Source organism: Sphingomonas hengshuiensis, from assembly GCF_000935025.1.
In the GTDB taxonomy this organism is placed as follows: Bacteria; Pseudomonadota; Alphaproteobacteria; order Sphingomonadales; family Sphingomonadaceae; genus Sphingomonas; species Sphingomonas hengshuiensis.
Window position 1 is genome coordinate 4024254 of record NZ_CP010836.1, and the last position, 56471, is coordinate 4080724.

Genomic DNA, 56471 nt, shown 5'->3' on the forward strand with positions numbered 1-56471 from the left:
CCGAGGACGAATCGATCCTCGCCAAGCCGTTCGACATCGATACGCTCGCGGTGCGGATCCGCGCCGAACTGGATCGCTGAACGCAAGGACTTGACGCAACCGACACGGGAGGCCATTGGCCGCCGCGGCTTCAGGGCAGTGCCCGCCGCCCCCGTCCCGCCCAGCCGCCGAGTCCTGTCGAAGGGCGGCTTTGGGTATGCCCCGGCAGGCGGAGACGTGTATCCATGGCAAATGTCGCAGTAATCGGTGCCCAGTGGGGCGATGAAGGCAAGGGCAAGATCGTCGACTGGCTCGCGGAGCGCGCCGATGTCGTGGTCCGCTTCCAGGGCGGGCATAATGCCGGCCACACGCTGGTCGTGGGCGAGAAGGTGTACAAGCTCTCGCTGCTCCCCTCGGGCATCGTCCGCGGCACCCCCAGCGTGATCGGCAACGGCGTGGTGCTCGATCCCTGGGCGCTCAAGGCCGAGGTCGAGAAGCTGCGCGGCCAGGGCGTCGAGGTGACCCCCGATACGCTCAAGATCGCCGACACCTGCCCGCTGATCCTGCCGTTCCACCGCGACCTGGACGGGCTGCGCGAGGATGCGAGCGGATCGGGCAAGATCGGCACGACGCGGCGCGGCATCGGCCCGGCCTATGAGGACAAGGTCGGCCGCCGCGCGATCCGCGTGTGCGACCTCGCGCATCTCGACGATCTGGGGCCGCAGCTCGATCGCCTCGCCGCGCATCACGACGCATTGCGCGCCGGGTTCGGCGAGCCGCCGATCGATCGCGCCGCACTGGTCGAGGAGCTGCGCGAGATTGCGGGCTTCGTCCTGCCCTTTGCCGAGCCGGTGTGGCGGATGCTCCACGAAGCGCGCGGGCGCGGGCGGCGGATCCTGTTCGAGGGCGCACAGGGTGTGCTGCTCGACATCGATCACGGCACCTATCCGTTCGTGACGTCGTCGAACACCGTCGCGGGCACGGCGGCGGCGGGGACGGGCCTGGGGCCCAACGCCGTCGGCTTCGTGCTGGGCATCGCCAAGGCGTACACCACCCGCGTCGGTTCGGGTCCGTTCCCCACCGAGCAGGACAATGAAACCGGCGAGCGGCTGGGCACGCGCGGGCATGAATTCGGCACCGTCACCGGGCGCAAGCGCCGTTGCGGCTGGCTCGACGCGGTGCTGCTGCGCCAATCGGCGGCGGTATCGGGGATCACCGGCATCGCGCTGACCAAGATCGACGTGCTCGACGGATTCGAGACCGTCTCGATCTGCACCGGCTATCGCCTGCGCGGCGAGACGCTCGATTATTACCCGTCGAACGCACAGGATCAGGCGGCGGTCGAGCCGGTGTACGAGACCATGCCCGGCTGGTCCGAATCGACCGCGGGCGCGCGGAGCTGGGCCGACCTGCCGGCACAGGCGATCAAATATATCCGCCGGATCGAAGAGCTGATCCAATGCCCGGTCGCTCTGGTGTCGACCAGCCCGGAGCGCGACGACACCATCCTGGTCCGCGATCCGTTCGCGGATTGAGCAGCACGCCGAATTGAGCAGACAGCCGAACGCCCGGCCCTTCGCGTGAAGGGCCGGGCGTCGGAGTTGTCAGGCGCCGTTTAGTTCGGACGCTTGCGCTTGGGCTTGTCCGCCGGCGTGTCGGTGCTCGTCGTATCCGCGGACGGATCGGTCGGCGACGTCGTCGTCGAATCCATCGTGCCCGGAGTCGGGGTCGCATCCGGCGCGGGCGCCGTGGTCATTGGATCGGTCGGCGCCGGCTGGCCCGGATAGGGCTGGCTGGGCGTCGGCGTAGTCTGGTCCATCGGCTGGCCCGGCGTGGTCTGACCTGGGGCCGTCTGGTCCGGAGCAGTCTGCGCGAAGACAGCGGGCGCGGCCATCAGCGCAACGGCGGAAATCATTGTCTTGATAAGCATATCAGGCACTCCTTCTGTTCATGCCAACAGAAGTAATAACCACCGTCCCTGCTTTAAGTCGCATCGGGGGACTTCAGCTTGTCGTGCGAAAAGAACAAGTTGATGGCCAGCCGAGGGCTGGGTCAGCCGATCTGCGCGCGATGCAGCAGTTTCTGGTCCGCCAGCACCAGTGCCATCATCGCCTCCACCACCGGAACCCCGCGAATCCCGACGCACGGGTCGTGCCGCCCCTTGGTCAGGATCTCCGCCGCCTCGCCGTCGCGCGTGACGGTCTCGACCGGTGTCAGGATCGAGCTGGTCGGCTTGAACGCGACGCGGACCCGCACCGGCTGGCCGGTGGAGATGCCACCCGCGATCCCGCCGGCATGGTTGGCGAGGAAACGCGGCGCTCCGTCGGCGCCAGGGCGCATCGCATCGGCATTCTGCTCGCCGCTCAGCGCCGCCGCGGCGAAGCCGTCGCCGATCTCGACGCCCTTGACGGCGTTGATCGACATGCATGCCGCCGCCAGTTCGCTGTCGAGCTTGGCATAGAGCGGTGCGCCCCAGCCCGGCGGCACGCCGATCGCCTCGCACACCACCACCGCGCCGAGCGACGACCCCGCCTTGCGCGCGCTATCGACCAGCGCTTCCCAGCGTTTGGCGGCATGGGGGTCGGGGCAGAAGAACGGGTTGTTGCCGATCTCGGCGGCATGGAAATGGGCATAGTCGATCGAATCGCCGCCGATCGCCTCGACCCAGGCGAGGATCGTCACTTCGGGGATCACCGCGCGCGCCACCGCCCCTGCCGCGACCCGCGCCGCGGTCTCGCGCGCCGACGACCGCCCGCCGCCGCGATAGTCGCGAAAGCCGTATTTGGCGTCATAGGCATAATCGGCATGGCCGGGGCGATAGGCCTTGGCGACCTCCGAATAATCCTTCGACCGCTGGTCGACATTGTCGATGTGCAGCGCGATCGGCGTGCCGGTAGTGCGCCCTTCGAACACGCCGGAGAGGATGCGGACCTGGTCGGGCTCCTGCCGCTGCGTGGTGAAGCGCGAGGTGCCGGGGCGGCGCTTGTCGAGGAAAGGCTGGATGTCGGCCTCCGACAGCGTCAGCCCCGGCGGACAACCATCGACAACCGCGCCCAGCGCAGGCCCATGGCTCTCGCCCCAGGTGGTGAAGCGGAATACGCGACCGAAGGTATTGTAGCTCATAAACCCCTCTCCCCCCGAGGGAGAGGGAGGGGCCCGCGCGCCAAAGGCGCGTGGGAGGGTGAGGGTGCGAGCGCAGCGCGGATGACGGCTGCCACTCCCTCCAGATTCGTCGCTATGTCCGCATTGCTAAACCGCAGCACTCGATACCCTTCCCGTTCCAGATACGCAGTGCGTCGCGCGTCGCTTTGCCTTGCCTCTTCGCCCGCGTGGGTTTCCCCGTCGGCCTCGACGACAAGACGGGCCGCCTGGCACACAAAGTCGCCGAAAAAGGGACCAAGGCGCTGCTGGCGGCGGAATTTGTGCCCGTCAAGCGCCGAGCCGCGAAGGACGGACCACAGCACCTGCTCTGCGGGTGTCGAATCCCTGCGCAACTGCCGTGCGCGATCGATGGTCCCGTCGCCTTCGGTATAGCGCGTCCTGCTCACGGACCCTCACCCTTCCCACCGCTTCGCGGCGGGCCCCTTCCCTCTCCCCCGCCGGGGAGAGGGATTAAACCAGCGCGATATCCGGTGCGTCCTCGGCCTTCATCCCGATCACATTATACCCCGCATCGACATGGTGCGTCTCGCCGGTCACGCCGCTCGCCAGGTCGCTGAGCAAATACAGCCCGGCGCCGCCGACATCCTCGATCGTCACGTTGCGCTTCAGCGGCGAATTCAGCTCGTTCCACTTCAGGATCAGCCGGAAATCGCCGATGCCCGATGCGGCGAGCGTCTTGATCGGGCCTGCCGAGATCGCGTTGACGCGGATATTGTCGCGGCCCAGATCGACTGCGAGATACTGGACGCTGGTCTCCAGCGCGGCCTTGGCGACGCCCATCACATTGTAATGCGGGATCACCTTCTCGGCGCCATAATAGCTGAGCGTCAGCAGCGACCCGCCGTTCGGCATCATCGCGCTCGCCCGCTTCGCTACCGCGACGAACGAATAGACGCTGATGTTCATCGTCATCAGGAAATTGTCGAGGCTCGTGTCGACATAGCCGCCGCGCAGCTCGTTCTTGTCCGAAAAGCCGATCGCATGGACCACGAAATCGATCGTCGGCCAGCGCTCCGCCAGCGTCGCGAAGGTCTTGTCCAGCTCGACCATGTCCGCCACGTCGCATTCGATCAGGAAATCGCTGCCCAGCTGCTCGGCGAGCGGCCGCACCCGCTTTTCCAGCGCCTCGCCCTGGTAGCTGAACGCCAGTTCGGCGCCATGCGCGTGCAGTTGCTTTGCGATTCCCCATGCCAGCGAACGATCATTGGCTAGTCCCATGATCAGTCCGCGCTTACCTGCCATCAATTCCGTCACGTCGGCTAAACCTCCTGCTTCGCCGACTCCTCTAGACCGTCCGAAGGCGTTTCCGCCAGAGCCGCGTTGAGCTCGGCGCCGACGACCAGCCCGAGACCGACCAGAAAGAAGAAGATCAGCGCGATCATCACCCCGGCAAGGCTGCCATAGGTCAGGTCGTAGCTGCCCAGGGTGCTGAGCACCCAGGGCAGCGCCGCGGTCACCGACATCCACCAGATGGTGGTAAACAGGGCCCCCGGCCATTTCGGGCATTTGGCGCGGCGATACTTTCCGGGCGTGAGCGAATAGAACAGCATGTACAGCGCGCCGAACAGCACCACCGCCGGGGCCAGCTTGGTGAACGACACGATCGCCTGCGCATTCGATGCCCAGGGCAGCAGCCGGTACAGGAACTGCTCGATACCCGTCAGGATCACCTGGACGCTGAACGCCGCCATCGCCAGGATCACCGACGCGATGATCATCCCGATCGAGCCCAGCCGATCGCGCCAGAACGGTGTGCTCGACTGGACGCGATAGGCCTGGCGCAGGATGCCGCGCAGCGTCTCGATGAACCCCGCGGTGGTCCACAGCCCGACGATCGCGCCGAACCACAAAAGATTGCCGGTGCGCGCCTGGAGCACGTCGGTCGCGGGCTTGCGCAGCACGTCGGCGACATCGGGGGGCACCGTCTGGAGAAACGCCTCGAGCGTCCGCAGCCCCTCGGCATTGCGCCCGACCAGCTGCGCGATCGCCGCCGCGACGATCACGAACGGGAACAATGTGACCAGCGAGAGATAGGCCAGGTTCCCCGCATAGGTGAACCCCTCGTTGAACGTGCCCACCGCCACCCGGCCGATCACCGCGAAGAAACGCGGCGTCGCCCCGGCCTTGCCCAGCAGCGCGCGGATGCGCGCGCCGATTCCCGGCTTGGCCGGGGCCGCAGTGGCTTCTTCGGATTTCCCTGTGTTCACAAGGCGTCAGACGCCCATGCGGGCCCGCGGGTTCCCCTTGTCCTCCCATCCCTGCGCAAACGCGGTCAGCGCCGCGTCGTCGGCGGGCAGCTCGACCATCAGCGTCACGAGCAGGTCGCCCCGCCCCCCGGCCTTGCGATGGAACGCTCGACCCTTGAGCCGCAGCACCTTGCCCGAGCTCGATCCCTTGGGCACCGTCAGCATCACCGGGCCATCGGGGGTCGGCACGCGCACCTGGCCGCCCAGCACCGCCTCGGTCAGCGTCACCGGCAAATCGACGCGGATATCGTCGCCGACCCGCTCATAGAATCGGTGCGGCTGGACTTCGATCGTGACGATCGCGTCGCCGGGGCCGCCCGGCCCTTCCTCGCCCTTGCCGCCCAGCCGCATCTGGGTGCCGGTCTCGACCCCCGCGGGCAGCTTCAGGTCGATCGTCTTGCCGTCGCGCAGCGTGATCCGCTGCGGCGCCAGCTTGGCCGCGTCCTCGAACGCCACCGCCAGCCGATAGGCGACATTGGCGCCCTTCGGCGCCGGACGCCGCCCGAACCCGCCAAAGCCGCCGCTGAACCCGCCGCCGCCGCGCCGCCCGGCGCCGCCGAACAGCCCTTCGAAAATATCGCTCATATCGGCATCGCCACCGCCGAAGCCGCTCGGCTGGAACCCGCCCTGCTGCCCGCCGCCATAGCCGAACGGGGCCGCCGGATTGCCGTCGCCATCGATCTCGCCCCGGTCGAACCGCGCGCGCTTGTCGGCGTCGGTCAGCAGGTCATAGGCCTGGGTCACCTCGCTGAACCGCGCGGTGGCCTTGGGATTGTCCTTGTTCTTGTCGGGGTGCAGTTCCTTGGCGAGCTTGCGATAGGCCTTCTTGATCTCGGCTTCGCTCGCGCCGCGCTCGACACCCAGGATTGTGTACGGATCGGCCATTTCTTCCCCTATGCGTGCGCGCGGTATTTCGGCGCCGCAGCGCGCAAGCGCAAGTGGGGGACGCGCTTATGCAGGATCGCGACCAGCGAGCCCTGTGCCACGGCCTTCGCCGGGAGGGCTATAAGTTCTCAACCCATTGGACCGCCGCATAATTTGATTTTTCACACAAAGCCACAAAGGCACGAAGAATAGCAGTTCTTCTTTGCTTCGTGCCTTCGTGGCTTTGTGTGCATTAAATCTTCAAGAATATTTTTCGCGCAAAGACGCAAAGGCGCGAAGAGGAAGAGCCAGGGCGCAGCCTGACCTCCTTCTCTTTGCGCCTTTGCGTCTTCGCGCGAGAAAAACTTCTTTCTTCGACGCCAGCGACCACGGCGACGATCCGCACCCCGGCGTTCGCCTGAATCGCCGCTGCTACCCGCCTTCCACCAGCGGCTCGACATCCACCGACACATCCATCTCCTGCGCGCCCGAACCCAGCACGATGCCGTCGATCGGGGCGACATCGCCATAATCGCGGCCGATCGCGACGATGACATGGTCGTTCGCCATCCAGATGCCGTTGGTCGGATCGACGCCGACCCAGCCCAGATCGGGCCCGCCCCACACCAATACCCAGGCATGGGTGGCATCGGCCCCCACCAGCCGCGGCTGGCCCGGCGGCGGCAGCGTGCGCAGATAGCCCGAGGCATAGGCCGCGGGCAGCCCCGCCGCGCGCAGCCCGGACAACATGATCTGCGCGAAATCCTGGCACACCCCGCCGCGCTTCAGAAAGGCCTCGTGCGGAGGCGTGTCGACCAAAGTCGCGGTGGTATCGAATGCGAACTCGCGCTGGATACGCGTCGCCAGCGCGAATGCCGCATCGAGCACGCCGCGCGCGGGGTCGAGATCCTCGGCGCACCATGCCGCGATCTGCGCGTCGAGCGGGATCAGCGGCGAGGGGAAGAGATAGCTGGCCGGGCTCACCGGCGACGAATCGCGGCTCTCGCGCGCCCATGCGGCGACCTGCGCCAGGGTCGGGTCGCTGGCCTGCGGGATCGGGATCGGGCGGTCCACCCGCACCAGTGCCTCGCTTTCGATCGTCAGCGTCCGCGCCGGCGCCTCGACCACCAGCCGCATCACATTGGCCAGCCCCGCCTCCGCCCGCGCGGGATAGGTCCGCCCCTGCGGCTCGATCGTCAGCCGATACTCCTCGACGCTCTGCCCCGACCACAGGATCGGCCGCAGCCGCAGATTGTTGCGCGCGAAGGCGACCGGGCGCGCATATTCGAAGCGCGTCACATGACGGATGCGATACAGCATCAGGCGAGCACGAGCCCCGCGGCACGGAGCGGCTCGGCGCCCTGGAGGAAATAGCGCCGCGCGATCGATTCGGACAATTCCGCCAGCCGCGTCTCGATCCCGCTCAGCAACGCATCGTCGATCCGCTTGGCGTTCGCGGTCACCAATATCGCCGCCAACTGGCGCGCCTGTTCCTGCTGGACCTCCGCCAGCCCGTCGTCGGACAGCACCGGCAGCTTGTTGAGATGCCCCGAAATCGCCGCGACCTGGAACGCCACGCTGCGCGGATTGCCCGGATCGAGCATCACCAGGTCGATCACCGGGATACGCGCCAGCCCGGTCAGATAGCGCTGGCGATAGCTGATCTGGCTGTCGGCCAGGTCGAGCAGCGTCGACAGATCGTCGCTCGTCGCCTCGGGGCAACCGAACGCGCGGAGGAAGCGCACGCCCGCGCTCGCGCGCTCGATCCGCCGCCCGATATCGTGGAAGCGCCAGGCATCGGTGCGCGCCATATGCTCGGCTGCGAGCCCCGCCAGCGCCGAATAGCGCCGCTGGAGCGACCCCGCCTTGTCGAGCAGCACGCCGCGTTGCGGGAAGGGCGCATCGAGCAGCCGGATCATGTCGGCGGACAGCCGGTCGCGCGAGACTTCGCCGATCAGCCGCGCCTGCCGGTTGATCGCGCGCACGCTATAGCTGGTCTCGTCCTCCAGCGCGGTGCGCACCAGCCAGGTCAGGTCGGCGCGCTTCAGCGCCTTGGGCTCGGGCGCCGATCCGCCCTGCACCACCATCCGCGCCAGCCGCGCGACGGTATCGCCCGACAGCGCGGCGCCGGTATCGGCGCTGATCGAATGGCCGAGCAGCACGCGCAGTACGCCGAGCAATGCCTCGCCCCGCTCCAGATAGCGGCCCAGCCAGAACAGATTGTCGGCGACCCGGCTCGGCAGCGTCCCGGGATTGCGCCGCAGCTGCGTCGAATCGCCCGAGGGCAGCAGCGATACCGGCGCCACCGGCTCGGCGCCATGGACGCAGACATCGGCGGACCATACGCCATTGCCCATCACCGCGGCGCGCACATCGGGATGCTCGCCGATCCGCGCAAAGCCCCCGGGCAGCACCGTCCAGCGCCCATCGCCGCCGCGCGCCGCAAACACCCGCAGCGTGAACGGGCGCGACGCCAGCGCGTCGTCGGCGACCACGGGCATGGTCGACAGCCGCACGACTTCCTGCCCGACATAATCCTGCGGCCGCCGCTCCATATCGGCGAGCAACGCCGCGCGCTGCTCCGCGTCGAGCGTCGCGCCCAGCACCGGCTTGCCCTCGGGCAGTCCCAGCGGCGGCACACCGAATGCGGGGGCGATCAGCAGCGAATCGAGATTGGCGGCGACATGCGCGCGCTCGCGCTCCTGCCCGCACCACCAGGTCGCGATATTGGGCAAAGTCAGCGCCTCGCCGGTCAGCGCCTGCGCCAGTTGCGGCAGGAACGCGGCAAAGGCCGGCGCCTCCAGCGCACCTGCCCCCGGCGCATTGGCGATCACGACATTGCCCGCCGCCATCGCATCGACCAGCCCCGGCACGCCGATCGTCGAATGCGAATCGAGCGCGAGCGGGTCGAGCAGCCGCGGATCGAGCCGCCGCCACAGCGCATCGACGCGCTTGAGCCCCGCGATCGTGCGGACATAGAGCCGGTCGTCGAGCACCGCGAGATCGGCGCCCTCGACCAGCAGGAAGCCCAGATAGCGCGCGAGATGCGCCTGTTCGGCATAGCTGGCGTTGAGCCGCCCCGGCGTGAGCAGCGCCATGCGCGGCTCGGCCCGGCGGCACGATGCCGCCAGCCCCTCGCGAAACGCCGCGAAGAACGGCGCGTGCCGCTCGATATTGAGCCGCCCCTGCAACCCGTCGAGCGTCCGCGCCAGCGCCAGCCGGTTCTCCAGCGCATAGCCCGCACCCGCCGGCGCGCGCAGATCGTCGGCCAGCACCCGCCACTCGCCGCTCGGGCCGCGGCACAGATCGGCGGCGACGAACTGGAGGTGATAGCCCCCCGGCGGCACCAGATGCGTCAGCGGGCGCAGGAAGAACGGGCTGCCCGTCACCAGAGTCGCCGGGATATGGCCATCGGCGACCAGCCGCGATGGGCCATACAGGTCGCGGAGCACGGTCTCCATCAGCTCGGCGCGCTGCGCGATCCCCGCGGCGATCCCGTCCCACTCGTCCTTCTCGATCAGCAGCGGCACCGGCGACAGCGGCCAGGGCCGCTCCTCGCCTTCGCCCGCGATGCGGAAACCCGTGCCGATATCGTCGGCGTTGCGCTGGGCACGCTCGCGGATATGCTCGAGGCTGTCGCCCGCGACGCTGGCCAGTTCCTCGAACAACGCCGTCCAGGCGGGACCCGCGCCGGTATCGCACAACACGTCGCCGCCGGGCGCATGGCTGCAATAGTCGGCTATCCAGCGGCCCGCGATCGTGCCTGGATCGAACAATCCCGTCGCTGCGCGGCTGGCCAAAATATTTCTCACCTCTTTCGCCGACGATGCGGCAATCGATGATGCCATGCAACCGGCGAAGCGCGGGTGGGAAGCATCAAATGCAGCTTCCATGGTGCGCTGGCCGAGCCACATCGTTGCGTTCGCGCGGACCCTGCCCGCTTCGCCGGGCACCTATACGTCCGGCAGCGCCTGCGCCGCCTCGCCCCATCCCTGCAACGCCCGGCTTTGCGCGCGCTCGATCAGCGTCGCGGCGTCGCGGATCGAGTAGAGCTTGGCGCTGTCGATGGTGCGCAGCTCGGTCCAGGTGACGGGCGCCGCCACCGGCGCGCCTTCGCGGGCGCGGGCGACATAGGGGAGCACGGCGGTCGCGCCGCGCTGATTGCGCAGGTAATCGATGAAGATCTTCCCCGTCCGGCTGGCCTTTTTCAGGTTGGCGGTGAAGCGATCGGGCTCGGCCTGGGCCAGCGCGCGCGCGAAGCGTTCGGCGAAGCTGCGCACCTCGGGCCATTCGACACGCGGGACCAAAGGCACCACGACATGCACGCCCTTGCCCCCCGACAGCAGCGGCCAGCTCGTCAGCCCCATGTCCGCGAGATGGTCCTTGAGGTCCGCCGCCGCCTTCTTCACCGCCTCGAAATCGAGCCCCTCATCGGGGTCGAGGTCGAACACCAGCCGATCGGGCTTCTCGATATCGGCGACCAGGCTGCCCCAGCCGTGAAACTCGATCGTCCCCATCTGGACGCACGCCAGCATCCCGTCGAGGCTGTCGATATAGAGATAGGGCTCGGTCGACCCGTCCTTCTCGCGCACATCGACATGGTGGACGTCGTCGCCAAAGCTGCCGGCATCGTGCTTCTGGAAGAAACATTGCTTCGCCCGCCCCTGCGGGCAGCGGACCAGGCTGATCGGGCGATTGCCCAGCCAGCGCAGCGCGATCGGCGCGACCGCGGCGTAATAATCGGCGAGCTGCCCCTTGGTCAGCCCCGCCTCGGGATAGATCACCCGGTCGCGGCTGCTGATCTTGATGTGCGACGTCGCGACGGGCTCGGGGAGCGGCACGGGGGTTTCGGCGACCACCTCCGCCGGCTTCTTGTCGCCGCGCAGCCCGAGGAAACTCGCATGGCGCACGACCTTCTCGGCAGTGAATTCGGCAAAGGCGATCTCGGCGACCAGCTCGGGCTTCACCCAGTGCGCCCCCCGCGACTCGGCACGCGGCACGCTCAGCGGCGCCTTGTCGGTCGCAATCCCGTCCAGCGTCTCGCGCAGCGCGTGGAGCGTATCGGTGCTGAACCCGGTCCCGACCTTCCCCGCATAGACCAGCCCCTCGGGCCCGTTGACGCCGAGCAGCAGCGAGCGGAAGCCGCGCCCCTTCGCGGTGCTCGGCATCCAGCCGATAATCACGAATTCCTGGCGGCGGGTGCATTTGACCTTGAGCCAGCTCTTGGTCCGCGCGCCGCGATAGGGCGCGGCGGCGCGCTTCGACACAATCCCCTCATAGCCTTCGCGGCACATCGTCTCGAACAATTGCTCGCCCGCGCCGACGATATGCTCGGAAAACTGGATGCGCGCGTCCGCACCCGCCAGCAGCGCGCGGAGCCGCTCCTTGCGGGCGAGCTGCCCGAGCGCGGTGAGGTCCTCGCCCGCGTCCTGGAGCAGGTCGAACGCGAATAGCGTCAACCCCGCGCCTCCGTTCGAAATAGCGTCCTGGAGCGTCGAGAAATCGGGCCTGCCCTCCTTGAACGCGACAATCTCGCCATCGATCAGCGCGCCGGGGGGAAGGCCCGCCGCCGCCTCGGCGATGCCGGGAAATTTCTCGGTCCAGTCGAGGCCCGAGCGGGTGTAGACCTTCGCCGCCTTGCCCGTGGCGAGCAGCGCGCGATAGCCATCATACTTCACCTCGTGCAGCCAGTCGCTGCCGGTCGGAACGCTGTCCACCAGCGTCGCAAGCTGCACCGGCTGGAAGGGGGGCGGTTTGGCTCCCCTTCCGCTTGCGGGAGGGGTCGGGGGAGGGCCTGAGGTAGCCACGACCGCCGCGCCCTCGGCAATCTCCTGCATCGTCCGCCCGGTGGCGACGCTGGTCAGCCCGGTCTCGACCAGCGCGTCGGTCGCGCCCGCATAGCCGTCGTCGAGCTTGCGCAGCAGCCAGTTCTCGGCCTTTTCCTTGCCGCGCGGCTTCAGCCGGATCAGCAGCCACTCGCCCTTCATCCGGTGCCCGTCGAGCCGGAAGTGGAGATGCCCCTTGTCGAGGTCCTTCGCCGACTTGCCCTTGACCGGCTCCCACACGCCGTCATCCCACAGCATCACCGTGCCGCCGCCATATTGGCCCTTGGGGATCGTCCCCTCGAAATCGGCATAGGACAAAGGATGGTCCTCGGTCCGCACCGCGAGCCGTTTCTCGTCCGGATCGAGGCTCGGCCCGCGCGTCACCGCCCAGCTCTTGAGCACCCCGTCCACTTCGAGCCGGAAATCCCAGTGGAGCCGCGTCGCGTCATGCTTCTGCACGATGAAACGGTTGCCCCCAGTCGCGGCGACCAGCCCCTCAGGCTCCTCGGTCAGACCGAAATCGCGTTTGGCATTGTATCGGGCGAGGGGCGTGTCGGCCATGTCAGGCCCGCTTCCTCGCTGCCGGCGCCCTCTTGGCAGGCGCTTTCTCCGCCGGACCCGTCTTCGCCGGCGCCTTCTTGGCCGCCGCCTTGGGCTTCTCCTCCGCCGCCGCGCCCTTCGCCCCGGGCTTCTCCAGCGACTTCTTGAGCGCCGCCATCAGGTCCACCACGTTCGATCCGCGCGACGGTGCCCCCTCGGCCTCTTCCTCGATGATCTTGGCGCCCTTCGCCTTTTTCTTGCGCTCGATCAGGTCCTTCAGCGCATCGACATAGCGATCGTGAAACCCGGCGGGGTCGAATTTCGACGCCTTCTTGCCGATCAGCGTCTCGGCCAAATCGAGCAGCTCGGGATCGGGCGCATCGTCGGGGATGTCGCGGAAATAGCCCTGCGCCTTCTGCACTTCGTCGGCATAGCGCAGCGTCTCGAGGATCATGCCGCGCCCGCACGGCTTCAGGCTCACCACATATTCGCGCCCGCGCATCGCCAATTGCCCCAGCCCGACCTTGCGCGTCCGCCGCAGCGCCTCGCGCAGCACGATGAACGCCTCTTCGGCGAGGTCGTCGGCGGGGACCACGAAATAGGGCTTTTCGTAATAGAGCACGTCGATCTCGTCGGCATCGACGAACTGGGTCAGCTCGAGCGTCTTTTTCGACTCCAGCTTCACCGCATCGATCTCGTCCTGCTCGAGCAGGACATATTCGCCCTTCTCGAACTCATATCCCTTGACGATCTCGTCGACATCGACCGCCCCGATGCCCGGCGCGACTTTCTCATATTTGATCCGCTTGCCGCTCGGCTCGTGGATTTGGTGAAAGCTCACCTGCGCGCCCGATTTGGTCGCGGTATAAATTTCGACGGGGATCGAGACCAGCGCGAGCCGTATCTGTCCTTGCCAATAGGCGCGCGCGGCCATCCGGAACTCTCCTCGTTGCGAAGCCGATTCAATTCACCAAACGCACGTCTGTTCCGCCTGTCGCCACGGGGGCGACGACTCTATAAGGCCTGCACCATGTCCACCGATCCCTTTGCCCTGTTCGACGCCTGGTATGCCGAGGCGCGTACCACCGAGATCAACGATTCGAACGCGATGGCGCTGGCCACGGTCGACGCCGCCGGCCAGCCCTCGGTGCGGATGGTGCTGCTCAAGGGCCACGGCCCCGACGGCTTCGTCTTCTACACCAATCGGGAGGGGCGAAAGGCCGCCGATCTCGCCGCCATGCCCAAGGCCGCTCTGCTCTTCCACTGGAAGTCGGTCCGCCGCCAGATCCGCATCGAAGGCGCCGTGAGCCATGTCAGCGATGCCGAATCCGACGCCTATTTCGCCAGCCGCAGCCGCGATTCGCAGCTTGGCGCCTGGGCATCGGACCAGTCGCGCCCGCTCCCCGATCGCGCGACGTTCGAAGCGCGGTACGCGGAGATGCGCGCCCGCTTCGACGGTGGCCCCGTCCCGCGCCCGCCGCATTGGGGCGGCTATCGCGTCGCGCCCGAGCGCCTCGAATTCTGGCAGGACCGCGAACATCGCCTCCACGAGCGCCGCGTCTTCACCCGCGCCGGCGACGGCTGGCGCGAAGGCCTGCTCTACCCTTGAGCCCCGCGCGCCCCAATTTCGCCCGGCGCGCGGCGCTGGCCAGCGTCGCGACGGCGATTTTCCTTGGCACGCTCAAATCCTGGGCGGCCTGGGCGACGGGGTCGGTCGCGGTGCTCGCCAGCCTGGCGGACAGCCTGCTCGATCTCGTCGCGTCGCTGGTGACGTTGGGCGGGGTCCATTGGGCGGCGCAGCCCGCGGATGCCAAGCACCGTTTCGGCCATGGCAAGGCCGAGGCGCTGGCCGCGTTGTTCCAGGTCGCGATGATCGCGGTTTCGGCCTTCGCGATCCTGCTGCGCGCGGTCCAGCGGCTGGTCGTCGCGCAGGGGAGCAGCCATGCCGAGGCGGGGATCGGCGTGTCGGTGATCGCGATTCTCGCGACGCTGGCGCTGACCGCCTATCAGCGCGCCGCGATCCGCCGCACCGGCAGCATCGCGATCGGTGCCGACCATATCCATTACCAGTCGGACCTGTTCCTCAATGCCGCGGTGATCGCCGCACTCGCGCTCGACCAGTATCTCGGCTGGTCGGGGGCGGATGCGCTGTTCGGCATCGGCATCGCGCTGTGGCTGTTGTTCGGCGCGTGGCGCGCCTCGGTCGCGGCGATCGACCAGCTGATGGACAAGGAATGGCCAGAGGCGAAGCGCGCCCGCTTCGTCGAAGTCGCCGCGCGCCACCCCGAACTGATCGGCCTCCACGACCTGCGCACCCGCACCAGCGGCGCGCGCGACTTCGTCCAGTTCCATCTGTGGATGGACCCGAACATGACCGTCGCCGCCGCGCACGCCGTGCTCGACCGGCTCGAACACGCGCTCGAAGCCGAATTTCCGGGGACCGAGATTCTCATCCATGTCGACCCCGAGGGGCAGGTCGACCAGCCCGACAATCCGCTTGCCGAAACCGATTTGCTGAAGGACGCCAAATGAAGCTCGTTTTCGCCCAGATCGACGCCTTTGCCAGCCGCCCGTTCACCGGCAACCCGGCGGCGGTGATCCCGCTGCGCAGCTGGCTCGACGACGCGGTGCTCCAGGCGATCGCCGAGGAGAACAACGTCGCCGAAACCGCCTTCTTCCTCCCCGACGAAAGCGGCACGGCGGATTTCGAGCTGCGCTGGTTCACGCCCACGGTCGAAGTCGCATTGTGCGGCCATGCCACGCTGGCGAGCGGGCATCATGTGCTGAGCGCCGATCCCAGCCGCGACACCGTGACCTTCGCGACGCGCCAGTCGGGGGTGCTCGAGGTCCGCCGCGACGGCGCCGGCTATGCGGTATCGCTCCCCGCTTATGCGCCCGATCCGGTGGCGCTGCCCGATGTGCTGGCCGCGCTGGGCGTGGAAAGCGCCGTGGCAACGCTGCGCCACCCGCGCGGCTATGACCTGACCGTTCTCGACAGTGCCGAGGCGGTGCGGGCGCTCACCCCCGATTTCCGCGCGCTGGCGGCGCTGGGCGACACGCTCAACATCGTCACGGCGCCCGGCACCGATACCGACGTGATCAGCCGCGTCTTCGCCCCCGCCGCGGGGATCGACGAAGACCCGGTGACGGGATCGGCGCATGCCGTGCTGACTCCCTATTGGGCCGCCCGGCTGGGCCGCGACCGCTTCACCGCCTACCAGGCCTCGCGCCGCGGCGGGCATCTGACCTGCACGCTGGCGGGCGACCGCGCGGTGCTCGGCGGGCAGTGCGTGACGGTGATCGAGGGGGAAATGACGCTCTGAGGGCCAGCCGCCTTCGCTCCCCCTGCCTGCAAGGGAGGGGTATCGTATAGGAAGGCTGGAAGTCGTTTTCTCTATTTCCCGTCACCCTGAACTTGTTTCAGGGTCCAACGCGCCACGCGGGAATGCGGTGCGGGTTGCGCGTTGTGTTCGCGCGAGCCTGTGTTCCCCGAACACAGGCTTGGCCTGCCGGGGGCAGGCCAAAGCGCGAGCACTGAAACAAGTTCAGCATGACGAAGTAAGAATAAGTGCGCACATTCATCTACGATTCTTCCGCCTTTTACAGCAGGAGATACATCAATTTCGACAGGGCAAAAGCGCCCCGCCTCACTGATACCGCAGCGTCTTCTCAAACCCCTCATTCGCCTTGGTCATCTTCGCCACCTTGCGCAAATGGCTGCGCACATGCCGTTCGAAGCGGACATCGTCGTTGATGCCCGTCGCGCGATATTCGTCCTGCCCGATCAGCGCCTTGATCCGCGCCGCGAATGCCGCCTGCGCATCGGCATCGTCGCCGGAGGCGAGCGCACGGCACGCCCATTCCTCGGCCGCCGCGAGGTCAAACTCGTCGCGCGCTTCATATCCGCGCCGATCCGCCGCCGCCTGATCCAGCCGCGCCGCCGCGATTCGGCGCTCCAGCCACGTCCGCACCACTTTGCCATCCCACGGCTTTGCCGGATCGGTCATCACTGTCTCCAAAACTGCGACAAAAGCACTTTAAATGTAGGATTTCATCTGCTTTACGCTGGTAGATGCGCCGCCATCGCACCCCTTACGCGCCAAATCCAGCCCGCCGCAGCCCTGCGCGCGCCGGGATCGCGCGCGCGCGTGAGAACCCTAAACTTCGTAAACTTTGCCCGGGTGCGGCGCCGGCGCGCGGCGTCCTGCGCACCCCGATCAACCCTAAACTTCGTAAACTTCGCAGCGCCCGCGCCGCCTCACGCCGTCGCCATCTCGGCGCGTTCGGTCTCGGCGATCCAGCCGCCGCCCAGCACGCGGTCGCCGGCATAGAGCACGGCCGCCTGCCCCGGCGCGACGCCATATTCGGGGCTGTCGAACACCACCCGATCGCCCTCCAGCCGCGCGGGGACGGGCTTGGCGAGGCTGCGGACCTTGGCGGTGACCGCGCCGGCAAAGCCCGCGCCCAGCCAGTTGATGTTCTCGATCCGCGCTGCCTGCACCGCCAGCGCGCGGCGGGGGCCGACCACGACCTGGCGGCTCGCGGGGTCGAGCCGGATCACGTAGAGCGGCTCGGGCGTCCCGCCGATCTCGAGTCCCCGCCGCTGCCCGACCGTGAAGTGGATCAGCCCGCGGTGCATCCCCAGCACGCGCCCGGCCTCGTCGACGATCTCCCCGCCATTTTCCGCCTCGGGGCGCAGCTTCTTGACCAGCGAGGCATAATCGCCGTCGGGGACGAAGCAGATGTCCTGGCTGTCGGGCTTGCCCGCGACCCCCAGCCCCAGTTCGGCGGCGAGCGCACGCACCCGCGCCTTTTCCATCCCGCCCAGCGGGAAGCGCAGGAAATCGAGCTGGTCGCGCGTGGTCGCGAACAGGAAATAGCTCTGGTCGCGCGCCGGATCGACTGCGCGGTGCAATTCGGCGCCGGCCGCGCCCATCACGCGGCGGACATAATGGCCGGTCGCGAGGCAATCGGCGCCCAGGTCGCGCGCCAGCTTGAACAGATCGGTGAATTTGGGGCCCATATTGCACTTCACGCACGGAATGGGGGTGCGCCCGGCCAGATATTCGTCGGCGAAATCGTCGATCACGGTCTCGCGGAAGCTGCTTTCATGGTCGAACACATAATGCGCGATGCCGAGCCGGTCGCACACCGCGCGCGCGTCGCGAATGTCGCGGCCCGCGCAGCACGAACCGGCGCGGCCCACCGCCTCGCCATGGTCATAGAGCTGGAGCGTCACGCCGATCGTCTCGGCGCCGGTGGCGGCGGCAAGCGCAGCGACGACCGAGGAATCGACGCCGCCCGACATGGCGACGACGATGCGCCGCGCGGAGAGCGGAGGCTCGAGCTGGAAGTCTGCGGGGGTCATCCTGCGCGCGCCATAGGCGTATCTGCCGCCGCGATCCAGTCACCGGGCTGCGAAAGGTTTTGCAAACTCTGGTTAAGCGCCCGTTTGGACGACATTTACTGTGCCTTCATTCCACTCGGATACAATTGCCCCATGATAGAGTTGAAACGGATGGATGCGCGTGGATTTGAGCTTCGCCAGAGGGGATCGCGACGGGGCGGCCACAGCCCTGCCGACCGAGCTGGCAGTGCTGCTCGCCGGAGTCGTCGCACGGCAGGCGGCGAGCCCGACTGCGCGCGCTCAGGCGCTGTTGTCGCGTGCGATGCCGGTCGATGCCGCGCTTGCTCCGGTTCACGGGGCATTTCATCGCGTTGTGGCTGCGGCGCTAAAGCGCTGGTAACACTTGTAAAGAACGTGTTTACCGCGCCGTTTTAAGGGTTGTTCAGTGCGACGTGTAACAGTCGCACCTGTGAGTAAGGGGCCCCCGCCCCGAGAGGCATGTAGATGATTGAGAACCAGAAGATCCGTCCTGCCAAGGTGATCGGTCCGCTTGGAGAGCCGCTGACGCTCGACACGCTGCCGCCACCCGATACGACCCGCTGGGTGGTCCGTCGCAAGGCGGAGGTGGTTGCCGCCGTCAATGGCGGGCTGCTCAGCGTCGACGAAGTCTGCGAGCGCTACGGCCTCACGGTCGAGGAGTTCGCCGGCTGGCAGCGTGCAATCGATCGGTCGGGGATGCCCGGGCTGCGCGTGACGCGCATCCAGCATTATCGATCGCTGTACGAACGCCAGCAGAAATATTGAGGCGCGCCTCCCCTTTCGCGCTTCCGACGGCCCGTCCCCTTCTCTCCCGGGGGGCGGGCTGTTTCGTGAGCGGCACGAAAGAAGCGCCGTAAGGTTCCGTGCGATCGAGGAAAAATCGATACGGAACCAACATGACCGCTGTGAATTTCCCCACCATCGCCCGGCCCGTCGGGCAACAATGGAGGGACAAATCATGGGTCTTATTGTTTGGCTCGTCATCGGCGGTGTTGTCGGTTGGCTCGCGAGCATCATCATGCGTACGGATGGCCAGCAGGGCATCTTTCTGAACATCATCGTCGGCATCGTCGGCGCGTTCGTCGGCGGCCTGCTGTTCGGCGGCTCGATCAACAACAGCTCAATCACGGTATCGACGTTCCTGGTGTCGCTGGTGGGTGCAATCATCCTCCTCGCGATCGTCAACCTGGTGCGCCGCGGCTCGGTCCGCTAACCAGCGACCCGCAGCAGAAAAAGGGGCTGCCCGGCGACGGGCGGCCCCTTTTTTGCGTCACTTGAGCAGGAAGCGCACCGTCACTGCGACGGTCAGCTCATTCTCGCCCGCCGCAACCTGGGTGTCCGACGCCGCCTCCTTGGAGCGCGCCGTGAACGCGGGCATCGGCATCGGCTGAGGCGACGCGCCGGCTTCGGCGATCGACACGATCCGCGCGACCGACAGTCCCGCCGCCTTGGCATAGAGCTCGGCCCGCGCCCGCGCCGTGGCGATCGCGGCAACCCGCGCCTCGTCGAGCGCAGCCTGTGGCTTCTCGATCACCAGCGTCGGCCCCTGCAGGTTGTTCGCGCCCTGCGCCACGAGAAGGTCGAGGATGCGGCCGCTGCGGGCGATGTCGCGAAAGCGCACGCTGACCTGGTTGGTCGCCTGATACCCGGTCAGCACAGGCGGCTGGTTCTCGACATAGCGATATTGCGGGCTCAGCGCGATGCTGCTCGTCTGGATATCGCGCGCGGCGATCCCGGCGCCCTTCAGCGCCGCGAGCACCGCCCCCATCCGCGACGCATTCTCGCGCATCGCCTCGGCGGCGCTCGGCTGGAGCGTGGTCACCCCGGCCTGGATCAGCGCGAGATCGGGCACCCGCGTGCTGGTGCCCTCGGCGGAGATTTCGAGCAGCGTGCCCTCGGCAAGGATCGTGGCCGCAGCCGGCAACCCCTGCGCCGCTGCTGGCACGGCGTGAAAGGCGGCGACTGCTGCGGTCGCGATCAGGGCGGTACGAAACATAATGCTCTCCTGGAAATAACTGTCCCGCGCGCAGCCTTGCCGCACGCGGGACAAATGAAAGCTGAACGAACCGCCGCGGCGGGATCAGGTGCGGCGGACCATCACCATCCGGTACAACGCCAGCAGCACGACCGATCCCGCGGTCGCGGCGGCATAGGCCTGCCACGTGCTGTCGCGCACGTCGAGGCCGAGCAGCGGCGTCAGGTAAAAGGCCAGCAACGCGCCGGCGATGCCGAGCAGAATCGTCACGATGATGCCGCCGGGGTCCCTGCCCGGCATGAGAAGCTTACCCAACGCACCGGCGACCAGGCCGATCAGAAGCCAACCGATAATCCCCGTGGGCATATTGTCCTCCTGAAAACGGCCCATCCGCGCGAGCCTGGACAAACCTTGCGCCAAGCCCGCGCGGATGCAACCGTTTCTTCCCGGCAACGATCGGTTACCCTTGCGAAACGCCCGCGTCTGGGGCATTTCGCGGCTGCGAAGAAACGGCACTTGCGGGGAGTGCCTTATTCCAATAATACAGTGGCTGTTTCGCAAAGCATCGGGCCGATGCCCGGGGTCGCGGTGGCGCATATGAAGTACGAGGGCAGGATGTTGGGACGGCAGGAACGGCTGGAGTTCACCGGCGAAGAGACCGGGGTACGCAGCCGCCGGTGGATCTGGATCGGTGCATTGGTGGTGGTTATCCTCGCCGCCGCCGCGTTCTTCCTTCTGAACGGCAGCAGCGACGACGCGGCGAAGGGCGCCGCCGGGGCTCCCGGGCAATCGCAGATCCCGACCGTCACGGTCGCGGTCCCCGGGCGCAAGACCGTGCAGACCGTGATCACCGGCACCGGCAGCCTGGCGGCGCGGCGCGAAATGCCCGTCGGCGTCGCCGGCGAAGGCGGGATGGTGACGCGCGTGCTCGTCGAGCCCGGCAGCTGGGTCGGCGCGGGACAGGTGCTCGCAACGGTCGATCGCTCGGTCCAGGCGCAGACCGCCGAATCGCTCGCCGCATCGGTCCGCGTGGCACAGGCCGACGCCCGGCTCGCCCAGGCCGAACTCGACCGCGCGCAGAAACTGGTCGCAAACGGATTCATTTCCAAGGCCGATATCGATCGCAAGACCGCGGCGCGCGACCAGGCGCTGGCGCGGGTCCGCGTCGCGCAGGCACAGCTTTCGGAGACCGACGCGCGCAACCGCCGGCTGGATATCCGCGCCCCCGCCGCTGGACTGGTGCTGACGCGCGGCGTCGAGCCGGGCCAGATCGTCAGCTCGGGCAGCGGCGTGCTCTTCCGCCTCGCAATGGGTGGACAGATGGAATTGCGCACCCAGCTTGCCGAGATAGACCTGCAACGGCTGCGCGCCGGGGCACCGGCCGAAGTGACTCCCACCGGCACCACCCAGACGTTCAAGGGCGAAGTGTGGCAGGTGTCGCCGATCATCGATCCGCAGACGCGCCAGGGCATTGCGCGCATCGCGCTCGCTTATGATGCCGCGCTGCGCCCCGGCGGCTTCGCCAGCGCGCGGATCGTCGCCGGCGCGACCCAGGCGGTCACGCTTCCGCAATCGGCGATACAGAGCGACGCGCAGGGCAATTTCGTCTATACGCTGAACGCCAAGAATGAAGCGGTGCGCGTGCCCGTAACGCTCGGCGAGGTGTCCGAAGCCGGGGTGGCGATCGCCAGCGGGCTTGCGGGCAATGAGCGCGTCGTGCTCACTGCGGGTGCGTTCCTGAATCCCGGCCAGAAGGTGATACCGAACCTTCAGCCCCAGAAGTAAAAGAGGCGCGGCGATGAGCTTTCGCAATATCTCGGCCTGGTGCATCCGCAACCCGGTTCCGCCGATCGTGCTGTTCATCGCGCTGACCGTCGCAGGGCTGGTCAGCTTCATGCGGATGGACGTCAACAACGATCCGGATATCGATTTCCCGATCGTCTGGGTCTCGATCAGCCAGCCGGGCGCCGCGCCCAGCGAGCTGGAGACGCAGATCACCCAGAAGGTCGAAGCTGCGGTCCGCAGCCTTCAGGGGATCGACCAGATCGAATCGACGGTGAGCGAAGGCAACGCCCAGACGGTGATCCAGCTCGCGATCGGCACCCCGATCGACCGCGCCGTCACCGATGTGCGCGACGCGATCTCGCAGATTCGCGGCGACCTGCCCGAAGGCATCCTCGAGCCGCAGGTCGGCCGCGTCGACAGCGCGTCGCAGAACGAAGTCGCCAGCTTTACTGCGCTCGCCACCGACATGACGATCGAAGACCTGAGCTGGTATGTCGACAACACCGTGGCGAAGGAAATCCTGTCGATCCCCGGCACCTCCGGGGTCAGCCGCAACGGCGGGGTCAATCGCGAAATCCGGGTGATCGTCGATCCCGCCAAGCTCCAGGCGCTGGGCATCACTGCCAGCCAGGTCAACCAGCAGCTCCGCGCGGTCAACCTCAACGCCGCGGGCGGCAAGGCAGAGATTTCGGGCTCCGAACAATCGGTGCGCGTGCTCGGCAATGCGCGCAATGCCTATGACCTCGGCCAGACCCAGATCGCGCTGAGCGGTGGGCGCACCGTGCGGCTGGCGGACATCGCGCAGGTGAAGGACCTCTACGCCGAGCAGACTTCGTTCGCGCGGTTCAACGGCCAGCAGGTGCTGACCTTCGACATCAGCCGGGCCAAGGGCGCCTCCGACGTCAGCATCTATCACGCCGCCGAGGAAAAGCTCGCCGAGCTGGAGAAGCGCTACCCCAAGATCCAGTTCAAGCTGCTGTCGAACACGACCAGCAAATATGCCGAAGCGCAATATCACTCGGCGATCGAGGCGCTGCTCGAAGGGGCCGCGCTGGCGGTGCTGATCGTGTTCCTGTTCCTGCGCGACTGGCGCGCGACGATCATCTCGGCGCTGGCGATCCCGCTGTCGGCGATCCCCAGCTTCTGGTTCATGGACCTGATGGGCTTCACTCTCAACCAGATGACGCTCCTTGCGCTCAGCCTGGTCGCGGGTGTGCTGGTTGATGACGCGATCGTCGAGATCGAGAATATCGTGCGGCACATGCGGATGGGCAAATCGGCCTATCAGGCATCGATCGACGCCGCCGACGAAATCGGGCTGGCGGTGCTCGCCACCACCATGTCGATCGTCGCGGTGTTCCTGCCGGTGGGCCTGATGCCGGGCATCTCCGGCCAGTTCTTCAAGAATTTCGGCCTCACCGTCGTCGCCGCGGTGCTGATGAGCCTTGCCGTCGCGCGCATGCTGACGCCGATGATCGCCGCCTATTTCCTGAAGGCCCAGGGCCATGCGGAACATGGCGGCGGCTGGCTGATGGACGGCTATATCCGCGTGCTCAAATGGACGATGCTGCATCGCTGGTCGGCGATCGTCGGCAGCGCGGTGGCGCTGGGGCTGACGGTGTGGATGTTCATGATCCTGCCGATGACCTTCCAGCCGACGCAGGACCAGGACAGCGTCCAGGCCAATATCGAAATGGTGCCCGGCACCACGCTGGAACAGACCGATCGGGTGGTGACCCATGTCGCGCAGATCCTGCGCGAGCAGCCGATCGTGCGCGACGTCTATGCCCGCACCTTCGTCGGCAATGGTCGCGTCACCGCGCTGCTGGCCGACAAGCGCGACATGACCAGCGACCAGTTCCAGAAATCGATGGACAAGACGCTGGCGGCGATCCCCGATGCGCGCGTCACCTTCCGCTCGCAGGGCGGCTGGGGCGGCGGCGGGCGCGACATTTCGATCGTGCTGGGCGGCGAAGACCCCGAACTGCTGACCAAGACCGCCAATCAGCTGGTGGGCGAGATGGCCAAGCTCAATACGCTGGTCGCGCCGCGCGTCTCGGGCGATCTCAACCGGCCCGAAATCGTCATCAAGCCGCGGCTCGATCTTGCCGCCAGCATGGGCGTGACGACGCAGGCGCTAAGCCAGGCGATCCGCATCGCGACGCTGGGCGACATCGACCAGAACAGCGCCAAATTCTCGCTGTCCGATCGCCAGATCCCGATCCGCGTGGCGATCGACGAGGATTCGCGTGCGCGCCTGTCCACCATCCAGAACCTGGCGGTGGCCACCTCCACCGGCGGATCGGTGCCGCTGCGCGTCGTCGCCGATATCAGCTTCGGCGCCGGTCCCACCCGCATCCAGCGCCTGAACCAGCAGCGTCGCCTGGTGGTGGGCGCCGATCTGGCGGTCGACCCCAAGACCGGCAAGCCGTTCGTCTCGGGCATCGCGATGCAGCAGATCGCCGATCTGCCGCTGATGAAGAACCTGCCGATGGGCGTCAGCGAGCTGAAGGTGGGCAGCGCCAAATGGCAGGCGGAGATGATCCAGAACTTCATCATCGCAGTGATTGCAGGCGTGTTCCTGGTCTTTGCGGTGCTGGTGCTGCTCTATCGCCGCTTCGTCTCGCCGCTGGTCAACATGGGCTCGCTGATGCTGGCGCCGCTGGGCGGGCTGCTTGCGCTGTGGGCGACGGGCAACCCGGTCTCGCTGCCGGTCTATATCGGCCTGCTGATGCTGCTCGGTATCGTCGCCAAGAACTCGATCCTGCTCGTCGATTTCGCGCTGGAAGAGATGGAGAAGGGCGTGCCCAAGGTCGCGGCGATCATCGATGCCGGGCACAAGCGCGCGCAGCCGATCGTGATGACCACGGTGGCGATGGTCGCGGGCATGGTGCCCACTGCGATGGGCGCGGGCGACGCTTCGTGGCGCTCGCCGATGGGGATCACCGTGATCGGCGGGCTGATCCTGTCGACCGTGCTGACGCTGCTGATCGTCCCCGCCGCGTTCAGCCTGGCGCTGGGGGTGGAGCAGTGGCTGGGGCCGAAGCTGTCGCGCCGGCTGCTCACCTATCGCCCCGGCGACGACGGGCGACTGGTCGCCCCCGTTGCCGGAACGATCGAGCACAAGCCGGGAAGCGACGCACCGCACCCCGCGGAGTGAACTTCCCGCGTTTTGGAGTATTGGGGAGCGCGTGACCCTAGCGCGCGCTCCCCGCCCCATCGAACCCGTCGCCCCCGGGCTGCGCCGCATGCGGCTGGTCGCGACCGGGCTGCTCGTCGCGATGGCGGCGACCTTCCTCGCCGCGCGCCACTTCGCGCCGCTCCACCCCGCGATCGGCTTTGTCCGCGCCTTTGCCGAGGCGGCGATGGTCGGCGGGCTCGCCGACTGGTTCGCGGTGACCGCGCTGTTCCGCCATCCGCTCGGGCTGCCGATCCCGCACACGGCGATCATCCCGCGCAACAAGGATCGCATCGCCGGCACGCTCGCGGCGTTCCTGCGCGACAATTTCCTCACCGCGCATGTCGTCGCGCGGCGGATGCGCGGCGTCGATGTCGCGCGCGCCGCGGGCCGCTGGCTCGCCAACCCGCCCGAGGCGAATGGCCGCATCGGCAGCGGCGCGGCGCGGCTCGCGGCCGACATGCTGGAGGCGCTCGACCAGGAGCGGCTGGGCGGCATGGCCAAGGGCGCGATCGCCGCGCGGCTGCGCGCGATCGAAATCGCGCCGCTGCTGGGCCAGGCGCTGACTGCGGCGATGGCGAACGACCGCCATCTGCCGCTGCTCGACGGCATGATCCGCTGGGCATCGCGCACGCTCGCCGCCAACGAGCATCTGATCCGCGACATCGTCCATTCGCGCGCGGGTTCGGTGATGCGCTGGACCGGGCTCGACGAGACGCTCGCGAACAAGATCATCGAGGGGCTGCACAAGCTGATCACCGAAATGGCGGACGATCCCGCCCACCCCCTGCGCATCCGCGCCGAGGAAGGGCTGGCCCAGTTCGCGCAGGACCTCCAGGCCAAGCCCGAGCTGCGCGCCAAGGTCGAGGGCTTCAAGGTCGAGATGCTCGAGAACCAGGCGTTCCAGCATTGGATCGACGGCCTGTGGGAATCGAGCCGCGCCGCGCTGCTCCGGCTGGCGCGCGATCCCGAGCGCGCGCTTGGCGGCAAGCTTGGCGAGGCACTGCGCCAGTTCGGCGCGACGTTGCAGGACGATGCCCGGCTCGCCGATACGATCAACCGCTTCGCCCGGCGCGCCGCGGTCGGCGCAGCGTCGGATTATGGCGACGGCATCGTCCGGCTGGTGTCGGACACGATCCGCGGCTGGGATGCGCGGACCGTGACCGGGCGGCTGGAGAATGCAGTCGGCCGCGACCTGCAATATATCCGAGTCAACGGCACCTTGGTCGGCGGGCTCGTCGGCGTGGCGATCCACGCCGTCGACACCCTGCTCTGATCGGCGCTCAGCCGGTCGCCGTCGCCACCGTGTCGGGGTTCGCACCCGCCAGCACCAGGTCGCCCTGATCCTCGCCATCCCAATAATGCGCGCGGTCGCCATGGACATGGATGAGCGTCAGCCCCGGCGTGTCGACGCCCTGTTCGAACCACCGCTCCAGGTCGGGATTCCAATGCGCCTCGAACTGCGCCTTGTCGCGGATCAGCTCGGCATGACCCTCGATCGACACGAACACCGGCTTCATCCCCAGCAGCCCGGCCTTGCCCTGAAAGCCCAGCCCGACGACCGGATTGGCTTCGATATCGGCGACCAGCCTGGTGTCGGCGCTGGTGAAGAACCAATTGTCGCCGTCATAGGCGACGTCGCGGTTGTTGCTCATCGGGCGCGCGGCGATCGTGCCGCCCTCGCTGTGCGTGGAGAGCATCGCGAAATCGATGTCCTTCATCATTTCGGCGATATCGACGAGAGTCTTGGGCATCGGATGTCTCCTGTTGGCGAGCCACCCCAACGAACCCCGCGCCGCTTGGCTCCGTCAGCGCCAGTCGAGCACCGGCCACCCCCGCACGGCGGCCATCGCCAGCAGCGGTCCGTGCGCGTTCACTGCGAACGGCTCGTCGGCCCATTCGAGCAGCGGCGCGTCCGAGACATGGTCCGAATAGGCGCGGATATGCTGGCCCGCCCGGTCGATGTCGAATTCCGACATCCAATCCTCGATCATGCGGAGCTTTACGGGGCCGTAACAGTTATGCCCGTCGATGAGAGACAAAATCCTGCCCTGCCCGTCGCGCCGCGCCCGGGTCGCGATCACGTCGTCAAACCCCAGCCGACGCGCGATCGCGCCAGCATAATAGCCATGCGAGGCCGTCGCCATCACCAGCCGGTATCCCGCGGCACGATCGGCAGCGATCCGGTCGCGCGCGCCCTGCAGCACGCCCGTCCCGGCCTCGGCCTCGGCAAAGCTCTCGGCCAGCCGCTCGAGCGCGGCGGGGGTGAGCGCGCTCCCCAGCAACAGCCGCTGCGCGATCTGCTTGAGCCGCGCGCGGTCGATCAGCCGCGCCGCATAGCCGATCCCCGCCAACCCGACGACAGGCAGCAGTGCCAGCCGCCACGCCGCATGCATCCGCGCGGCGTGCAGCAGGAACCGCGTCCAGGTCGGCGCCGCGGTGATCGTCTTGTCCATGTCGTAAATCGCGAGGTGCTGCATTGCGACATTTAGGACCAGCGCACGCCACGGGACCAGAGCGAATCCTTGCCGTGGCGCGCGGAATCGCGGAAAGGTGCCGCGCATGAAGGGAAGCGCCGACTTCGAGAAGATCGATTCCGACGGAAGCGCCACGCTGCGCTTCACCGGAAACCTGTCGCTGGCGTGCCTGCACGACCTGCCCCAGCGGCTCAACGCCGTCGAGGGCAAGATCGACCGGCTCGACATGCGCGATGTCGAGCGGATCGACACGGTCGGCGCCTGGCTGATCCACCGTTTCGCGCGCGACCATGAGTCGCAGATCGAAGGGCTTCAGCCCGACGAACAGAATCTGGTCGAACAGGTCGCGGCCGCTGAACGCCCGATTGAGTTGCCTCGCCGCCCAGTCTCGCCGTTCACGCGCGTGCTGGGCGAAGTGGGCGCCGCCGTGGCGACTGCCGGGCATACCATGTACGGGCTGCTGGGGTTTCTCGGCGCGACGCTAATCGCCTTCTGGAACGTCGCCACCCATCCGCGCCGCTTCCGCTTCAACGCGACCGTCCAGCGCTTCGAAGTCGTCGGAGTCTCGGCGCTCGGCATTATCGGGCTGATGAGTTTCCTGATCGGCATCGTCATCGCGCAGCAGGGCGCGGTGCAGCTTCGCCAGTTCGGGGCGGAGGTCTATACGATCAACCTGGTCGGGCGGCTGACGCTGCGCGAACTGGGTGTGCTGATGACCGCGATCATGGTTGCCGGGCGCTCGGGCTCGGCCTTTGCCGCGCAGATCGGCACGATGAAGCTGACCGAGGAAATCGATGCGATGCGCACGATCGGCGTCTCCCCGATGGAGGCGCTGGTCGTACCGCGCACGCTGGCGGTGGTGCTGATGATGCCGCTGCTGGGCTTTTACGCGTCGCTGATTTCGATTCTGGGGGGCTGTCTGCTGTGCTGGATCAGCCTCGACATTCCGCCGGTTACCTTCATCCAGCGTATCCGCGAAGTCGTGCCCCTGACCGATTTGTGGGTGGGGTTGGTCAAGGCGCCGGTGTTCGGGCTGATCATCGCGATCTCGGGTTGTTTCCAGGGGATGCAGGTCGAAGCCGATGCCGAGCAGGTCGGCCACCGCACCACCGTCGCGGTGGTGCAGGCGATCTTCCTCGTCATCGTGCTCGACGCCTTTTTCGCGGTGTTTTTCAGCGAAGTGGGCTGGATATGATGGCGCGCCGCGAACGCGAGGAAATTGTCATTTCGGTGCGCGGGCTGCGCAACGGATTCGGCGACCAGATTGTCCATGACGGCCTCGACCTCGACGTGCGCCGGGGCGAAATCCTGGGCGTGGTCGGCGGATCGGGCACCGGCAAGTCGGTGCTGATGCGATCGATCGTGGGCTTGCAGACTCCGCTGGCGGGCGAAATCCAGGTGTTCGGCGAGAACACGATCGGGCGCGAGGAGACCGAGGCGATTGCGATCCGCAAGCGCTGGGGCGTGTTGTTCCAGGGCGGGGCGCTGTTCTCGACGCTGACCGTGTCGGAGAATGTCCAGGTCCCGATCAAGGAATTCTATCCCAGGATCGACGCCGCGCTGCTCCAGGAGATCGCGGCGTATAAGGTCGTGATGAGCGGGCTTTCGCCCGATGCTGGCCCCAAATATCCGGCCGAGCTTTCGGGCGGCATGAAGAAGCGCGCCGGGCTCGCCCGTGCGCTCGCGCTCGATCCCGAGTTGCTGTTCCTCGATGAGCCCACTGCGGGGCTCGATCCGATCGGGGCGGCGGCGTTCGACGAGCTGACGGCCTCGCTCCAGAAGACGCTGGGGCTGACCGTGTTCTTGATCACCCATGATCTGGATACGCTCTACGCGATCTGCGATCGGGTCGCGGTGCTCGCCGACAAACGCGTGATTGCCGTGGGAACCATCGACGAGTTGCTCGCGCTGGACCATCCGTGGATCCAGGAATATTTCAACGGACCGCGCGGACGCGCCGCGGTTGCCAGCGCCGAGCGGGCGCAACCAAGGACATGAGGCCCTGATGGAAACGCGATCGAACCATGTCCTCGTGGGCGCCGTGGTGCTCATCCTCCTGGCGGTGCTGGCGCTGTTCATCGTCTGGCTGGCGCAGCTGAGCGGCGGCAACGACCGCGAATATGATATTTTCTACAAGCAATCGGTCGACGGGCTGAGCGCAGGATCGCAGGTGACCTTCTCCGGCGTGCCCTCGGGGCAGGTCAAGGAAATCGCGTTCTGGCAACCCGATCCCAGCCTTGTCCGGGTGCGGATCAGCGTGAAGCCCGAGGTGCCGATCCTGGAGGGTACGACGGCGTCGATCCAGGGCAGCTTCACCGGGCCGAGCTCGGTTCAGCTTGACGGCGCGACCAAGGGTGCCCCGCCGATCGAGTGCCCGCGCGAACGTCCCCGCGCGGCGTGTCCGCTGGGGGTGCCGGTGATCCCGACCAAGACCGGCGGACTGGGCGCGCTGCTCAGCTCGGCGCCGCGCCTGCTGGAGCGGATTTCGACGCTGACCGAGCGTCTCGGCACGTTGCTCGATGACAAGAACCAGGCGTCGATCTCTGGAATATTGTCCAATACCAACAGGTTGACTAAATCTCTCGCCGATCGCGGGCCGGAGATTGCGGCAACGCTGGCGGAAACGCGCACCGCGATTCAGCAGTTCGGCAACGCGACCGAACAGATCGGCACGCTGGCGGCGACGACCAACGGCGTCCTGTCCGACGACGTGCGGCCCACGATCGCCAACCTCAACCGCACGATCGCATCGGCGCGCAAGAGTATGGAAACGCTCGACGCGACGATCGGCGACGCGCGACCGGGCGTCCAGATGCTGAGCAAGAAGACGATCCCCGAGATCGGCCAGCTGGTCCAGGACCTGCGCGTGATGTCGACATCGCTCGCGTCGGTCGCCGAGAAGCTCGATCAGGGCGGCGCATCCAGCCTGGTCGGGTCGCCCAAGCTGCCCGACTATAAGCCCAGCAAAAAGTGAGGATATCGATGAAGACGCTCGCCCTCCTCCTCGCCATCCCGCTGGCCGGATGCATCTCGATCGGCGCGAAGGCGCCCGAGGCGCTGCTGACGCTGTCGCCGGACACCCCTGTAGCGGTCGGCGAATCGCAACGGTCGAACGTTGCGGCGACGATCACGATCGCCGTGCCGTCGGTGCCGCAGGAATTGTCGTCGTCGCGCATCCCGGTCCATGCCAATGGCACCGCAATCGCCTTTGTGAAGGACGCCCAATGGGTCGAGCGCCCGTCGCAGCTCTTCGCGCGGCTGCTGTCCGACACCGTCACGTCGCGCACGGGGCGGCTGGTGTTGAGCAGCCGCCAGTCGATGCTCGATCCCGGCGCCTATCTTATGGGCGACCTTCGTCACTTTGGCGTCGAGGAATCGACGCGCGAGGCGGTCGTAACCTATGACGCTGCGCTGATCCGCGGCTCGGAAAAGGTGATCGAGAAGCGTCGTTTCGAGGCGCGCGTCCCCGTCGCGGCGATCGAGGCCGCCCCGGTCAGCATCGCGCTCAACCAGGCGGCGAACCAGGTCGCGACGCAGGTCGCCGACTGGGTCGGTCGATAGGCCTTGCCGCCACGCCCCGCCGCCTGCGCGATGGCGTGGCGCGCGACAATCTGTTAGCGCGAAGGACATGGCCCTGACCGCCGCCGCCTCCGCCCGCGAAATCCTGACACGTCTGCATGACGTGATGGCCAAACGCCTGCCTGCTCAGGCTAAATTGAATGCAGTCGTCGAGATCATCGGCACTGTGCTCAACAGCGAAGTCTGTTCGATCTACTTGCTGCGCGAAGGCGTGCTCGAACTGTTCGCGACGCGCGGGCTGAAGCAGGAGGCGGTCCACGTCACCAAACTTGCGCTCGGCGAAGGTCTGGTCGGCACGATCGCCGCCAATGTCGAGACGCTCAACCTCGACGAGGCGACCAGCCACCCGAACTTCGTCCATAATCCCGAAACCGGCGAAGAGCGGTTCCACAGCTTTGCCGGGGTGCCGATCATCCGGCGCGAACGCTCGGTGGGCGTCCTCTCGGTCCAGCATACCGACCAGCGGCGCTATGCCGATGTCGAGATCGAGGCATTGCAGACCGTGGCGATGGTGCTGTCCGAGCTTATCGCCAATGCCGAGCTGATCGACCCGACCGGCGGCGCCTCGACGCGCCCGCAACCCACCACCGCGACCCGCGCGGGCGGGTTCAAGCTGGTCGAGGGCATGGCGCAGGGCGTGGCGGTGTTCCACCAGCCGCGCATCACGATCGAGCACACCGTCGCCGAGGATACCGAGGCCGAGCGCCACCGCGTCTATGCCGCGTTCGACAAGATGCGTGCACAGATCGAGCGCATGGCGAGCCAGGCCGAATTCGGCGTCGGCGGCGAGCATGACGAGGTCCTCGCGACCTACAAGATGTTCGCCTATGACGAAGGCTGGAGCCGGCGGATCAACGAGGCGATCGACAGCGGGCTGACCGCCGAGGCGGCGATCGAGCGCGTCCAGCAGCGCACCCGGATGCGGATGCGCGAGATCGACGACGCGTTGCTGCGCGATCGCATGCACGACCTCGAGGATCTGTCGAACCGGCTGCTGCGGATCGTGTCGGGCCAGCTCGGGACGGCGGCGCAGATGGGGTTGCGGCAGGATTCGATCCTGATCGCGCGCAACCTGGGGCCCGCCGAGCTTCTCGAATATGACCGGCGCCGGCTGAAGGGCGTGGTGCTCGAGGAAGGGTCGCTGACCGCGCATGTTACGATCGTCGCGCGCGCGATGGGCGTGCCGGTGCTGGGCCGCGTCCGCGACGTCCGACGGCTGATCGCCGAGGGCGACATGCTGCTGCTCGACGTCGGCGAAGAGAGCCTGTTCATCCGCCCGACCTCGGCGATGGTCGAGGTGTTCGAGGCCAAGCTCGCGCTCAGCCAGAAGCGCCGCGCCGCCTTTGCCCAGCTGCGCAACGAAATCCCTATCACGCGCGACGGCCACCGCGTCCAGGTGATGGTCAATGCCGGGCTGCGCGACGATCTCGCCGCGCTCGACCTGACCGGCGCCGACGGGATCGGGCTGTTCCGCACCGAATTCCAGTTCCTCGTGTCCGCGACCCTGCCCCAGCGCGAGGCGCAGCGGCGGCTGTACAAGGATGTGCTCGACGCTGCCGGGGACCGCGCAGTGACGTTCCGCACCGTCGACATCGGCGGCGACAAGGCGCTGCCCTATCTCAACCATGACGAGGAGGGCGAGGAGGAGAATCCCGCAATGGGATGGCGCGCGCTGCGGCTGGCGCTCGATCGCAACGGCCTGATGAAGGCACAGGCGCGCGCGCTGATCGAGGCGGGGGCCGGGCGAACGCTGAACGTGATGTTCCCGATGGTCTCCGAACCCTGGGAATTCGACCAGGCACGCGCCTTGTTCGAAACGCAGCGGGCGTGGCTCGCCGCGCGCGGGCGCAAGATGCCGAGCGAGATCCGCTATGGCGCGATGCTCGAAGTGCCGGCGCTGGCCGAAGTGCTCGACATCCTCCTGCCGCGCGTCGATTTCCTGTCGATTGGGACCAACGACCTCACCCAGTTCCTGTTCGCCGCCGATCGCGCCCACCCCAAGCTCGCGCTGCGCTACGACTGGCTCAGCCCGTCGATCCTCCGTTTCCTGAAGCGGGTGATCGATCAGGCTTCGGCAGCGGGCGTTCCGGTGGCGGTGTGCGGCGAGATGGGCGGGCGCCCGCTGGAGGCGATGGCGTTGATCGGGCTGGGGATCGACCGGCTGTCGATCACCCCGGCGGCGGTCGGCCCGATCAAGGCGATGGTGCGCTCGCTCGACCGCGCACCGCTTGTCGAGGCGATGGCGGGCCTGCTCGCCAACCCGCATGGACCGCTGCGCGATGCCCTGACCGAGTGGGCCGTGCGACATTCGGTCGAACTGGCCTGATCCATCGGCAGATTCCGGGCCATCGCCGTTGACAGGCGGTGCCGCGTGAGGGACACCCCGGCGCGAGAGGCGGAAGTTAAGAAGGGCGCAACCCTTCCGCCGGAGGTACTTGATGGAAGGCGATCCCGCCGAGACTCCCACTCTGTTTCCCGCGACGGTGGGCGAGAAGCTGCGCGCCGCGCGTGAGGCACAGGGGCTCGACGTCGTCGAGATCGCCAGCCGCACCCGGATTCCGCAGCGCCACCTCGAGGCGATCGAGCGATCGGACTATACCGGGCTCCCGTCGATCACCTATGCGATCGGATTCGCCAAATCCTATGCGCGCGCCGTCGGCAGCGACGAAGTTGCGATCGCGCGCGAGTTGCGGGTGGAACTGGGCAACAACCCCGAACGCGCCGCGCCTACGCCCTCGTACGAAACCGACGATCCGGCACGCGTACCGCCGCGCGGCCTTGCCTGGGCCGGGCTGATCGTCGCGATACTGGCGCTGATCGGCGTCGGGCTGTGGTACGGCACCGGGCTGTTCCGCGGCAGCGTTCCCCCGCCCGAGACGCTGGTCAGCAGCGATGCGGGCTCCGCCGGCGACCCCGGCAATGCAGTTGCCACCGTACAGCCGACCGCGCCGACCGAGGGCCATGTCACGCTGGTCGCGCTTGATTCGGTGTGGCTGCGCGTCAGCGACGGAAACGGCACGCGACTGTTCGAGAAGGAAATGGCGCCGGGCGAGCGCTACGAAGTGCCCGCCGACGCCGATCGCCCGCGCGTCCGCACCGGTCGCCCGGACAAGGTGCAGGTGCTGATCAACGGATCGGTCGTTCCCCCGCTGGGCACCGGCGTGACCACCGTCGAAGTCGATGTTTCGGCAGAGGCGCTGCAAAACCGGGGGCAGCCCGGCGCAACGCCGGTCGCCAGCGCGCCCGCCGCGGGCGATGCACGCCCGCGCCGCGCTGCGTCGCGCGCCGTTGCTCCCGCCCCGACGGCTCCCGTGGAAGCCACGGCTGCCAATGCCTCGGCGGCGCCCTGATCGTGGCGTGCGCGCGGTGCGCACTGCCCTGCAATTCCTGTCACCCATGTCCTATTCAACTGCACCGGGGGGTGTGAAAACCATGCGTATATTCTTGGCAGCCCTGCTCGCGACCGCGGCATTCGGCGCGTCGGGCGCCGCGCAGGCGCAAACCACCGCGATCGAGGGGCGCGTCGACCGGCTCGAGCGCGAGATGCGCGCGGTGCAGCGCAAGGTGTTTCCCGGCGGCGCTGGCCAGACCATCGAGCCACAGATCACCCCGGAGGCCGATACCCGCATTCCCGGTGCGCCCTCGACCAGCCTGATGACCGACCTGACCCAGCGCGTCGCCGCGGTCGAAAGCCAGCTGACCTCGCTGACCGGCCAGATCGAGCAGAACCAGTATCGCCTGCGCCAGCTCGAGGATGCGTTCAACGCCTATAAGCGTTCGACCGACGCGCGGCTGAAAGCGCTGGAGGAGACCGCGAGCGCCGTCCCCGCCGGGCGTCCCCCGGTGATCGACGCAGTGCCGATCATCGACGTCCCGACCCGCCCCGGCACCCGCCCCCCGGCCCCGGCGGCAGAGGTGAACACCCCCAAGCCGACGGGCACGCGCGCGCAGCAGGTCGCCGCGATCGAGAAGCCGGCAAGCGGCGACGCGGCGGAGGACGGCTATCTCTATGGCTATCGGCTGTGGTCGGCGAAGCTTTATCCGGAGGCGCGCCGCGAGCTTGAGGTCGTCGCCACCAAATATCCCAGCCATCGCCGCGCGAGCTATGCGCAGAATCTGCTCGGGCGTGCCTATCTCGATGCCGGGGCCCCCAGCCTGGCCGCGGTCGCATTTTACGAGAATTACAAGAAAAACCCGAATGGCGAGCGCGCCGCCGACAGTCTCTATTATCTGGCGCAGGCGCTGACCAAGCTCAAAAAGCCTGCCCCCGAAATCTGCAAGGTCTATACCGAGCTGACCCAGCTCTATGGCGAACGCCTGTCGGCCGAGATGAAGACCGGCGTCGAACAGGGCCGTGCCGCACAAAAGTGCAAATGAGCTGACGCCCCCGGCGGACATGGTCGCGCGGTTCCGGCGCGACCTGGAGGCGATTACCGGCGAGTCTCCACGGCCCGACAAGCAGCTCGGAGTCGCGGTGTCGGGCGGGCCCGACAGCCTCGCGCTGCTGCTGCTTGCCCATGCCGGCTATCCCGGCTGCGTCGTCGCGGCGACCGTCGATCACGGCCTGCGCGCCGAAGCTGCTGAAGAGGCCGCTGTGGTCTCCGCGCTTTGCGCGCGGCTGGGCATAGCGCATGCGGTGTTGGCGCCGACAACGGCGTTGGCCGGGCCGGGCAATCTGCAGGACCGCGCCCGGGCGTTGCGCTATCGCCTGCTGGAGGCATGGGCGCGAGGCGGCGGCGATGCGGCGCATGCGCCGTGGATCGCCGTGGCGCACCAGCAGGACGATCTCGCCGAGACCTTCCTGATGCGCGCCCGGCGCGGCGCGGGCGTCGGGGGGCTGGCGGCGATGGCGCGGGCGCGGGCTTTGGGCGAGGACGGGCCGCTGCTCGTCCGCCCGCTGCTCGGCTGGCGCCGTGACACGCTGGCCGCGATCGTCGCCGATGCCGGGCTGGTCGCAGCGGAGGACCCGTCGAATCGCCATCCGCGCTTCGATCGGAGCCGCGTGCGTGCGCTGCTCTCGGCGACCGGCGAATTGCCCCCGCACCGGCTCGCGCTTGCCGCCGCGAACCTGCGCGATGCCGAGGAGGCGCTGGCATGGGTGGCCGAACGCGAATGGGCGGCGCGCGTGCGAGTCGATTCCGAAGGCGCGGTTCGAATCGACAGTGCCGGGCTTCCCTATGAACTCCGCCGCCGCCTCGCGATTCGCGCGATCGCCACGCTGCGCGGCGGGGAGCGAAGCGGCGCAGGCGGCGGAACGGGGATCGATCGGCTGGTTGCGGCCCTCGATTCGGGCCGGAGCGCGACGCTGGCAGGGGTCGCCGCCGCCCCCATGGGCGCGGAATGGCGATTCCGGATGGCACCGCCGCGCCGATCACACTGATCGGCGTTGTTCCATTGCCATTAACCTGGCGTCGCCTATCTTAGGAGATGAAAGGTATCGTGCGCACATGAACGACAACGACAAGCAGCCGGGCCCGGAAAATGGCGGCGGCAATCCCTGGATGAAGAGCCTGCTGATCTGGGTCGGCATCCTGGCGGCGCTGGCGCTGTTCGTTCAGCTGTTCAACAGCCCCGCAAGCCAGACCGCGGGCGACGCGATGTCCTATTCGAGCTTCCTCGACAAGGTGCAGGCCGGCGAGGTCAAGTCGGTCAACGTCGCCGCAGGCTCTGCCGGCACAAGCATCGTGACCGGCGCGCTGTCGAGCGACGCGAAGTTCCGCACCAATGCGCCCAATGACCCCCAGCTCATCCCGACGCTGCGCGAGAAGGGCGTAACGATCAACGCACGCCCCGAGGAAGGCGCGTCGATCTGGCAATATATCCTCGTCCAGTCGCTGCCGTTCCTGCTGTTCATGGGCATCGCGTTCTTCGTGGTGCGCCAGATGCAGAAGAATTCGGGCTCGGGCGCGATGGGCTTTGGCAAATCGCGCGCGAAGCTGCTGACGCAGAAGGAAGGCAAGGTCACCTTCGACGACGTCGCGGGCATCGACGAGGCGCGCGAAGAGCTTCAGGAAATCGTCGAGTTCCTCAAGGACCCGACCAAGTTCGCGCGGCTGGGCGGCAAGATTCCCAAGGGCGCGCTGCTCGTGGGCTCGCCTGGCACCGGCAAGACTTTGCTCGCCCGCGCGATCGCGGGTGAGGCGGGCGTGCCGTTCTTCACCATTTCGGGCTCGGACTTCGTCGAGATGTTCGTCGGCGTCGGCGCGAGCCGCGTGCGCGACATGTTCGAACAGGCCAAGAAGTCGGCGCCGTGCATCGTCTTCATCGACGAAATCGACGCGGTGGGCCGTTCGCGCGGCGCGGGTCTGGGCAACCAGAATGACGAGCGCGAACAGACGCTGAACCAGCTGCTGGTCGAAATGGACGGCTTCGAGGCGAACGAAGGCATCATCATCATCGCGGCGACCAACCGTCCCGATGTGCTCGATCCCGCACTGCTGCGTCCGGGCCGCTTCGACCGCCAGGTCGTGGTGCCCCGGCCGGATATCGAGGGTCGGGTGAAGATCCTCCAGGTCCATATGAAGAAGGTGCCGCTGGCCCCCGACGTCGATCCGCGCACGATCGCGCGCGGCACGCCGGGCTTCTCGGGCGCCGACCTGGCGAACCTGGTCAACGAAGCCGCCCTGCTCGCCGCGCGTCGCGGCAAGCGGCTGGTCGCGATGAGCGAGTTCGAGGACGCCAAGGACAAGGTCATGATGGGCGCCGAGCGCCGCTCGATGCTGATGACCGAGGATGAGAAGCGGATGACCGCCTATCATGAGGCGGGGCACGCGATCGTCGCGCTGCACCACCCGGCGTCGGACCCGATCCACAAGGCGACGATCATCCCGCGCGGCCGCGCGCTGGGCATGGTGATGAGCCTGCCCGAACGCGACCAGCTCTCGATGCACCGCGATCAGATGTACGCCAATCTGGCGATGTCGATGGGCGGCCGCGTCGCGGAGGAACTGATCTTCGGCTATGACCGGGTCAGCTCGGGCGCATCAGGCGACATCCAGCAGGCGACGCGTCTGGCGCGCGCCATGGTGACGCGCTGGGGCATGTCGGAGGCGGTGGGCCCGCTCGAATATGCCGATAGCGAGGAAAATTACCTCGGCTATGGCATGTCGCGCCCCGCGCATATGTCGAACGAGACTGCGCTGCTGATCGACGCCGAGATCAAGAAGCTGGTCGAAGGCGGGCTGAGCAAGGCCAAGCAGGTGCTGAGCGAGCATATCGACCAGCTCCATGCGCTGGCGCAGGCGCTGCTCGAATATGAGACGCTGACCGGCGACGAGATCAAGCGGCTGATCGCGGGCGAGGAGATTGGTCGCGAGGATCCGGGTTCGAAGGCGCCGCCGCTGTCGGCGGGGGGCACTTCGATCCCCAAGATCCGCCGGCCCAAGGGCCCCTTCGGTACCCCGGCCCCGCAAGGTGCCTGATCAGCCTTGACGTTAACTGCGAAACGAATAGCCCTTCCTCGAGCGATCGAGGGAGGGCTTTTCACATGAAGCGATTGACGCTGGCCGCCTTCGCGCTGTGCCTTGTCGCAGGCAGTGCGCAGGCGATGACCGTCGCGCAATTCCTCGCCAAGGCCAACGCGCTCAAGGCGCAGGGCATGACGGCGATGTTCTCGCCCGATGTTGCGTTGCTCAAGAATGAGGTCGCAGGGATTTCGAACGCCTATCGCGCCGACCTGGAGGCCGCGCGCATCGCCGGGCGCAAACCGCATAGCTGCCCGCCACCCAAGGGGCAGGTAAAGATGGGGAGCAGCGACCTGATCGCGGAACTCGAAAAAATTCCGCCCGCCCAGCGTGGAATGAGCATGAAGCGCGCCTTCTACGCGATCATGCAGCGCCGCTATCCCTGCCGCTGACAGCGATTCGGCACGCTCAGCCGGTGATGCCGAGCAGCAACAGGATCGCAAGGAACAGCATCAGCACGATTTCGATGCACACGGTCAGAAGTACCGCCCGCACGATCGCCGAGCGCCAGCGCAGCCGATAGGCCTGTTTGAGCTGTCGGGTGATGTGGACAAAGGGTATCCCCAGCGCGGCAAATGTCAGCCATCCCGGCGACAGCCCGATCGATGCGCCGATCGTGATGGCGATGAACAGCAGCGACATGAACGCGATCGAATAGGTAATGAAAACCGTGTGATCGTACAGCTTATACTCGCGCTTCCAGAAGAACAGCAGCCACACGAACGGCAGCGAAAGCGGGATCAGCAGCCACGAGAATTTATACCCCGATGACTGCAGCTTGTAGATCATTAGCGACGGATTTTTCTTCCACTTCTCCAGCCCGTGATCCAGCGTCTCGATCCCAGTATGCGCGGTCGTGACATGGGCCGTCTCTTCCTTCAGCTCCGCCGCCGCAGCATCAAGCCCGCTCAGCTTCGCATCCAGTTCGCGAATGGCGTCCTGCAACTCGACCTTCTCTGCCGGGTCGGCGGCCGGAAGCGCGGCCACGGCCTTGTCGCGTTCCTCGCTCGCCTTTTCGCGTTCGGCGCGGATTGCCGCGATGGGATAGCCGTCCTCGCCGCGCAGGTCGACCGGGGGCCCGATCCCGGCCCAGGAAAAGGCCGCGAACATCGCGAATATCGAGAACAGGAACAGCGCCATCGGCGAGACGAAGCGCGATCGCTCGCCCGCGATATAGCGCCGGGTAAGCTCGCCCGGCCGCCAGGCGAGCAGCGGCAGCGTGCGCCAGATCTTGCCCTCGAAATGCGCGACGCCGTGCAATATCTCGTGCCCGATCGCCCCCAGCGAGCGATGGACATGCCCCGATTGGCCACAGGCATGGCAATGCGCGCCGATCAGCGCAGTCCCGCAATTGAGGCACATCGCGTCGGGCGCATGCCATTCCCCGGTGCGCGGCTCGACCGCCCGGCCGAGAAGCGCGCCCGTCATCAATTCGCCCGCTGCGTCGAATTCCCCCATGTTTTGCCGCCTACCAGCTTGCGCAGACTCGTGCTAGCGGACGCAGCATGGCTGACTCCGATATTTCCATGCTGATGGCCGACATGACCGCGCGCGCGCGGGCTGCGGCCACGCGCCTCGCTGCGATGACCAGCGACCAGAAAAGCGGCGCTCTCATCGCCGCAGCCGACGCTATTCGTGCCGCGAGCGACACGATCATCGCCGCCAATGCACTCGACATGGAAGCGGGCGCCGCCTCGGGCCTGTCGGGCGCGATGCTCGATCGCTTGCGGCTCGATGCCGGTCGCGTCGCGGCGATGGCGGCGGGCGTCGAGGCCGTCGCGCGGCTCGACGACCCGGTCGGCGACACGATCAGCCGTTCCGAGCGTGCCAACGGGCTGGTACTTGCCCGCGTGCGCGTGCCGATCGGCGTCATCGGCATCATCTATGAAAGCCGCCCCAACGTCACCGCCGATGCCGGCGCCTTGTGCGCGATGGCGGGCAATGCCGCGATCCTGCGCGGCGGTTCGGAAGCGATCCGCAGCAACCGCGCGATCCATGCGGCGCTCGCGGCGGGACTCGAGGCGGGGGGAATGCCCGCCGATGCGGTGCAACTCGTCCCCGTCACCGATCGCGCGGCGGTCGGGGCGATGCTGACCGCCGAGGGCGCAATCGACATGGTCGTGCCGCGCGGCGGCAAGGGGCTGGTCGCGCGCGTCCAGGCCGAGGCACGGGTGCCCGTGCTCGCGCATCTCGACGGGCTGTGCCACACCTATATCGATCGCGCCGCCGATCCCGAAATGGCGCGCGCGCTGGCGGTGAACGCCAAGATGCGCCGCACCGGCATTTGCGGCTCGACCGAGACGCTGCTGATCGATCGCGGCTTCGCCGATCCCGCGCCGGTGCTCGCCGCGCTGGCCGATGCCGGGTGCGAGCTGCGCGGCGATGCCGATGTGCAGGCGATCGAGCCGCGCGCGCTTCCCGCTGCGGACGCCGATTGGGACACCGAATATCTCGACGCGATCCTGTCGGTAAAGCTGGTCGACGGCGTCGATGTGGCGATGGCACACATCGCCCGCCACGGATCGCACCACACCGACGCAATCATCACCGACGATGCCGACACCGCCGAACGCTTCCTGAACGGCGTCGATAGCGCGATCGTAATGTGGAACGCCTCGACGCAGTTCGCCGATGGCGGCGAGTTCGGGCTGGGCGCCGAGATCGGGATTTCCACGGGCCGGCTGCACGCACGCGGGCCGGTCGCGCTGGAGGGGCTTACGACGTATAAATGGGTGGTGCGCGGGACCGGTCAGGCGCGGCCTTGAGCGAGACCGTAACGCTCTGGCGTCCCGTCGGCCCCGCCGAACTCGCCTTGATCGAGGCCAGCGGCATGACTGCCTTTCCGCCGCGCCTTCCTGAGCAGCCGATCTTCTACCCGGTCACGACCGAGGAATATGCGGTGAAGATCGCCCGCGACTGGAACGTGCCGGAAAGCGGTGCAGGCTTCGTGACCCGGTTCGCGGTCAGCGCGCAATTCCTTTCCAGTTACCGCCGAGAGGAGGCTGGTGGCCGCGCGCACCGCGAATATTGGATCCCCGCCGAAGCGCTCGAGGCATTCAACGCTGCCATTGTCGGGCCGATTGAGGTGGTGCGACGCTTTCCTGAGTGAGCGAGGTGCCTTTCGTCCCCCCTTGAAGCGCGTTTCCGCGAGGCTTAGGTTCCTGGCATGACCACGCTTGCCAAGATCGCCGTCGAACTCGATACCGGGACACCGGCCATGGTTGAGCAGATCGCAACGTGCAGCGTCGCCGCGTTATCGGCAGAGGCGGTTAGGCAGGTGAAAGAAAGCGAGGCGGACTATCGCGCTTTCCTACATGCAGGTATTGAGGCGATCAAACGGGGCGACGTCGCGCCGAATGCGGAAGTGATGGCCGAACTCGACGCGATGATCGAGCAGCATCAGCAACGATGCCGGAGTTGATCCGATCCCCTCCCGCGCGCCTCGATTTGCGGGCAATCAACATATGGTTTCGCAAGCATACCCCTTGAAGCGCATCGGTCTCCTCGGCGGCTCGTTCAATCCCGCGCATCGCGGCCATCGCCGGCTCTCGCTCCACGCGATCCGCGCGCTGGGGCTCGACGAAGTGTGGTGGCTGGTGTCGCCCGGCAATCCGCTCAAGCCGGTCAAGGGCATGGCGCCCTTCCCCGCGCGCATGGCCTCGGCACGCGCGATGGCGCGGCGCGCGCCGATCCGCCCCAGCGCCATCGAGCAGCGTCTCAAGACCCGCTACACCGCCGATACGCTGGCAAAACTGCCGCGGCTTTACCCCAAACACCGCTTCATCTGGCTGATGGGCGCCGACAATCTGGCCCAGTTCCATCGCTGGGAACGGTGGCGCGACATCGCTCGACAGGTTCCGATTGCGGTTATCGCGCGTCCGGGCTATGACGGTAACGCTCGCGCAAGTCCTGCGATGAGTTGGCTGCGGCGCGCTGTGCGGCCCGCAGGCCAGGCAAAGAATTGGACGTGTTGGAGATTGCCGGCCCTCGTGATGCTGCGCTTTCGCCCCGATCCGACTTCGGCGACGCGCCTTCGGGCCGCAGACCCTTCCTGGCATCGACAGTTTTCGTCGTCCCCACAAACCAGCACTTCGTCTGTTAAACCCTAGGAGGCTCCTTGGCCACATCGCCCACCGTCCAGCGTTCGACCGATCCGCAAGGGATCGATGCGCTGCACAAGCTCGTGCTGACTTCGCTCGACGACGATCAGGCGGTGGAAACCGTCTCGATCCCGCTCGCGGGCAAGAGCAGCATTGCCGATTACATGGTCGTCGCCTCGGGCCGCTCGACGCGGCAGGTCGCGTCGATGGCGATGAAGCTTGCCGAGAAGATCAAGGCCGAATGCGGCCGCAGCCCGCGTATCGAGGGGTTGCCGACCGCCGATTGGGTGCTGATCGATGCGGGCGACGTGATCGTCCACCTCTTCCGCCCCGAAGTGCGCAGCTTCTACAATCTCGAACGCATGTGGTCGTTCGGCGAAGCCAGCCCGGCATGAGCCCTTCGCGGCGATAGCGGCGCGATGCTGCTGCACATCGTCGCGCGCGGGCGGATCGGGCGCAGCCCCGAGGCCGAGCTTGTCGAGCGCTATCTCAAGCGCGTGACCTGGCCGACTCGCGTTACCGAGCTGCCCGATACCGGCGGGCGCGTCCCCGACAAGGCGCCGGGCACAAAGACCGTCGTACTCGATGAAACCGGCGATAACCTGCCCTCGCGCGTTCTCGCCGAGCGGCTGGGCGCGTGGCGCGATGACGGCGTGCGCGAAGTGCGCTTCCTGATCGGTGCGGCGGATGGATTCGGCGACGCCGAGCGCGCGGGTGCCGACCTGTTGCTGTCGTTCGGGCGCGCGACCTGGCCGCACATGATGGCGCGCGCGATGCTGGCCGAACAGCTGTGGCGCGCCGCGTCGATCCTCGCCAACCACCCCTATCACCGCGAAGGCTGACACCATGGGGCCGGGGCGGAGCATCGCGCTGACGCTTGCGCTGGCCGGGATGCTCGCGGCGGGGACGCTGGCCCGGGCGCAGGCACCGTCGCTGGGCGAGCAAAAGGCGCGCCTCGATTCCGCCGCTGCCGCGTCGCAGGCCGCACAGGCACGATCGCGTGCGCTAGAACAGGCCGCGGCAGGCGAGCGCGACCTCGCGGCGCAGGCCCGCGCGCAGGAGGCCGCCGCTGCCGAGCGGATCAAGGCGGCGGAGGCAGACATCGCCGCGGCCTTTGCCCGGATCGCGATCGTCGATCGCGCGCTGACAACTCAGCGGACCCGGCTCGCCGAGCGCCAGGGGCCAATTCTGCGGCTCGTCGCGGCGCTCCAGTCGATGGCCCGACGCCCCGCGGTGCTCGGGCTGGTCCAGCCCGGGTCGACCGCCGACATGGTCCATATCCGGGCAGTGCTCGGCACCACCCTGCCCGTCGTTGCCGCGCGCACCGCGAATGTCCGCGCCGAACTGGCGCGCGTCCGCCAGCTTCGCGCCGATGCCCAGGCCGCACTCGCCAGCCTTCGCGACGGCCGCGCGCGGCTGGAGGGCGAACGCACCGCGCTCGTCAAGCTGGAGGCCGGGCACCGGCTGCGCTCGCAGACGCTGGGGCGCAGCGCGCTGGTCGAATCCGACCGCGCACTGGCGCTAGGGGAGCGCGCGCGCGAGATCGTCGACCAGATGGCGACCGCAGGCGATGCGCGCGAGATTCAGGCGGCGCTGGCCACGCTGCCAGGCCCGCTGCCGCGACCGACCACCCCCGGCGAACCGCCCGCGACGCGTGCAACCACCCTCACCGCCTACCGGCTTCCAGTGGCCGGGCGCGTCGTCAGCGGGCTCGGCGAACTGTCGGCGACGGGCGTGCGCGCGCGCGGGCTGACGCTGGCCTGCGCGCCCAATGCCGCGGCGGTTGCTCCGGCGGCGGGGCGCATCGTCTATGCCGGACCGTTTCGCGCCTATGGCGGGGTCGTGATCGTCGATCATGGCAAGGGCTGGACCTCGCTCGTCACCGGACTGGCCTCGGTTGGGGTGCGCGTAGGCGACACCGTAGCGCAGGGCGCTCCGATCGGGCGCGCGGGTGCCGGCGATGCGCCGCAGCTGACCGTCGAACTCCGCCGTCGCGGCCGCCCGATGGACCTCGCACAGCTCCTCGGCTGACGCTGCGCGGCGCTTTGCTACGCCGTGGAAAAGCCGCTATCGATCCCCATATTGCGCGCACCGCGCTTCCGGAAAGTCGTTTGATGCTTCGCTCGTTTCTTCAGGTCACTGCAGCCGTCAGCGCACTGGCCCTTGTGCCCATCGCCTCGGGCGCCATGGCGGGGGTCGATACCAACAGCTACCGCGAACTCGACACCTTCATGGAAGTTTATAACCAGGTGAAGGCGAACTATGTCGAAAAGGTCGACGACAAGACGCTGGTCGAAGGCGCGATCCAGGGGATGCTCGCGGCGCTCGATCCGCACAGCAGCTTTGCCGACGGACTCGAATTCGACAATCTGAAAATCCAGACCGATGGCAATTATGGCGGGCTGGGGCTGACCGTCACGCAGCAGGACGGCGCGGTGAAGGTCATCGCCCCGACCGAGGATACCCCGGCGGCGCGCGCGGGGATCAAATCGGGCGACTTCATCACCCATCTCGACGGCAAGTTCATCGTCGGCGGCAGCCTCGACGAAGCGATCGAGCAGATGCGCGGCCAGCCGGGGACCAAGATCACGCTCACCGTCGTCCGCCCCGGCGCCGACAAACCGCTGCAGTTCACCCTGACCCGCGAAGTGATCGTGCAGAAGCCGGTGAAGTGGGACGTCAAGAACGGCGTCGGCATCATCAACATCAACACCTTCACGGCGCAAACCGGCGCCGACACGATCGCCGCGATCCAGTCGATCGACAAGAAGCTGGGGCACAAGCCGCTCGGCTATGTCGTCGATCTCCGCCAGAATGGCGGCGGGTTGCTGAGCGAGGCGATCGCGGTGTCCGACGTGTTCCTGGGGCATGGCGAGATCGTGTCGCAGCGCGGACGCGAGAAGGACGATATTTCCCGCTATTACGCCGAATCGATGGTGCCGGGGGATCTGGCGCGCGGGCTGCCGGTGGTGGTGCTGGTCGATTCGGGCACTGCCTCGGCGTCGGAGATCGTCGCGGGGGCGCTCCAGGATCATCACCGCGGGCTGGTGATGGGGGTGCGCAGCTTCGGCAAGGGATCGGTCCAGACGATCCTGCCGATGGGGCCGCGCGCCGCGCTGCGCCTCACGACCGCGCGCTATTACACACCGTCGGGCCATTCGGTGCAGGAAGGCGGGATCAAGCCCGACCTGATGGTGCCGCAGATTTCGGACCCCGATTACAAGGATCGCCCGGTGCTGCGCGAAGCCGATCTGCGCCGTCACCTGATCAATTCGGAAAAGGTCGACGACGGCGTGCTCGAAGAGGACGCCAAGACGGATCCGCGCTTTGCCGCCACGGCGGAACAGCTCAAGAAGCAGGGAATCGACGATTTCCAGCTCCATTACGCGCTCCAGACGATCGCGCGGGTCGGGCCGAACAGCCCGCTCGTCGCGACCAAGGGGCGCTGAGCCATGCCGGTTGACGGACTTCGTATCGCACGGCTGATCGCGCTGCTGCTGCCCGCAGCTTTGGTCGGCGGTGCGCTACTTTCGCAAAGTTTCGGACTGGTCCCGTGCGAGATGTGCATGTGGCAGCGCTGGCCGCATTATGCCGCGATCGCAGTGGCGGCGCTGTCGTTCGTGGCCCCCGGTCGCCCGCTGCGGATGACGCTGGTGTTGTTCGCGGGCGCGCTGATCGCGCTCAGCGGCGCGATCGGCATTTTCCACGCGGGAGTCGAATATCATTGGTGGCAGGGCATCACCGCCTGCACCGCCGCAGCCACCCCCGGCGATCCGATGGCGATGCTCGACGAAGCGCTCCGCCGCCCGCTGATCCGCTGCGACACGGCGCAATGGACGCTGCTCGGGATCAGCCTCGCAGGGTTCAACGCGATCTTCTCGCTCGCGGGCGCGGTGGCGATCTTTGGCCTGTCGGTTCGGAGGGCAAGGCGATGAGCTGGAAACCGGGTGACGCGCGTGAGGCCATGCGGACAATGGTGCGCGTCGACCAGGCGGGCGAATATGGCGCGACGCGAATCTATGCCGGCCAGCTGGCGGTGATGGGGGATCGCACGCCCGCCGCGCGCCAGATCGCGGGCATGGCGATCCAGGAGGAGCGCCATCGCCGCTTTTTCGACGCGATGCTGGTGCGCCGCGGCGTTCGACCGACCGCGCTCCAGCCCTTTTGGGATGTGGCAGGCTTTGCGCTGGGCGCGGTCACTGCGGCGATGGGGCCTTCCGCCGCCATGGCCTGCACGGCTGCGGTCGAGACCGAGATCGACCGCCATTATAGCCAGCAGCTCGCCGAACTGGGGGCTGCCGATCCCGAGCTGAGCGAGGCCGTTGCAGAGTTTCGTGCCGAAGAGCTTGAGCATCTCGACACCGCGATTGCCTCTGGCGCGGAGCAGGCGCCGGGCTATCCGGTGCTCGCCGGGCTGATTCGCATGGGGTGCCGCGCCGCGATTGCGCTGTCCAAGCGGATATGACAGGCCGGGTTCAGCGTTAGGGGTGTAGGAAATGTCCCGGTGGGTGAAGGAGCAGGCGTGATGATCAAGCAGGTTGTATTCGGCGCGGCGCTCGCCGTGGCACCGCTCCTCGTCCCAGCGGCGCAGGCGCAGAATGCCGCCCAGAACGGCGTGCTGCTGATTTACGGCAACGACAAATGCCCGACCAACGACAATGGCGAAGAGATCGTCGTGTGCCAGCGCCTCGACGAGACCGAACGGTTTCGCATCCCCAAGACGCTGCGCGACCAGGCCGGGCGCCCGCAAGCGACCGAAAGCTGGGCAGTCCGCTCGCAGGATGCGCTGACCTCGGGGCAGACCGGCACCGGAAGCTGCTCGACGGTGGGGGCAGGCGGGCAGACCGGCTGTTTCGTGCGCAACGCAACGCGTGCCAAGGCCGATGCCAAGGCGCGGAAGAAGGCCGAGACCGACCTGCCGCTTCCCTGATGCTCAGCGCGGGGCGGTCACCCACTCCGGTGGCGGGCGCCGCACGCAATCGACGATGAGCCAGAGCATCACGGCTCCCCGAAACCCGGCGGCGACCGCAATATCGGTTACGGTGGTTGCGGGCCACGCATTCTCCATCCCGGCAAACCACCAGAACTCGGCGAAATACGCCGCGATGTCGCCGACCACGAACAGCGCGACCAGCCGCAACCGCGGCGCCAGCATCACCAGCATCGGATAGAGCCACAGGTCGAACTGCGGCGAATAGACCTTGTTGGTCAGCATGAACCACGCCAGCACCGGCGCAAACAGCGTCCACAGATGCGCGTGGTGCTGGCGCCATCCGAATGCGAGCATCGCACCCGCGCCGCCAACGAACAGCAGCGGCGCAAAGAGATTGCGATCCTCGGTCCAGGTGAACAGCCATCCCAGATTGGCAAGCACGTCCCAGGTCGCGGCGGCGGTGCCCGAGCGCTCCTGCGAGAAGCGATAGAATTCGCTCCAATTCTCCGGCGCCAGCAGCGCGACCGGCAGGTTCACCGCCAGCCACGCCCCGATCGCCGCCGCCGAGAGCGCCGTCGCGCGCATCAGCCGCGCCCGCCAGGGCCGGGCGTCGCCGAACAATGCGCCAAGCCCGAGCAACGGCAGCAGCAGCACCGGGAAGAGCTTTGCCGCCGTGCCCAGCGCCGCGGCAGCGGCGGCCTGCACCAGCCGCCCGCGCTGCGCTAGTACCAGCGCGCAGACCGCAAGCGTCGCGGCGGCAAGGTCCCAGTTATGCGCCAGATACAGCACGAGCGGCGGCGCCGCCGCCCAGGCCCATAGCCGCCGCCGATCGACTCCCGCCCGCATCATCATCGCCAGGATCGCCGCCGCCAGAAGCGCATTGACCAGCGCAACCACGCCCAGGAAATGCGCGTCCCGCGCGCCGGCGCCGAACAGGAGGCGCGTTACGCTCCCCTCCAGCCAGATCTGCGCGCCGGTGAGGACCGGATATTCCATCCGCGCCTGCAGATACGGGATCTGCCCGCTGGCCACCCCACGCCCGAACCAGAAGGGCAGCACATCGGAATAGCAGCCGGTGGTATATTGTATCGACCCGACCCAGCCGCCGGACATGCAATGCCCCTTGAACAGCCAGCCCAGGCTGCACGTCACCGCCAGCGCCAGCCAAAGCACGCGCGCCTTCGCGTTCCAGATCGTCGCCCACCCCATGCGGCGTGCCTTACCGGCCCGGCTGCATCGCGTCCATCGCCACTGGACACGCAAGCGATTGGAACATATAAAGAACAAATGGCGCAACTGGACCTTCGCGAGAAACTCGCCATCCTTGCCGACGCGGCAAAATATGACGCATCCTGCGCGTCATCCGGCACGAGCAAGCGTAATTCGGCGGACGGCAAGGGACTGGGCTCGACCGAGGGCATGGGCATTTGCCACGCCTATGCGCCCGATGGCCGCTGCATCAGCCTGCTCAAGATCCTGCTGACCAACGCGTGCGTGTTCGATTGCCATTATTGCATCAACCGCAAGAGTTCGAACGTCCGCCGCGCGCGCTTCACGCCCGAGGAAATTGTCGACCTCACGCTGCGCTTCTATCGCCGCAATTATATCGAGGGGCTGTTTCTCTCCTCGGGGATCATCCGGTCGCCGGATTATACGATGGAGCAGATCGTCCGCGTCGCGCAGAGCCTGCGCGAGGATCATGGGTTTCGCGGATATATCCATTTGAAGACGATCCCCGACGCCGACCCCGAGTTGGTCCGGCAGGCGGGGCTCCACGCCGATCGGCTGTCGATCAATGTCGAGTTGCCGACCGTCGCCGGGCTGACTCGATTGGCCCCGGAGAAATCGGCGCCGCGGATCGAAGGCGCGATGCGCGACGTGCGGGCGTCGATCGATGATCGCGCCGATGCAGGCAAACGCTACAAGTCCGCACCCCGCTTCGCGCCTGCGGGCCAGTCGACCCAGATGATCGTCGGCGCCGATGCGGCGACGGATGGCGACATCATCACCCGCGCCGCCGGACTGTACGATCGCTTCAAGCTCCGCCGCGTCTATTATTCGGCGTTCAGCCCGATCCCGGACGCGAGCGCAGTGCTGCCGCTCCAGCGCCCGCCGCTGATGCGCGAACATCGGCTGTACCAGTCCGACTGGCTGATGCGCTTCTACGACTATCAGCCGCGCGAAGTCGCCGCGGCGGCGGACTCCGCGACCGGCATGCTCCCGCTCGACATCGATCCCAAGCTCGCCTGGGCGCTCAAATTCCGCGATCGCTTCCCGGTGGACGTCAACCGCGCGCCGCGCGAGGCGCTGTTGCGCGTGCCGGGGCTGGGGGTGAAGGCCGTGACGGCGATCCTCGCCACGCGGCGCTGGCGGCGGCTGCGGCTCGCCGATGTCGCGCGGCTGACGGTCTCGATCGCCAAGCTCCGCCCTTTCCTGATCGCAGAGGACTGGCGCCCGGTCGCGCTGGCCGAAAAGGCCGATCTCCGCGCGCTCGTCGCACCAAAGCGCGAGCAACTGGAGCTTTTCGCCGCGTGAAACGGTTGTGCCCCCGAAACAGGAGGGCTCCCATGAGCGACGCACGCATTTTCGAGGATTTGAAGGCCGATCACGACCGCCAGCGCGGGCTGCTCAAGCGCGTCGGCGACCATCCCGGCACCGACGCGCCGCGCCGCGAGGCGTTCGAGACGCTGCAGCTCGAGCTCCAGGCGCATGCCGCCGCCGAGGAGGAGTCGCTTTATGCGACGATGCTCGGCGACCCCGAACTGCGCGAGGATGCGCGCCATTCGGTGTCCGAGCACAAGGAAGTCGACGATCTGCTCGGCGAGCTTCTCGACCTCGAATTCGGCACCGCCGAATGGGACGAAACGTTCGGCGAGATGCGCCATCGCTACGAGCATCACATCGACGAGGAGGAGGAAGACATGTTCCCCGCCGCCGCCGAAGGGCTGAGCGATGCCGAGCAGGAACGGCTCGCGACGATATTCGAAGCCCGCAAGCCCGCCGAACTGGAGCGGGCCGAGGACCATGCCCCCGGCGACGAACGCGAATAAGGCGGCCCGATGCGGCGAGTGACCCTCGCCGCCGAGGACGACTTCGCCGGATGGCGCGACGCTGCGCGGGCGCTGGCCCAGGCGGGCGTCGCGCCGTCTGACGTGGTCTGGCAGGTGGGCGAACAGCCGGGCGATCTTTTCAGCGCGCCCGAATTGCCCGGCGGCGGAACGAAAGGCTTCACCGTCCAGCGCGGGTTTCTGGAGCTTGCCCAGTCGGCGCTGCTGCACGCCGATCCGCAGCGCTTCGCATGGCTCTACTCGCTGCTCGTCGGCCTGATCGACCAGCCGCGCCGCATCGACGATCGCGCCGATCCGCTGGTGCGCCGCATCGAGGACATGGCCAAGGCGGTCCGCCGCGACATCCACAAGATGCGCGCGTTCGTCCGCTTTCGTGAAGTCGATGACGGCGGCACCCCGCGCTATGTCGCCTGGTTCGAGCCCGAGCATCATATCGTCCGCGCCAATGCCCGCTTCTTCGTCGATCGCTTCGCGGCGATGCGCTGGTCGATCCTTACCCCCGAACTGTCGCTGCACTGGGACGGCGCGACGCTGCGCGAGGGCCCGCCCGCGCGGCGCGAGGACGCGCCCGGCGACGATCCGGTCGAGGCGATGTGGAAGACCTATTACGCCTCCACCTTCAATCCCGCGCGGCTCAAGGTGGGCGCGATGCGGAAGGAGATGCCGCGCAAATACTGGCACAACATGCCCGAAACCGCGTTGGTCAAGGAACTGGTGGCGGGCGCGCGCCAGCGGGAAACGGCGATGGTGGCGAACGCACGCGATGCACTCGGCGGCAACAGCGGCGACGCATGGGAAGCGCTGCGCGAAGAGGCGCGCGGCTGTACCCGCTGCCATTTGCACGCCCATGCGACGCAGACGGTGTTCGGCGAAGGCCCGGTCGATGCGCGGATGATGGTGATCGGCGAGCAGCCCGGCGACCAGGAGGACCTGGCCGGGCACCCCTTTGTCGGCCCGGCGGGGCAGATGTTCGACCGCGCCATCGCGGCGGCAGGGATCGACCGCGCGACGCTCTACGTCACCAATGCGGTCAAGCACTTCAAGTTCGAGCCGCGCGGCAAGCGCCGCATCCATGCGAAGCCCGACGCGGGCGAGATCAGCGCGTGTCGCTGGTGGTACGAGCAGGAGCGGCTGCTCGTCCGGCCCGCGGTCACGCTCGCGCTGGGCGCCACCGCGGCGCGGCAGATGCTGGGCAAGGTCGTGACGATCGGTCGCGAACGTGGCCGCGCGATCGAGCTGGCCGAGGGCGGGATCGGCTGGGTGACGATCCATCCGAGCTTCCTGCTGCGGATGCCCGACAAGGCGCGCGTGGAGGACGAGTTCGCCGCGTTCGTCCAGGATTTGCGCGGCGCGGCGGCGCTCGCGGGTTAGGCGGAGCGCGCCGCGATCGCGCGTACCTTCTCCGCCCGGTCCGGCGCGAACCGCGACACCATGTCGCGGTAGCGCGCGAGTGTCGCCGGGTCGGCCCGCTCGGGCGAACCCGAATCGAAGGGGGGTGCGGGGTCGTATTCGAGGCTGAGCTGGACGAAGCGGGCATGCGCTTCCCCGCGGATGCGCGCGGTCAGCGCCAGCGCGAAATCGATCCCCGCGGTGACGCCGCCACCGGTCACGCGGTTGCGATCGAACACCACGCGCTCGGCGACCGGCTCCGCGCCGAACCAGGCGAGCTGGTCGCGCGACGCCCAATGGCTCGTCGCCCGATAGCCGCGCAGCAGCCCGGCGGCGGCGAGCAACAGCGATCCGGTGCAGACGCTCGTAACCCATTGCGCGCCCTCGGCAACCTGGCGGACCCAGGCGAGCGTCTCGGCATCCTCCATCGCCGCGACGGTGCCGAAGCCGCCGGGGACGCACAGGATATCGGTGCGCGGCACGTCGGCGAAGGTCGCGCCGGGCAGCAGCGGAAACTGTGCGTCGGTGGGCACCGGATCGCGCGTCTTGGCGACCAGAACGAGGCGAACATTGCCCAGACGCGACAATATCTGCGCCGGCCCGGTCAGGTCGAGCTGGGTCACATCGGGGTAGAGCAGGAACGCGATGTGCAGCGGGGCGGGTTCGGCCATGCGGGGGCTCCGGCTGAGGGGCGTTCAGGCTAGCGGCGCCGGCGCTCCGGTCAATCCTGACAAAGCGGCCGGCAGCGCGGGGTGCGCCGCCGGCCCATGCTGGGAGGCGAAAGCGGGATCAGAACCGCGCGCGCACCCCGACACGATAGGTGCGGCCCAGCGTGTCGTAGAGCGCGGGATTGACGTCGAGCCCGGTATTGGTTTGCGGCATCGCCTCCGGGTCGTGGTCGAAGAGATTGTCGACTTTGAAGAAGCTACTGATTTCATTGGTGAAATTCACCGAACCACCGATATCGACATAGAAGGCGCCCTTCATCCTATTACGGTCGATCGTCGGGTGGTTGCCGGTCGAGACGGGGCAGGCCGAAGTGCAGACGACATATTGGTTGCCGAACACCCCGTCCGAGAACCAGCGCTCCTGGACGTTGAAGCTGAAGCTGTCGTTGCTGTAGCTCTGGACCGCCAGCCATTTCCAACTGGGCGTGTTGCCCGAATTGGCACCCGCCTGGTCGACCTTGTCGACCCCGGCGATTCCCGCGTCGACGATGAACTCGCGGACATGCGTGCCGAGCGCGCGGAGCGTGAAGCTGCCCGGCAGGCCCAGCGGACGCTGCCACCGATAGCTCGCCTCGATGTCGAACCCGCTGGTCTTCCACGAGGCGAGGTTGAACGGCTGGACGTTGATGTAATTGCCGCCCTGCACCGGGCTGTTGAGCACGAAGCCGCCGCAGAACGCCTGGTTCCCCTCATAGCAGAAGCGCACGATCTGGTCCGCCGACAGCGTCGAAATCACGCCGTCCAGCTTGATGCTGTAATAGTCGAAAGACAGGCTGAGCCCCGGCAGCCACGAAGGCTTTGAATAGACGATGCCCAATTCGGTGTTGCGCGCGATTTCGGGCTTCAGATTGGGGTTGCCGACGGTGTTCTGGAATGCCTGGACTGCGACGTTGTTGAAAGGATCGTTGAAGCTGGGGAGCGTCGTGACGGTCGGCGCGGCGAACAGTTCGGACAGATTCGGCGCGCGGACGTCGCGCGACGTGACTGCGCGCAGCCGGATGCCGTCGACCGGCGTGTCCCAGGTGCCGCCGACCTTCCACGCCCAGACGGTGCCCGACGTGCTGTAATGCGTCACCCGGCCCGCGCCGTTCAAATTGGCACGACCGATCGCGTCGCTGTTGAACAGGGGCAGGTTAAGCTCCAGGAATCCTTCGTAAACATCGTATTTTCCGGTGCCGTTCTTGTAATTGCCCGCCGCCCAATTGCTGCCCAAAGGTGCGTTGAGCAGCGGATCGGCCGGATAGGCCGCGCTGTTGGGGCTGACGCTCGTCACCCCGGCGCCATAGGGGTCGCCGGTCACGCGGTAATATTCCTTGCGATACTCGCCGCCGAACGCGACCGACAGCGGCCCCGCCCACAGATTGAGCGGCTCGCCCGAGAAGTTGAGGCTGGCGACGTCCTGAGTCAGCTTGGTGTGCTGGAACGGGCCGTTTTCGGGCGTGACATAGGCGAGCGCCGCCGCCGAGGGCGCCATCCCGCCGAAGATGTTGATCGGCTGACACCCCGCCGCGCGCGCCGCGGCATCGGCGCATACGATCGCGCCGTTCAGCGTGATCGCATTGGTCGCGGCGACATAGCGGTTCTGCAGGACGATCGTGTCGACGTCGATATCGGCGATCGTCGTGCCATGCGCATAATAGGCGTCGTAACGCCAATCCGATCCGCCCACGCCGAACTTGCCCTTCACGCCGCCGACGAAGCGATACTGACGGCGATCGGTACTGACCTTGGGATCGGGGAAATTGCCGTTGCTCGACCCGAAGTTGAACGACGTGATCCCCGCCGATGCGCAGCGATCGCGCACCAGCTGCGGCAGGAACGGGTTGGCGCACTGCACCGTCAGGTTCGGGCGATTATAGCCGGGGCTCGGCTGGTTGCTCGTCTTCACCTGCGCGATGTTCGCAGTGAAATAGACTTCATTGTCGTCGGCGAAATCATAGCCGATCCGCCCGAAGCCGTTGATCCGCTCCAGCGCCGATTTGAGCGACGCGCCCGAACCCGGCGCGCCCGAAAGGTCGCCGCCGACGCAGAAGCTGTTGCCCGGATAGCAATTGCTCACCCGGCCATTGCCCTGCGGCACGCCGCCCGAGCCATAGTTGAAATTATAGGGCGTGCCGTTGACGTCGAAGGCAATGCCCTGGAGCGGGCCGTTGTTGATCAGGCCGTAGCGCGCATATTGATAGGGCTGGGCGTAATCGCCGACGACGAATTGCGGCAGGCCGTTGTTGGTCTGGCCGGTGTTGAACAAGGTGGTGGCGCGATACCAGTCGCGCTTGCCCGCCAGATCGGTGCCGAAATCGCCGGGGCCGACGCCGTCCTCATGATCATATTCGGCGCTGGCGATCAGGTGCAGCCGATCGTCGAACAGCGCCTTGCCCACCGCCGCCTGGACGAGCGCCTGGGCATCGTCGCCATAGGTGGTGATGCCGCCCTGGACATTGGCCTTGAAGCCCGTGAAGCGCGTATCGGTGATGAAGTTGACCACGCCGCCGACCGCGTCCGAGCCATAGGAGGCGGAGGCGCCGCCGGTGACGACGTCGACGCGCTTGACCAGCAATTGCGGGAACATGCTGATATCGGGAACGCCGGTCACGTTCGCGCCGACGACGCGCTGGCCGTCGAGCAGCGTCAGCGTGCGGATCGTGCCGAGGCCACGCAGCGAGAAGGAGCTGAGCCCCTGCGTCCCGCTCGACGTGCTGAACGTGCCGGTCGAGGCACCGGTCGAGCCCTGGAGCGACGGCAGCTGGATCACTGCGTTGAAGATATTGGGCTGTGCGTTGCGGGCGATTTCCTCTTCGCCGATGATCGTCGTCGGCGTGGGCGCGGTGAACCCGCTCGACAGGATACGCGTGCCGGTGACGATGATCTCACCCGCGTCGTCCTGGGCCTCGGGCGCATCGGGGACGGTCTGGGCGACCGGATCGGGCGCGGTCTGGGCAAGGGCCGGGGTGCAGGCGAGCGCGGCGGCGAGCGCGGCCACGCTGGTAGCGCTATCACGCAGATGCGCCAGCGATCGACGGTCGAATGAAAATGTCCCGATCATGATATCCCCCTCTGAAGGTTCTGGCGCGTGGGACCGAAGCGGCTCCGCGCCTTGTGGGGATGGTCTTACCGGATCGCGGGGCGACCGGCATCTACGACCATGGTCGCAAGCCGGTCGCCCCGCCGGGAGGTCAGGGGGTGGCGGCGTAGACCGCGTGGTGGGTGAGGATGAACAGCGTGCGCCCGTCGCGACCGCCGAACAGCAGGTGCAGCGGGCGTTCGGGCACATCGATTCGGCCCAGTTCCGCGCCGTCCGCTGCGTGGACGAAGACCTGACCATTGGCGATGTACACGCGCCTGTCCGGCCCGGCGACGACGCTCTCGCCGCCGCGCGCCGCGAATGGCCTGAGATCGGTCAGGGCGCCGCCGACCCCGAGCAGCGCCGAATAGCTGCGGTTCTCCGAGGCATTGGCGACGTACACCCGCGCGCCGACGGTGCCGCCGGTCCAGCCATAGGTGTCGAGCGTGTCGGAGAAACGCCAGCCGAGATGATTGTCGGGCCCCTGTTGCCACACGCGATACGCCGGGAGGACCAGGCTGCCGTCGGGGGAGACATATTCGCGGGGCTTTGGCGCCGCCGCGTCGCGCGCGAACATCTCCGCCAGGGTCGTGAATTGGTCGGTCGCGGAGTCATATTGGTCGCGGAACTCGCCATTGACCCAGAAGCTGCCGGGGAGCGCGACGCGGGCATTGCGGCGTTCCGACACGGGAGTCGGCGCGATCACCCGCACGGCGTTCGGCTTGTCCGGCGC

At 67.5% G+C, this 56471-nt stretch carries 56 protein-coding genes (2 of these 56 cut by a window edge); 35 read left to right on the forward strand and 21 right to left on the reverse strand.

The window, feature by feature from the left end:
* Nucleotides 1-80 carry the 3' end of a PAS domain-containing protein gene (locus TS85_RS18185; protein ID WP_227698532.1) on the forward strand. It extends 3328 nt beyond the left edge of the window, so 80 of the gene's 3408 nt are visible here — the last part of the coding sequence; its start codon lies off the left edge, out of view; its stop codon occupies nucleotides 78-80.
* 144 nt (nucleotides 81-224) lie between these two features.
* Nucleotides 225-1514: an adenylosuccinate synthase gene (locus tag TS85_RS18190; RefSeq protein WP_044334109.1), complete on the forward strand. Its 1290-nt coding sequence runs from the start codon at nucleotides 225-227 to the stop codon at nucleotides 1512-1514.
* 80 nt (nucleotides 1515-1594) lie between these two features.
* On the opposite strand, the gene TS85_RS18195 is transcribed toward TS85_RS18190, so the two are convergent.
* From TS85_RS18195 to ku, 10 genes are all read right to left on the reverse strand, one after another.
* Complete coding sequence (locus TS85_RS18195) at nucleotides 1595-1909, reverse strand: hypothetical protein (RefSeq protein WP_044334111.1); 315 nt, start codon at nucleotides 1907-1909, stop codon at nucleotides 1595-1597.
* Nucleotides 1910-2031: 122 nt separating this feature from the next.
* Entirely contained in the window at nucleotides 2032-3102 is a 1071-nt protein-coding gene (gene aroC, locus TS85_RS18200; RefSeq protein WP_044334112.1) for a chorismate synthase, read from the reverse strand.
* Nucleotides 3099-3527 (reverse strand): endonuclease domain-containing protein, encoded by a 429-nt coding sequence (locus tag TS85_RS24835; protein ID WP_077228684.1) that lies wholly within the window; start codon nucleotides 3525-3527, stop codon nucleotides 3099-3101. Before TS85_RS24835 ends, aroC begins: the two co-directional genes overlap by 4 nt.
* A gap of 64 nt (nucleotides 3528-3591) precedes the next feature.
* Complete coding sequence (fabI, locus tag TS85_RS18205; RefSeq protein ID WP_044334113.1) at nucleotides 3592-4395, reverse strand: enoyl-ACP reductase FabI; 804 nt, start codon at nucleotides 4393-4395, stop codon at nucleotides 3592-3594.
* Nucleotides 4396-4400: 5 nt separating this feature from the next.
* Nucleotides 4401-5348, reverse strand: coding sequence for a YihY/virulence factor BrkB family protein (locus TS85_RS18210; RefSeq protein WP_077228685.1), 948 nt, complete (start codon nucleotides 5346-5348; stop codon nucleotides 4401-4403).
* 6 nt (nucleotides 5349-5354) lie between these two features.
* Complete coding sequence (locus tag TS85_RS18215) at nucleotides 5355-6272, reverse strand: DnaJ C-terminal domain-containing protein (RefSeq protein ID WP_044334114.1); 918 nt, start codon at nucleotides 6270-6272, stop codon at nucleotides 5355-5357.
* A gap of 411 nt (nucleotides 6273-6683) precedes the next feature.
* Complete coding sequence (locus tag TS85_RS18220) at nucleotides 6684-7571, reverse strand: transglutaminase family protein (RefSeq protein ID WP_044334115.1); 888 nt, start codon at nucleotides 7569-7571, stop codon at nucleotides 6684-6686.
* Nucleotides 7571-10051, reverse strand: a complete 2481-nt coding sequence (locus TS85_RS18225; protein ID WP_044334117.1) for a circularly permuted type 2 ATP-grasp protein — start codon at nucleotides 10049-10051, stop codon at nucleotides 7571-7573. The genes TS85_RS18220 and TS85_RS18225 overlap by 1 nt, the downstream gene beginning before the upstream one ends.
* 153 nt (nucleotides 10052-10204) lie before the next feature.
* Nucleotides 10205-12637 carry a DNA ligase D gene (gene ligD / locus TS85_RS18230; RefSeq protein ID WP_044334119.1) on the reverse strand — a complete coding sequence of 811 codons (2433 nt, stop codon included), beginning with the start codon at nucleotides 12635-12637 and terminating at the stop codon, nucleotides 10205-10207.
* A 1-nt stretch (nucleotide 12638) separates the two neighbouring features.
* On the reverse strand, nucleotides 12639-13550 hold the full coding sequence (gene ku / locus TS85_RS18235; protein ID WP_044334121.1) for a non-homologous end joining protein Ku: 912 nt from the start codon (nucleotides 13548-13550) through the stop codon (nucleotides 12639-12641).
* 96 nt (nucleotides 13551-13646) lie between these two features.
* On the opposite strand from ku, the gene pdxH reads away from it, so the two are divergent.
* From pdxH to TS85_RS18250, 3 genes are read left to right on the forward strand one after another with little or no spacing between them, the layout of a single operon-like run.
* Nucleotides 13647-14225, forward strand: a complete 579-nt coding sequence (gene pdxH / locus TS85_RS18240) for a pyridoxamine 5'-phosphate oxidase (protein WP_044334122.1) — start codon at nucleotides 13647-13649, stop codon at nucleotides 14223-14225.
* The gene (locus TS85_RS18245; protein ID WP_044334124.1) at nucleotides 14222-15148 is read left to right on the forward strand and encodes a cation diffusion facilitator family transporter; all 927 of its coding nucleotides are present in this window, start codon (nucleotides 14222-14224) and stop codon (nucleotides 15146-15148) included. Before pdxH ends, TS85_RS18245 begins: the two co-directional genes overlap by 4 nt.
* Nucleotides 15145-15939 (forward strand): PhzF family phenazine biosynthesis protein, encoded by a 795-nt coding sequence (locus tag TS85_RS18250; RefSeq protein ID WP_044334126.1) that lies wholly within the window; start codon nucleotides 15145-15147, stop codon nucleotides 15937-15939. Before TS85_RS18245 ends, TS85_RS18250 begins: the two co-directional genes overlap by 4 nt.
* 324 nt (nucleotides 15940-16263) lie before the next feature.
* Here the strand turns inward: TS85_RS18250 and TS85_RS18255 are convergent, their stop codons facing one another.
* Entirely contained in the window at nucleotides 16264-16623 is a 360-nt protein-coding gene (locus TS85_RS18255; protein WP_173426245.1) for a hypothetical protein, read from the reverse strand.
* 251 nt (nucleotides 16624-16874) lie between these two features.
* The gene (gene mnmA / locus TS85_RS18260; RefSeq protein WP_044334129.1) at nucleotides 16875-17984 is read right to left on the reverse strand and encodes a tRNA 2-thiouridine(34) synthase MnmA; all 1110 of its coding nucleotides are present in this window, start codon (nucleotides 17982-17984) and stop codon (nucleotides 16875-16877) included.
* A gap of 154 nt (nucleotides 17985-18138) precedes the next feature.
* On the opposite strand from mnmA, the gene TS85_RS18265 reads away from it, so the two are divergent.
* The 3 genes from TS85_RS18265 (at nucleotide 18139) to TS85_RS18275 (ending at nucleotide 19215) form a co-directional block, all read left to right on the forward strand.
* Entirely contained in the window at nucleotides 18139-18363 is a 225-nt protein-coding gene (locus TS85_RS18265) for a hypothetical protein (protein ID WP_052508001.1), read from the forward strand.
* A gap of 104 nt (nucleotides 18364-18467) precedes the next feature.
* Nucleotides 18468-18767 (forward strand): CtrA inhibitor SciP, encoded by a 300-nt coding sequence (gene sciP / locus TS85_RS18270; protein ID WP_044334131.1) that lies wholly within the window; start codon nucleotides 18468-18470, stop codon nucleotides 18765-18767.
* A 193-nt stretch (nucleotides 18768-18960) separates the two neighbouring features.
* Nucleotides 18961-19215, forward strand: a complete 255-nt coding sequence (locus TS85_RS18275; RefSeq protein WP_044336585.1) for a GlsB/YeaQ/YmgE family stress response membrane protein — start codon at nucleotides 18961-18963, stop codon at nucleotides 19213-19215.
* Between the two features lie 57 nt (nucleotides 19216-19272).
* Here the strand turns inward: TS85_RS18275 and TS85_RS18280 are convergent, their stop codons facing one another.
* Together TS85_RS18280 and TS85_RS18285 are read right to left on the reverse strand one after the other, a co-directional pair.
* A complete protein-coding gene (locus tag TS85_RS18280; RefSeq protein ID WP_044334133.1) occupies nucleotides 19273-19998 on the reverse strand; it encodes an SIMPL domain-containing protein in 726 nt (241 codons plus the stop codon).
* An 84-nt stretch (nucleotides 19999-20082) separates the two neighbouring features.
* Entirely contained in the window at nucleotides 20083-20343 is a 261-nt protein-coding gene (locus TS85_RS18285) for a GlsB/YeaQ/YmgE family stress response membrane protein (RefSeq protein WP_044336587.1), read from the reverse strand.
* Nucleotides 20344-20574: 231 nt separating this feature from the next.
* On the opposite strand from TS85_RS18285, the gene TS85_RS18290 reads away from it, so the two are divergent.
* Genes TS85_RS18290 through TS85_RS18300 form a run of 3 tightly spaced genes read left to right on the forward strand, consistent with a single transcriptional unit; the run spans nucleotide 20575 to nucleotide 26216 of the window.
* Entirely contained in the window at nucleotides 20575-21762 is a 1188-nt protein-coding gene (locus tag TS85_RS18290; RefSeq protein WP_044336589.1) for an efflux RND transporter periplasmic adaptor subunit, read from the forward strand.
* Between the two features lie 13 nt (nucleotides 21763-21775).
* Nucleotides 21776-24922, forward strand: a complete 3147-nt coding sequence (locus TS85_RS18295; protein WP_044334135.1) for an efflux RND transporter permease subunit — start codon at nucleotides 21776-21778, stop codon at nucleotides 24920-24922.
* Nucleotides 24923-24953: 31 nt separating this feature from the next.
* Nucleotides 24954-26216 carry a DUF445 domain-containing protein gene (locus TS85_RS18300; protein WP_407082087.1) on the forward strand — a complete coding sequence of 421 codons (1263 nt, stop codon included), beginning with the start codon at nucleotides 24954-24956 and terminating at the stop codon, nucleotides 26214-26216.
* A 7-nt stretch (nucleotides 26217-26223) separates the two neighbouring features.
* Here the strand turns inward: TS85_RS18300 and TS85_RS18305 are convergent, their stop codons facing one another.
* Both TS85_RS18305 and TS85_RS18310 read right to left on the reverse strand, forming a co-directional pair.
* Nucleotides 26224-26694, reverse strand: a complete 471-nt coding sequence (locus TS85_RS18305; protein WP_044334139.1) for a pyridoxamine 5'-phosphate oxidase family protein — start codon at nucleotides 26692-26694, stop codon at nucleotides 26224-26226.
* Between the two features lie 54 nt (nucleotides 26695-26748).
* Entirely contained in the window at nucleotides 26749-27420 is a 672-nt protein-coding gene (locus TS85_RS18310) for an HAD family hydrolase (RefSeq protein ID WP_044336591.1), read from the reverse strand.
* 82 nt (nucleotides 27421-27502) lie between these two features.
* Here TS85_RS18310 and TS85_RS18315 point away from each other — a divergent pair, with 82 nt between their 5' ends.
* The 10 genes from TS85_RS18315 to TS85_RS18360 all read left to right on the forward strand — a co-directional run bounded on the left by TS85_RS18315 (nucleotide 27503) and on the right by TS85_RS18360 (nucleotide 38851).
* Entirely contained in the window at nucleotides 27503-28612 is a 1110-nt protein-coding gene (locus TS85_RS18315) for an MlaE family ABC transporter permease (RefSeq protein ID WP_044334142.1), read from the forward strand.
* A complete protein-coding gene (locus tag TS85_RS18320) occupies nucleotides 28609-29415 on the forward strand; it encodes an ABC transporter ATP-binding protein (protein ID WP_407082088.1) in 807 nt (268 codons plus the stop codon). Before TS85_RS18315 ends, TS85_RS18320 begins: the two co-directional genes overlap by 4 nt.
* A gap of 7 nt (nucleotides 29416-29422) precedes the next feature.
* On the forward strand, nucleotides 29423-30391 hold the full coding sequence (locus TS85_RS18325; protein WP_044334146.1) for an MlaD family protein: 969 nt from the start codon (nucleotides 29423-29425) through the stop codon (nucleotides 30389-30391).
* Between the two features lie 8 nt (nucleotides 30392-30399).
* The gene (locus tag TS85_RS18330) at nucleotides 30400-30978 is read left to right on the forward strand and encodes an ABC-type transport auxiliary lipoprotein family protein (RefSeq protein WP_044336593.1); all 579 of its coding nucleotides are present in this window, start codon (nucleotides 30400-30402) and stop codon (nucleotides 30976-30978) included.
* 67 nt (nucleotides 30979-31045) lie between these two features.
* Complete coding sequence (gene ptsP, locus TS85_RS18335) at nucleotides 31046-33322, forward strand: phosphoenolpyruvate--protein phosphotransferase (protein WP_044334148.1); 2277 nt, start codon at nucleotides 31046-31048, stop codon at nucleotides 33320-33322.
* A gap of 112 nt (nucleotides 33323-33434) precedes the next feature.
* Nucleotides 33435-34346: a helix-turn-helix domain-containing protein gene (locus TS85_RS18340; RefSeq protein WP_044334150.1), complete on the forward strand. Its 912-nt coding sequence runs from the start codon at nucleotides 33435-33437 to the stop codon at nucleotides 34344-34346.
* 82 nt (nucleotides 34347-34428) lie between these two features.
* Nucleotides 34429-35373 (forward strand): tol-pal system YbgF family protein, encoded by a 945-nt coding sequence (locus tag TS85_RS18345; RefSeq protein ID WP_044334151.1) that lies wholly within the window; start codon nucleotides 34429-34431, stop codon nucleotides 35371-35373.
* Nucleotides 35351-36376 (forward strand): tRNA lysidine(34) synthetase TilS, encoded by a 1026-nt coding sequence (gene tilS / locus TS85_RS18350; RefSeq protein ID WP_227698533.1) that lies wholly within the window; start codon nucleotides 35351-35353, stop codon nucleotides 36374-36376. The genes TS85_RS18345 and tilS overlap by 23 nt, the downstream gene beginning before the upstream one ends.
* A 67-nt stretch (nucleotides 36377-36443) precedes the next feature.
* Nucleotides 36444-38417, forward strand: coding sequence for an ATP-dependent zinc metalloprotease FtsH (gene ftsH / locus TS85_RS18355; RefSeq protein ID WP_044334152.1), 1974 nt, complete (start codon nucleotides 36444-36446; stop codon nucleotides 38415-38417).
* Between the two features lie 65 nt (nucleotides 38418-38482).
* Entirely contained in the window at nucleotides 38483-38851 is a 369-nt protein-coding gene (locus tag TS85_RS18360; protein WP_044334153.1) for a hypothetical protein, read from the forward strand.
* A gap of 16 nt (nucleotides 38852-38867) precedes the next feature.
* Here the strand turns inward: TS85_RS18360 and TS85_RS18365 are convergent, their stop codons facing one another.
* On the reverse strand, nucleotides 38868-39917 hold the full coding sequence (locus tag TS85_RS18365) for a DUF3667 domain-containing protein (protein WP_044334156.1): 1050 nt from the start codon (nucleotides 39915-39917) through the stop codon (nucleotides 38868-38870).
* A 47-nt stretch (nucleotides 39918-39964) separates the two neighbouring features.
* On the opposite strand from TS85_RS18365, the gene TS85_RS18370 reads away from it, so the two are divergent.
* The 11 genes from TS85_RS18370 (at nucleotide 39965) to TS85_RS18420 (ending at nucleotide 47489) form a co-directional block, all read left to right on the forward strand.
* The gene (locus TS85_RS18370; protein WP_044334158.1) at nucleotides 39965-41224 is read left to right on the forward strand and encodes a glutamate-5-semialdehyde dehydrogenase; all 1260 of its coding nucleotides are present in this window, start codon (nucleotides 39965-39967) and stop codon (nucleotides 41222-41224) included.
* Nucleotides 41221-41568: a hypothetical protein gene (locus TS85_RS18375; RefSeq protein WP_227698534.1), complete on the forward strand. Its 348-nt coding sequence runs from the start codon at nucleotides 41221-41223 to the stop codon at nucleotides 41566-41568. Before TS85_RS18370 ends, TS85_RS18375 begins: the two co-directional genes overlap by 4 nt.
* A gap of 57 nt (nucleotides 41569-41625) precedes the next feature.
* Nucleotides 41626-41880 (forward strand): hypothetical protein, encoded by a 255-nt coding sequence (locus TS85_RS18380; protein WP_044334161.1) that lies wholly within the window; start codon nucleotides 41626-41628, stop codon nucleotides 41878-41880.
* Nucleotides 41881-41923: 43 nt separating this feature from the next.
* Nucleotides 41924-42568, forward strand: a complete 645-nt coding sequence (locus TS85_RS18385) for a nicotinate-nucleotide adenylyltransferase (RefSeq protein ID WP_265102098.1) — start codon at nucleotides 41924-41926, stop codon at nucleotides 42566-42568.
* Nucleotides 42569-42576: 8 nt separating this feature from the next.
* Nucleotides 42577-42954 carry a ribosome silencing factor gene (rsfS, locus tag TS85_RS18390; protein WP_044334164.1) on the forward strand — a complete coding sequence of 126 codons (378 nt, stop codon included), beginning with the start codon at nucleotides 42577-42579 and terminating at the stop codon, nucleotides 42952-42954.
* Between the two features lie 24 nt (nucleotides 42955-42978).
* Nucleotides 42979-43401: a 23S rRNA (pseudouridine(1915)-N(3))-methyltransferase RlmH gene (locus tag TS85_RS18395; RefSeq protein ID WP_044334165.1), complete on the forward strand. Its 423-nt coding sequence runs from the start codon at nucleotides 42979-42981 to the stop codon at nucleotides 43399-43401.
* A 4-nt stretch (nucleotides 43402-43405) separates the two neighbouring features.
* Nucleotides 43406-44590, forward strand: a complete 1185-nt coding sequence (locus TS85_RS18400) for a murein hydrolase activator EnvC family protein (protein ID WP_155006475.1) — start codon at nucleotides 43406-43408, stop codon at nucleotides 44588-44590.
* 83 nt (nucleotides 44591-44673) lie between these two features.
* The gene (locus TS85_RS18405; RefSeq protein WP_044334167.1) at nucleotides 44674-46008 is read left to right on the forward strand and encodes a S41 family peptidase; all 1335 of its coding nucleotides are present in this window, start codon (nucleotides 44674-44676) and stop codon (nucleotides 46006-46008) included.
* A 3-nt stretch (nucleotides 46009-46011) separates the two neighbouring features.
* Nucleotides 46012-46494, forward strand: coding sequence for a disulfide bond formation protein B (locus TS85_RS18410; protein WP_044334169.1), 483 nt, complete (start codon nucleotides 46012-46014; stop codon nucleotides 46492-46494).
* Nucleotides 46491-47024, forward strand: a complete 534-nt coding sequence (locus TS85_RS18415) for a demethoxyubiquinone hydroxylase family protein (protein WP_044334170.1) — start codon at nucleotides 46491-46493, stop codon at nucleotides 47022-47024. The genes TS85_RS18410 and TS85_RS18415 overlap by 4 nt, the downstream gene beginning before the upstream one ends.
* A 60-nt stretch (nucleotides 47025-47084) precedes the next feature.
* Entirely contained in the window at nucleotides 47085-47489 is a 405-nt protein-coding gene (locus TS85_RS18420) for a hypothetical protein (protein WP_044334172.1), read from the forward strand.
* A 3-nt stretch (nucleotides 47490-47492) separates the two neighbouring features.
* Here the strand turns inward: TS85_RS18420 and TS85_RS18425 are convergent, their stop codons facing one another.
* Nucleotides 47493-48701: a hypothetical protein gene (locus TS85_RS18425; RefSeq protein WP_044334174.1), complete on the reverse strand. Its 1209-nt coding sequence runs from the start codon at nucleotides 48699-48701 to the stop codon at nucleotides 47493-47495.
* 78 nt (nucleotides 48702-48779) lie between these two features.
* Here TS85_RS18425 and TS85_RS18430 point away from each other — a divergent pair, with 78 nt between their 5' ends.
* Genes TS85_RS18430 through TS85_RS18440 form a run of 3 tightly spaced genes read left to right on the forward strand, consistent with a single transcriptional unit; the run spans nucleotide 48780 to nucleotide 51931 of the window.
* Nucleotides 48780-50027, forward strand: a complete 1248-nt coding sequence (locus TS85_RS18430) for a putative DNA modification/repair radical SAM protein (RefSeq protein WP_044334176.1) — start codon at nucleotides 48780-48782, stop codon at nucleotides 50025-50027.
* A 32-nt stretch (nucleotides 50028-50059) separates the two neighbouring features.
* The gene (locus TS85_RS18435) at nucleotides 50060-50542 is read left to right on the forward strand and encodes a hemerythrin domain-containing protein (RefSeq protein WP_044334178.1); all 483 of its coding nucleotides are present in this window, start codon (nucleotides 50060-50062) and stop codon (nucleotides 50540-50542) included.
* Between the two features lie 9 nt (nucleotides 50543-50551).
* Nucleotides 50552-51931, forward strand: coding sequence for a UdgX family uracil-DNA binding protein (locus TS85_RS18440; protein WP_044334181.1), 1380 nt, complete (start codon nucleotides 50552-50554; stop codon nucleotides 51929-51931).
* Here the strand turns inward: TS85_RS18440 and TS85_RS18445 are convergent.
* The 3 genes from TS85_RS18445 to TS85_RS18455 form a co-directional block, all read right to left on the reverse strand.
* Nucleotides 51928-52620 (reverse strand): DJ-1/PfpI family protein, encoded by a 693-nt coding sequence (locus tag TS85_RS18445; RefSeq protein WP_044334183.1) that lies wholly within the window; start codon nucleotides 52618-52620, stop codon nucleotides 51928-51930. The two genes, TS85_RS18440 and TS85_RS18445, sit on opposite strands and share 4 nt — an antisense overlap.
* Before the next feature lie 118 nt (nucleotides 52621-52738).
* A complete protein-coding gene (locus tag TS85_RS18450; RefSeq protein WP_044334184.1) occupies nucleotides 52739-55720 on the reverse strand; it encodes a TonB-dependent receptor plug domain-containing protein in 2982 nt (993 codons plus the stop codon).
* A gap of 130 nt (nucleotides 55721-55850) precedes the next feature.
* Nucleotides 55851-56471, reverse strand: the end of a protein-coding gene (locus TS85_RS18455) for a glycosyl hydrolase family 28-related protein (protein ID WP_052508003.1). Its footprint extends 2442 nt past the window's final position; the window shows 621 of its 3063 coding nt (coding positions 2443-3063); the start codon falls outside the window, past its right edge — the gene reads right to left on this strand; it ends in the stop codon at nucleotides 55851-55853.

Coding starts and splice junctions, on each gene's coding strand:
- TS85_RS18190 (WP_044334109.1), top strand. CDS start 225: ATGGCAAATGTCGCAGTAATCGGTGCCCAGTGGGGCGATGAAGGCAAG.
- TS85_RS18195 (WP_044334111.1), bottom strand. CDS start 1,909: ATGCTTATCAAGACAATGATTTCCGCCGTTGCGCTGATGGCCGCGCCC.
- aroC (WP_044334112.1), bottom strand. CDS start 3,102: ATGAGCTACAATACCTTCGGTCGCGTATTCCGCTTCACCACCTGGGGC.
- TS85_RS18215 (WP_044334114.1), bottom strand. CDS start 6,272: ATGGCCGATCCGTACACAATCCTGGGTGTCGAGCGCGGCGCGAGCGAA.
- TS85_RS18220 (WP_044334115.1), bottom strand. CDS start 7,571: ATGCTGTATCGCATCCGTCATGTGACGCGCTTCGAATATGCGCGCCCG.
- ligD (WP_044334119.1), bottom strand. CDS start 12,637: ATGGCCGACACGCCCCTCGCCCGATACAATGCCAAACGCGATTTCGGT.
- ku (WP_044334121.1), bottom strand. CDS start 13,550: ATGGCCGCGCGCGCCTATTGGCAAGGACAGATACGGCTCGCGCTGGTC.
- pdxH (WP_044334122.1), top strand. CDS start 13,647: ATGTCCACCGATCCCTTTGCCCTGTTCGACGCCTGGTATGCCGAGGCG.
- TS85_RS18250 (WP_044334126.1), top strand. CDS start 15,145: ATGAAGCTCGTTTTCGCCCAGATCGACGCCTTTGCCAGCCGCCCGTTC.
- TS85_RS18255 (WP_173426245.1), bottom strand. CDS start 16,623: ATGACCGATCCGGCAAAGCCGTGGGATGGCAAAGTGGTGCGGACGTGG.
- mnmA (WP_044334129.1), bottom strand. CDS start 17,984: ATGACCCCCGCAGACTTCCAGCTCGAGCCTCCGCTCTCCGCGCGGCGC.
- TS85_RS18265 (WP_052508001.1), top strand. CDS start 18,139: ATGCGCGTGGATTTGAGCTTCGCCAGAGGGGATCGCGACGGGGCGGCC.
- sciP (WP_044334131.1), top strand. CDS start 18,468: ATGATTGAGAACCAGAAGATCCGTCCTGCCAAGGTGATCGGTCCGCTT.
- TS85_RS18275 (WP_044336585.1), top strand. CDS start 18,961: ATGGGTCTTATTGTTTGGCTCGTCATCGGCGGTGTTGTCGGTTGGCTC.
- TS85_RS18280 (WP_044334133.1), bottom strand. CDS start 19,998: ATGTTTCGTACCGCCCTGATCGCGACCGCAGCAGTCGCCGCCTTTCAC.
- TS85_RS18285 (WP_044336587.1), bottom strand. CDS start 20,343: ATGCCCACGGGGATTATCGGTTGGCTTCTGATCGGCCTGGTCGCCGGT.
- TS85_RS18290 (WP_044336589.1), top strand. CDS start 20,575: ATGAAGTACGAGGGCAGGATGTTGGGACGGCAGGAACGGCTGGAGTTC.
- TS85_RS18295 (WP_044334135.1), top strand. CDS start 21,776: ATGAGCTTTCGCAATATCTCGGCCTGGTGCATCCGCAACCCGGTTCCG.
- TS85_RS18305 (WP_044334139.1), bottom strand. CDS start 26,694: ATGCCCAAGACTCTCGTCGATATCGCCGAAATGATGAAGGACATCGAT.
- TS85_RS18310 (WP_044336591.1), bottom strand. CDS start 27,420: ATGCAGCACCTCGCGATTTACGACATGGACAAGACGATCACCGCGGCG.
- TS85_RS18315 (WP_044334142.1), top strand. CDS start 27,503: ATGAAGGGAAGCGCCGACTTCGAGAAGATCGATTCCGACGGAAGCGCC.
- TS85_RS18320 (WP_407082088.1), top strand. CDS start 28,609: ATGATGGCGCGCCGCGAACGCGAGGAAATTGTCATTTCGGTGCGCGGG.
- TS85_RS18325 (WP_044334146.1), top strand. CDS start 29,423: ATGGAAACGCGATCGAACCATGTCCTCGTGGGCGCCGTGGTGCTCATC.
- TS85_RS18330 (WP_044336593.1), top strand. CDS start 30,400: ATGAAGACGCTCGCCCTCCTCCTCGCCATCCCGCTGGCCGGATGCATC.
- ptsP (WP_044334148.1), top strand. CDS start 31,046: ATGGCCCTGACCGCCGCCGCCTCCGCCCGCGAAATCCTGACACGTCTG.
- TS85_RS18340 (WP_044334150.1), top strand. CDS start 33,435: ATGGAAGGCGATCCCGCCGAGACTCCCACTCTGTTTCCCGCGACGGTG.
- TS85_RS18345 (WP_044334151.1), top strand. CDS start 34,429: ATGCGTATATTCTTGGCAGCCCTGCTCGCGACCGCGGCATTCGGCGCG.
- ftsH (WP_044334152.1), top strand. CDS start 36,444: ATGAACGACAACGACAAGCAGCCGGGCCCGGAAAATGGCGGCGGCAAT.
- TS85_RS18360 (WP_044334153.1), top strand. CDS start 38,483: ATGAAGCGATTGACGCTGGCCGCCTTCGCGCTGTGCCTTGTCGCAGGC.
- TS85_RS18365 (WP_044334156.1), bottom strand. CDS start 39,917: ATGGGGGAATTCGACGCAGCGGGCGAATTGATGACGGGCGCGCTTCTC.
- TS85_RS18370 (WP_044334158.1), top strand. CDS start 39,965: ATGGCTGACTCCGATATTTCCATGCTGATGGCCGACATGACCGCGCGC.
- TS85_RS18380 (WP_044334161.1), top strand. CDS start 41,626: ATGACCACGCTTGCCAAGATCGCCGTCGAACTCGATACCGGGACACCG.
- TS85_RS18385 (WP_265102098.1), top strand. CDS start 41,924: ATGGTTTCGCAAGCATACCCCTTGAAGCGCATCGGTCTCCTCGGCGGC.
- TS85_RS18395 (WP_044334165.1), top strand. CDS start 42,979: ATGCTGCTGCACATCGTCGCGCGCGGGCGGATCGGGCGCAGCCCCGAG.
- TS85_RS18400 (WP_155006475.1), top strand. CDS start 43,406: ATGGGGCCGGGGCGGAGCATCGCGCTGACGCTTGCGCTGGCCGGGATG.
- TS85_RS18405 (WP_044334167.1), top strand. CDS start 44,674: ATGCTTCGCTCGTTTCTTCAGGTCACTGCAGCCGTCAGCGCACTGGCC.
- TS85_RS18410 (WP_044334169.1), top strand. CDS start 46,012: ATGCCGGTTGACGGACTTCGTATCGCACGGCTGATCGCGCTGCTGCTG.
- TS85_RS18415 (WP_044334170.1), top strand. CDS start 46,491: ATGAGCTGGAAACCGGGTGACGCGCGTGAGGCCATGCGGACAATGGTG.
- TS85_RS18420 (WP_044334172.1), top strand. CDS start 47,085: ATGATCAAGCAGGTTGTATTCGGCGCGGCGCTCGCCGTGGCACCGCTC.
- TS85_RS18425 (WP_044334174.1), bottom strand. CDS start 48,701: ATGGGGTGGGCGACGATCTGGAACGCGAAGGCGCGCGTGCTTTGGCTG.
- TS85_RS18430 (WP_044334176.1), top strand. CDS start 48,780: ATGGCGCAACTGGACCTTCGCGAGAAACTCGCCATCCTTGCCGACGCG.
- TS85_RS18435 (WP_044334178.1), top strand. CDS start 50,060: ATGAGCGACGCACGCATTTTCGAGGATTTGAAGGCCGATCACGACCGC.
- TS85_RS18440 (WP_044334181.1), top strand. CDS start 50,552: ATGCGGCGAGTGACCCTCGCCGCCGAGGACGACTTCGCCGGATGGCGC.
- TS85_RS18445 (WP_044334183.1), bottom strand. CDS start 52,620: ATGGCCGAACCCGCCCCGCTGCACATCGCGTTCCTGCTCTACCCCGAT.
- TS85_RS18450 (WP_044334184.1), bottom strand. CDS start 55,720: ATGATCGGGACATTTTCATTCGACCGTCGATCGCTGGCGCATCTGCGT.